Source organism: Streptomyces melanogenes (assembly GCF_014649795.1).
Lineage (GTDB): Bacteria > Actinomycetota > Actinomycetes > Streptomycetales > Streptomycetaceae > Streptomyces > Streptomyces noboritoensis.
The window spans coordinates 1-57,671 of the sequence record NZ_BMTS01000019.1 but is presented as its reverse complement, the minus strand read 5'-3'; the positions used below and the strand labels follow the sequence as shown (position 1 = coordinate 57,671).

Genomic DNA, 57,671 nt, shown 5'->3' with positions numbered 1-57,671 from the left:
GTCTCGATCGCGGAGTCGGCCGGCGGCCAGGTCAAGTACGGCCACATCGCACTCGTGGAACCGATCAGCGGCAACTTCAAGTCGCTCCAGTACCCCTCGCACTCGGACGGCGTCGCCTGGTACGGCAACCGGCTGTTCGTCGCCAACGGCGCGGAACTGCAGGTCTTCGACCTGACGCGCATGTGGCGCATGACCGACACCACGAGCGCCTCCACCGGTCTGGCCGCGGGCAAGACCTCCGCCCGCTACCACCTCTGGGCGATGCCGCTCGTCGCGCGTTACAGCACCGTCAGCAGCGCCCAGGTCGACAAGCTCTCCACGGCGTACGTCAACAACAGCCCCCGCGCCTGCGGCCCGTCCGTCGTCGGAAGCGAGCTGTGCCTGAGCAGCCTGAGCATCGACAGTTCCGGTACGACGCCGGTCCTGGTCTCGGCGGAGAACCGGAACGGCGCGGGTGCGCGCATCGTCCGCTGGCCCCTGTCGGCCCTCGGGACCGGCCTGCCCACCAAGGTGGCCTCGGAGACCACGGGCTACACCTCTCCCGTGTGGGGAATCCAGGGCACGGCCACCGACGGCACCACCTACTACATGAGCGGCACCTGCCCGACGTACTGGCCGGGCGGCACCGAGCTCTACTCCTGCATCCACGTGGCCAAGCCCGGTGAAGCGCCGCACGTCCTCACCCAGGCGCCCCAGCTGACCCAGGGACTGTCGTGGGACCCCCATGCCAAGCGGCTCTGGGGCGCCAACGAGGCACTGGTGGACTCCAGCGGACCGCGCCGGGTCGTCTTCAACGTCGACCCCGAAGCCGGTAAGCCCGTCGACGGCTGGAGCTGGCTCACCAACTTCCACCAGGCGGGTTCCGTCTGCGCGACCCCCCAGGGCAACGCCACCGCCAACGGCACCCCCATCACCGTGTGGACCTGCACGGGCTCGGACAGCCAGCGATGGAAGTATGAGAACGGTCTGATCGTCCACAAGGCGAGCGGCAAGTGCATCACGCCCGAGGCCAACGGCGCCAACACCAACGGCGCGCTGCTGACCCTGTGGACCTGCAACCCCGCCAGCGACGTCCAGAGGTTCTCCCCGGCCGCGGACGGCGTCGCCGTCAACGCCTACGGCAAGGCCATCACGCCCAAGGGCAACTCCCTAGGCAACGGCGTCTGGCTGACCCTGTGGACCCAGGGCAGCCCCACGCCCGACGTCCAGGACTGGGTGATCAAGGGCTTCTAGCCCCACCCCGTGCGGCTCCCGTTCCGCGATGTACCGGCGCGGACGCGGACCCCGTACGAGCACGGCCGTACGGCCCGAGGGAGGCGCCCCGCGAGTACGGGGGCGCCTCCCTCCTCACGGATCGGCCCCGGAGTCCTAGCCCGGACACCAGGGAGCAAGTAACCCGCCAGTAGGTTTCGACCCTGGCCCTTCGATCCGAAGGCGCTGGTGACCGGCGGAACGGCGAAGGCCTTCGACATGTCGCAGGTCGGAAGCCCCTTGATTTTGAAGCCCGGATGGCTTGCTACGGGGTCTCGGTCCCGAGGGTGCTGACGCGGTTCGCGTACTCGCGGCGGGCCTTGCGCTGGGCGGGGATCGCTGCGGGGGCGTCGAGCGGCTGGCAGCGGCCGAGGAGTTGACGGTGGACCGAGGGCACCGCGGGGACGCGGAGGGTGTAGCCCTGGCCGCGCCGTACGGTCACGCCCTGGTCGAGCGCGGCCTGCTCGGCGGGCTCCAGGTCGGCCGCGCGGAGGAAGTCGGCGACCTTGCCCGGCATGTCGAGGGTGACCGGCAACTCCGGGGCCGGGGCGTCCTGGTGGTCGGTGGTGTGCTCGGGCATGAGGTCGGCGACGGCCGTGCGGATGGCACCCCGGCTGACGTGGTGGTCGCGGGCCAGACCGGCGATGGACCGGCCGCCCAGGTACCCGGCGCGCACGGCGGCGGCCTACGCGGCCGTGACGGCCGGGCGGCGTCCGCCCTTGTTACCCTTGGCCTCGGCGGCGCGCAGTCCGTCGTAGGTCAGTTCACGCTGGAGGTCGCGCTGGAGTTCGCCGGCGGCGGCGAGGGTCTGCACCATGAACTTCACGGTGGACAGCAGCTCGCCGGTGCGCGGGTGGCGGGCGGTGAGGTCCATGGCGGAGAACGCGCCGTCGTGGATGCGCAGGGCGAGGCGGTCGCGGTGGAGGACGTCGAGGAGGTCGAGAATGTGCCCGGTGCCGCGCACCAGGCGGAACATCTCGGAGATGTGCACGGTGTCGCCCGGCCGCGCGTACATCAGCAGCTCGCTGAACTTCGGCCGCTCAAGCGGGTGGAGGCGGCTGGAGGTGCCCGGCTCCTCCTCGAAGACGACCGGGTCCTCGATCCCGGCCTCGTCCAGGACGAGGTTCTGACGGTCGGTCGACTGCTGGTCGGTCGAGACCCGCTTGTAGACCAGGTTCGCCACCGAGTGCCCCTTCCTTGCGGAGGAATGGACCCTATCTGTCGTCAAACCCTGTCAGCAATCACCATCGGATCTGATTGGATTCGGGCCGCCGCGAGCCCTTGGATTGCACGGGTTCATTGGACGCGCACGCAGCCTGTCGTCATTCGAACGTTTGCCGACGCCTACGGAACGCCGCCCGGGCCGAGTAGCTCAGCGGGTTGAGCGCCGCTACCTGCGTGGCGGAGGTCGCGGGTTCGAATCCCGCCTCACGATCGCCGGACCGATCTTGATTTCGGGCATATCTTCATTTCGGCGAATCGTCAGGTCTTGCGCACGGCGCCGGTGAAGCCGGCGATGAACAGGGTGGCCGACGCCCACGCGGCCAGCTGCAGCAGCCAGCCCGCGACGGTGAGGGTCTGCCCTGCATGGGTGCCGGTGGGGGCACACAGGTCAGCCGCCCCCGTCTTGACCGCTGGCAGACCCAGATCCATACCCACGCCGACCCGCTCCACGACGCTGCAGGGCGTCGTGGGTGTGCTCGCGCGGGCGGTGTGCTCCAGGCCGCCGCCCGGCCCGCCGAGGACGACCGCCAGCGCGACCGAGCTGGCGACGACGGCGAACAGCAGCAGCAGCGCTCGCCAGGGTTGATAACCGAAGCCGAGGGCCAGCCCGGTGAATCGGGCCCAGGCCCGGTCACGCCAGCGAAGCCCGCCGCGGTCGATCTGGTCCCGCCGCTGCGCCATGAGAATGTCCCGCACCTCGCTGTCGTGACCGGCCGCCCGGTGGACGGCGGCCAACTGCTGGTACGGCTGAGCGGAGTAGCCGGGCGTGTGGTCACGCAACAGCTCCAGCCACCTGGACAACCCGACCGGCGCCGGCAGGTCCCCGTAGGTCAGCCCGTCGATGCCGACCAGGGCCCCCGTGGCCTGACCCGACCGAGTCACCCCGCTGGTGTCCAACCACAGCGAACCGACCGACACGCCGTTCAAGGCGAGCACGGAGTGTCCGGCGCCGGTTGCCCGGAACCCGGCACGGAGGAACACGGCTCGGTCGACCCGCAGACCGTCGGCGTGCAGGGCCGGTCCGGACATGTTCTCTAACCGCGCCTCGTCGCAATCCAGCAGACCGAGGTGGGCATCGACCAGCTGGACCGAGCCGGTTGCCCGGAACCCGGCCCGGAGGAACACGGCTCGGTCGACCCGCAGACCGTCGGCGTGCAGGGCGGGACCGGAGGTGTTCGCCAACCGCGCACCGTCGCATGCCAGCCGACCGAGATGGGCGTAGGCGAACCGGACCGTGCCTTGTTCGCCGACGCCGGTGGCCTGGAACCCGTCGCGGAGGAACACGCTGTGATCGACCCGCAGAAACTCGGCGTGCAGGGCAGGACCGGACGTGTTCGCCAGCCGCGCACCGTCGCAATCCAGCAGACCGAGGTGGGCGCCGAGGAACCGGACCGCGCCGGAAGGTGTGTCGGCGTTGGCAACCGCTCCGCGCATCGTCATCGCCGGCGCGGTGAAGCGTGCGGCGTCAACCGGTGGGTCGTGCGAATCCGCGGGGTGCCCGAAACAGGAACCGTCCAGCACGAGGCCGGTCAGCTGGCTGTCGCACAGGTTCAGACCGTCGGGGACGAAGCAGTCGACCAGCTCGACCCGCAGATCGCTGGTGATGTTCGCCAGGTCGACGCGGCCGGTGATGCGCGCCCCGCGCAGCCGCAGCCCGTGCGGGTCCGCCTCGATGTCCCGGCGGCGGCGGACCAGGTCACGGATCAGCGCCGCCGGGACGGTGTGAGTGCTGTCCCAGGACCGCATCGCGGCCTCGTCGACCGGCCCGTCACCGGCCAGGTCCAGCATCTCGCCGTCGCGGACCGCGTCGAGCAGGCTCTGCTCCAACCAATCGGCTGCCATCCGAGCATGCTGGCCTGCCCCACCGCACGACGGCAAGCACGCCGACACGAGGCGCCGTTGAGCCCGCTGGTCGTCTTCAGGAGGGAAGAAATACGCCGGAAACGTGCCGTAGGCTGGCGGAGTCCCCAGATTGAGACTGAGCCTCCTGCGTCGGGCACGAGCAGACCCCGATCGAGAAGGGCCCCTTGCGTCTACGCCGGGCCGCTTGGGGAATGCTCCTCAAGCGGCCCGAAGCCCTCAGGCACAGTGATCCCGAACCGCTGGCACAGCAAGGGCACGTCGTGGCGATCGACATCACGAGCCGGATAGCCGGTATGCCAGCGCACCGCCCACTCGGCCGACTCGCACCGAACCGCAGTCCCGGCAATCGAACCACGTCCGGCGAGTGCTTCAGCCGGAAAAGGACCGCCCTCCACCACGGATCCGTAGTGCAGTGATCCGTCCGCGAGCGGCTCGTAGAGGTGCAAGTCGACCCGCAACCGAACGCCGTCGTGCAAGACGAAGTTCCACGGCCTGTCACCAGGCCACGGGAAGATCCGGTCGACACCAGCCTCAGCAAACGCGACGAACAACTGCTCAAGATGTGCGGCCGGCGCCCATACATCAAGGTCGGAATGTTCTCGCGTCTGCTCCCCAAGCAGCGCATCCACGCCCCACCCGCCCCCAATACACGCATGTACGCCGTGAGCGTCGAGCCGCTCCACAAGCGCGACTACATCCTTGGCTGACATCGAATAGTTGCTCACCGCATCAGGGTAGAGGCCAGCCCGACCCCACATCTGGCGATTACTACGGGCTTCACTGGACCCGGGATAACCGGTCCCCCTTGCCCAGGTCCAGACCACCCACGGCCCGGACATCGGCACCCCTGTCTGCCTTGCCTGTCGGTAAACCATCGAATGACGACAGGCGGGCGGCTGGAGCAAGTGAAGCGAATGGTTGGCGCTTGAGAGTTCGAGCTGCTCAATCCCATGAGGTTCATGGGTGTCGGGCGAGCCATTCCTGCAACTCGCGGTGACGGAACTGATATGTGCTCCCGGATGTACGCAATAGTCCAGCGTCGCAGGACCAGGCGAGAAAGGCTCCCAGCCGCCAGGGCAGCCGTGCCCGTGCACACAGCAGAAGGGCCAGATAGCGGCGACCTGCGCGGATTCGCATCGCGCCAATCAACAACGCTAGTACCAGTCCGTACGTCACTCCCGTCTCAAGACTAGACCAGAGCCCTTCCGGCCCTGCAAGGCCCTCCGGGAGTCCGAGCAAGAGGCTGAGCGTCGCCCCGTAGGCGAAAGCGGAAGCTGTTCCGGCCAGTGTGTCACCGCGCAACGGGCCCCATGGGTCTGCGGCATCTTGTGTCGTGCCGCCTCTCGGGGAGGCCGAGATACCTGCCACAACACCGAATGGGAGACCGCAGAACGCCCCAAGCACGAGACCGTCTCCGATGAGGGAGAGACCAAAGGGCCCATAGAACGAAAGGTCGGGGTCGATTACCGGCACAAGCCAGAGGGTGCAGGCGCATAGAGCCCACACCGTGAGCCCGGCTGCCGCGCCGACTCTCCATCGACGACGAACCAGGCGACGCCTGGCTGACGTCCCCCGCCGCGGCCAGCGCGCGCTGGAGGGCGGCGGTGTGTGGCGGGTTCCGGCTCTGTATGCGAGGGCCAGCATGACACCGCAGATTCCGACAGCTGTGACGTTCTTTCCGGTAGCGGTGGTGACCTGCGGTACCTGCGCGTAGAAGAGGGCTGCACCCGGCAAGAAGATCAGAAGAGACAAGAGCACATCGACTGCTCGCACACGCCTTTGGCCAGCCAGCCTCCACAGCCGGTGAAGAACGAGTTCACTGGCCGGGCCGACAGCACCACGCGTCTCGGGAGCGGAGTCTGCGCCGGCTTCCAGGTAGGTCGCCATGCAGGCGAGCCAGTCGTGAACCTGGGCCGAGGTGTAAGGCACACCGGTGCCGGAGTGAACGCCGGTGACGGCGGGAATGTAGCGAGCGAGCAGGTATTCCTCCAGTTCGGCTGGGGAGGTGTGTGCCAGCAGCTCGGAAGGATCTCCGGATTCTGCGTAGACGGTGGCGGCGAGCGTCAGCCGCCACGGCGTCGACAGAACGCGTGCGAGGATCCCGGCCGGTTGACTTCGCAAGGTCTCCAGCACTGGGTCCCAGCGCTCTGGGCGATAGACCCGACGCGCAGTCAGGTATGTGTGTGCCTGTGGTGCGGTCACGGGAAAGAGTTCGATGTAGGCCGTATCCGGCACGTGGTGTCCGGCTGCGGCCAGGGCGTCGTACTGGGCCGTGCGGCACGTGAGCACGAAGGGAGCGCCATCAACGCCGTTCTGGTAGGCGTCCAGAGCTTTGAGCGCGGCCTTGGCTCTTGAGTCACGTACGGCGGTGGCAGGTGCGTCCATCTCGTCCAGTCCGTCCAGGACAGGCAAGATACGACCCCGCTCCACGAGATCCTTGGCCACTTGAGGAGCGCGGTCGAAGTCCTGGACCAGTCGGCTGACGAGCCACGTCTTCAGGGGCACGGCGGGATCCCAGCTGGCCAGGCCCATGCGCACCGGCACCGGTTCGTCGGCGGTTCGTTCCTCGACGATCGCCAGCATCAGTTTGGTCGCCAGTACGGTCTTGCCAGCCCCAGGGCCTCCGGTGATGACGAGTCTGCGCGGGCGGGTGGCCCGAAAGTCATCGATCACGCGCTGCAAGGATCCGGCAGGTGCGTGCGGCACGACTGCCGAACGGCCCGGAGTTGGACAGAAGTCGAATCTGACGTCGATGGGCACCCGGTCTCCACCGAGCAGTTGACGCCAGTGCGCCCCTTCGGCGTTCTTGACCCAGCCAGCCAGGCGATCGGCTGCGGTCGTCAGATCCGTCTCGGGCCGACGGCGCAGTGCGATCAGCGCTGGCATCAGGCTCATGGCTCCGACCAGCAGTCCGATCACACTGGCGGTGTCCTGGGGTGCCAAGCCGCCACGTACCAGTGATCGCCCTACCCATGCCGCACATAGCGTCACCGTTAGCCCTGCCGCGATCAGCACTGCTCGCCATGTGCACCGGTGACGGCGGCCTCCCGCTTCCATGAGGGCACTCTTCTCAGCTGCGAGCGATGAACTGACGGGGAGGAAGGCTCCCCAGGTCAAGCCGCTTGTCCATGTCGAGACGGAAGGTGCCGTACGGGTTGACGTTCGACCAGAAGAGCGCGGTCAGCCCGCGCCGGTCCTCGTCCGAGAGCCTCTTGGCCCAGGCCGGTTCGGCAAGAACCTGCTGAAGCAGCAGGGTGTTGATGTGGACCAGGCTGGACTGGAGCAGGTGGAGCGCGAGCATCGAGGTCTCGGCGTGCTCCTTGTCCGGGCCGGTCAGCGCGCCGTCCTTGCCGTAGTGCAGCACGGTATTCGCCGAGTTCCAGTTCTCCACGACCAGGAGGCCGCCGTGGATCTCGCGGCGCAGGGCAGGGTTGGCGAGGTAGTCGCAGGCGAAGATGGTGCGCACGGCGCGGCCGAGTTCTTCGAGCGCGGCGTAGGTGGGGTGTTTGGGGCCGCCGCGGGTGAAACGGCGCAGGACCTGTTCCGCCTCCGTGGTGCCCAGGCGCAGGGCCGTGGCGTACTTGACCATCTGGTCGTACTGCTGGGCGATCAGGTCCCACTTGATGGCCCGGGTCAGGGAGGCGCCGAGCGCCAGCCAGCCGGGCGGGCTGTCGTCCGGGCGGTACAGGCGGATGCTGCCAATGTTCTTCAGCCTCGGCAGCAGACGGAAGTTGAGCAGCTCGGTGAAGGCGAACCCGACGACCGACGCGCCGTGTGTGTCGACGTAGTTCGACTCGATCTCGGTGTCCGTGCAGTGCCGCAAAAGGCCCTCGATCATCGCCGCGACCTCGGACGACGAACAGCTCTTGAGCTGGGAGTAGATACAGACGTTCTTCCGCTCCACATGCCAGTAGATCATCACGCCGTTGCCGCCGTAGCGGGCGTGGTACTCGGTCATGAAGTTCGAGGACCAGGACCCGAACTTCTTCGAGTCCGACGCGCACGCGGTGCCGGTGCCCCACCATGCGGTGTCCCGGGCCGTGAAGGTGGCGTTCACCAGCTGCCGCACGGCGGCCCGCAGGTTGTCGACGGTGATGAAGTGCCGGCGCACGTGCCGCAGTGCTGCCTCACTCTCGCCGTGCTCGCCGGTCGCCACGATGGCCCGGATGCCCATGTTCGTTCCGAGGGCGAACAGGGCCAAGAGGAGGCGTCGTTGGAGGACGGCGCGGTCGATGCGCTCGTACGCGGCGATGGAGGCGAACTCGTCGGTGAAGCCGGTGTCGAAGTCGGCGTTCTTCAGCACGTCCAGGAGGTCGAGCACGCCCCAGCGCCGTACTACCTCGTCCTTGAGGGCCTGGAGGCCGGTGGGCTCGTCCAGCTTCTCCAGCTTCGGCACGCTGATCCACGGCTCGCCGTGCCGGGTGGTCACCTTGACCCCGCCCGACGAGCCGTCCGCGAGGGAGGCCGTGAGCCGGTCCAGGCCGTTGGTCATCCGCTGCTTGAGGTCCGTGATGAACTCCCGCGCGTCCAGCGGCTGACGGATCGCCGCGTAGTGCACGGTGCGGGTGGCCTCGAAGTCGCCGAGCAGGTCGTCCTCCAGGTTGCACCACCGCCTCCCGCCTTCGACGTAGATCTCTCGCCGCCGGATCGCATCGCGCAGAGCGACCAGGACGCACAGCTCGTACGGGATGCGTTCGACCGTGCCCTTGTCGTCGACGACGGCCTCGCGCCAGTCCTTGCGGACGACGCCGTCCATCGGGACCGCGTCGCCGGCGTCGTAGAAGCGGGTCTTGCCGTCGACGTCGGCGTACTTCTCCAGCAGCGCGAGCGCGTCCATTACCGGCCGGTAGGCGGTGTTGTTGCACTTGAAGCCCAGCGTCCGCAGCAGGGGAGGCAGCATCTGCCGGTAGTACGAGCTGTACGACGAGCGCAGCGTGGTGCGGACCTTGGCCTTGAAGACCTTCTCGTTCGCCTCCGCCTCGGCCAGCAGGTCGCGCAGCGTCTTCTCCCCGACCACCGGGTACAGGGCTGTACGTACGGTCTTGTCGGGCTGGCCGATCGCCGCGTCGGCGAGCTTGAAAAGGATGCCCTCCTTGCCGCGGACCTTCTTCAGCTCGGCCGTCAGCTGCCTCTCGACCCGCCGCTCGGCACGGGCGTTGATCTTCTGCACCAGGGCGATCAGCAGGTCCCCCAGGGCGTCAGTGATCTCCGCCTGCCGGGAGGAACACAGCGCCGCGAGCAGCGTGATCCGTACGTCCTCGGCGGTGTCGCGGAAGTCCGAGGGGTACATCTTGATCGCCCGTGCCCGCCACGCGGCCAGCAGTTTCTCCGAGCAGTCCGCGAACAGCCCCTCGGGCAGCCCGAGTCGGCGCACGTCGTTCAGCTTGGTGACCTCGGTCAGCAGGGAGTCCAGGCCGACCGCGCCCGGGTCCCGCTTGAGCAGCGCCAGCAGCGCGGCACCGTCCTCGTTGCCCTCCGCGACCAGCGCCAGCAGCCGGGCCACCCCGACCTCACCCAGGCGCTCGATGGCCCGCGCACAGAACACCCGCTCCCACCGGTTGCGGGCCGCGACCAGCACCTTCTCAATCCGGGTCCGGCCCGGTGGCTCGATACTGCGCGCCCGGCACTCGACCAGCAGGGCCTCGCGCTGCCGGTCCTCCACCAGCTCGACCGGGCACACCTCCGCGGCCAGCCACGTGGTGAGCTGTTCCTCGTCCTCCAACGTCGACGGCCTAAACCCCAGGGCCTCGCGGATCTGCTTCCGGTGACGCTTCGCGCCCGCCAGGTCGTACTTCGCGAGCTCCGCCGCCGGCACCTTCATCAGACCGGCGACGTACTCCACGGCGGGCTGCGGGAACTCCTCGATGAACTCCGGGAACCGGGCCTCGATCTCGAAGAACTTCAGCATCAGGCAGAAGCCGAGCCGCGTCACCCCAGTCTTGTTGGCCACGAGCTTCCAGTCGCCTTCCACCAGCGTCCAGCTCGCCAACAGCTCTTCCGGCGACCACTCCTGTCGCACACCCGCCCCTTGTCGTCGACCCTCCGGGCATTCACCCGGACAGCCCAACGAGGCGCCCCGGCACCGGGAAACGGCACAGAAGCGAACCCCGGAACCTACTGGCGGGTTACTTGTTCCCTGGTGTCCGGGCTAGGACTCCAGGGCCGGATCAGGGTGCCGAGCGGGCCGAGGCCCAGATTGAGGTCTTCCAGCGCGTAGCGGGCCGCCGGATTCAGCGAAGAGAGCGGGGAGCGGATGGCGTTGGGCAGGCCGCAGGCGAACGGCGATGGTGGGGCGGTGACGAGGTCCATGGGCGCTGGTTGCGGCTCTTGAATCGCTGCACTGGCGAGCCCGGTTATCGGGACGAATGGTTTGACGAGCAGCGTCTCGAGGGATGTCGCACAGCCGTGCACTCAAGGAGCAGAAGCGCTGCTCAAGGCAGAACGGCCGAGCGGGACTGATCCGCAAGGGCCCATCTGGCGCCCGCCCCCGATGGACGCGACGGCGCAGCAGGTGGCGTGCGACACATGGGCCAAGCATCGCAGGGCACCGGAGCAGGAGCTGTGGTGCAGGACGCACACCGGATGGTACGGCGCAGGGCACTGAGCAACGACGGAACGCGCTCTCTTGTGCACACCCGCACATCGACCCTCTCCGAAGGTGCACAGGTGCAATATCCCGAGGACGGTCCGGGTGCTTAGGTTTGCTGTGCACGACAGGCCGCCGCCCTGCATGGAGGGGGTGCGCAGTCGCATCGGTGGCGCCCGCCCGGGGCTGACGGCCCGATCCCGGCCGCAGGCGTGAGCTCCCGACGCCAGCAAAGGACAGTTCAACGGGGTCACCAGCCTCCCTTCGGCCCACAGCCCAAGCCCTGCCGGACCGTCTGGTTTGGCAGTTTCGGCGCGCGAGGCTGCAACCCCCAGATGCGGGGGCGAGAGATGACAACAGACGTCCGGTTACCGTCGGCTTCGCGCACCGCTGCCGGCCAACATGCACGCACCAGGCCGGCGAGCCTGCTCGACGGCCTGGGCGCATTGTCCCCGCGCATACACCAGCTCCTGACCGACGGTGACCGGCACGGCGCCTACACCCACGCTTCCCTGCAACGCGGCGGCCACAACAGCGCGGCCTCCGACCACGCCTGGGCGGTCACCCGTGCCGTGGCCGCGGGTGCGGTGCAGGCGGGCTGGAGCCGCGCCGCGTTCGTCCAAGTCCTCCTGGACGGCCCCTACCCGGCCGGACGCCCCGCCCGCGCCCTCCAGCACCGGCGTGGTTACGACCATGCTGTCGCCTGGCTGCACCGGGCCTTCGACGGCGCCCAACAGCACCTCCAGACCCGTGACCCGTTGTGCGGCCGGCAGGACTTCCACGCCGCCCTCGCCGCCTACCGCACCCGCATCGAACGCACACCCTGGCCGGGCACCGCCGCCAAAACCGACCTGCGCAACCTGATCGCCCGCCTCGACATCTGCACCCGTACAGGCGGCTGGGACCACACCGTCTCCGAACGCGACCTCGCCGAACGCATGGGATGCGCCCGCACCACCACCCACCGCTCCAACCAACGCCTCCTCCATGCACGGCTGCTGCGCCAGCTCGACCACGGCACCCCCACCCAAGGCGCCCGCTGGATGCTCCTCGCCCCCACCGGCACCGGCCCCCTCAACCTGTCGCACCACGCATCCACCCCCCAACGGCCGCAGGCTGGGGGGGCCATGAGTGGACCCACCATGAGACACACCCACCACCACAGACACCACCACAGCGACCATGACGCCGACCTCGACTCACGCGCTGCCACACGATTAATGAGCCTGGACGCCTTCGCCCACCGCGGACTCAGCTCCAGCGGACTCGCCATCCTCGCAGCACTCGCCGAACACGACGGCCAGACCCTGACCGACCTCCAAGCCAGCGCCTCCATCTCCCGCGCCACCACCTACCGCCAACTCACCGCACTCACCCACCTCGGCCTCATCCAACGCGAAGGCGAACTCCTGCACCTGGCTCCCGCAGCCCTGGACGGCACCGGCCAGCGCGGCCCCTCCTGCGAACAGCCCGCCGCAGGCTGGACCGACGTCGCGAAGCGGCTGGGCGTACACGGCACCGCCCACCGCCGACGGCGACACCACCATGCTGAACGCGCCCGATGGCACAGCCAACAAGCCCGACTCACAGACCGGCCCAGACGGACACCGCCAGTACCATCGCGTACCCCACCGAGCGAAGCCATCCAGCCCCACCGCCAAGGCACCTACGAGACCTTCCTCCACCGAACGCCCGGGTAGAGAGGGCTGGAGCAGAACTGAGTCACCCCCGCTTGCTCACCGGGACTCGGTTCACCCCAGCCCGCGCGGGGACCCCTGCCACTCAGGGGGTGGGGTTCCCCATCGTCCGGGTTCACCCCCGCCTGCGCGGGGATCAGCTCCGTGCCGCCGCAGGAGCCCTGGCGAACGGCGGTTCACCCCCGCCTGCGCGGGGATCAGCCGTTGCAGGTCACCGACTGGCCGTCGCCGAACGGTTCACCCCCGCCTGCGCGGGGATCAGGCTTCCTGAGCTGCGACGCTAAAGCGGCTTTGCAAGTTCTTGACACTTCCCACAAGGCGTCATCATGGCCTCCCCGCTCACTGCCGACCGCACCGAGACTCCAGCATTTTACTGACCGTCTCGCCATGAGGTGCATAGTCGCCCGAGGCTCGTAACGCCGCAGGTCAGCTCCAACAGGCCCTGACGGACGCCGGAGCGACGTTCGCAGCACACGCCGAGTCGTCTGAACGCGGGAGGAGAACTCTCGTCATGCCGCCTCATAGTGATGCGCCCGGCCGCCCCGCCATTCGATCAGCGCCGAGTTCCCGGCGACCATGTCCTCGGCACTCGTCTCATCGAGGCCCGACCGCCGCAGGAACTCGACAAGATCCCGGTCGCAGTGGGCGAGGCCGATGATCTGCCCGCGCACGGTGACGCGCCGACCGCCGCTACCACGCGGCCGGTGGACAACTATCAGCGCTCCGTCCATCCCTCCAGGATGCTCCGGGCCGCTCACTCCAGCACGCCAAGCGCGGTGTCGGGCCGGCAGAAGTCGCAGGCCGCAACGCCTTCGGCGAGGGCGGCGACAGCCTGCTCGCGGCTGACGGCCGTGGGCTGGCCGGGCGCCATCGAGCATCCGCCGACATGCACAGCTTCAGGCAGCCGGGCCTTGCCGACTCCTTGCCGTACGTAGGCGATCACCCAGTCCGGCGGAGGCGGGAGGGGGCGGCGAGCCGCTTCCTCGGCGGCCCGCCGCCCCTCACGCGCAATCCAGCGCCGCGTCCGGGCCAAATCGTCCACCTGCACGCGCTCCAGGAAGAGCAGCGCAGCGAGCCTCGGAGACACACTGTCGGACATACGTTCGAGGATAGGTCTCTCCGAGACGACCCGCCCGCGCCCAGCGCCCCTGTGTCGCGTCGCATCGCAGTCTGCGCGGTTCTCACTGGAGAATGAGTGCTCAGGTCAGCTGTGGTGCGGGGCGGCGCGCGCCGACCTCCGTGGAGTCGCGCAGCGCGGGCATACGGACCTCCCGCGTCATGCGCCTGCGACCCAGGCGCGAAGCGGAGCGTTTGGCAATGAAGGCGTACTGTCACCGTTTAGATTCAGGCAGCAGCCGGGACTCGCGCCCGTGGCCACGGCGTGGGTGGGTGCGCGATCGCGGTCGCAGGAGTCCGAGTTGCGACGGCTGGCCGACCAAGACATACGGCGCCACGAGGCGACGGCAGCCGACCTGGAGCGTCGGCGGGCGACCTACATCACTCTCAACACCAGCGCCCGCTTGTGGCGGATACGGCTGATGGAGGACCTGAACCGCATCCCCGACCAAGCAGGGGCCGTCCAGGGAGACGGAGGAGGCGCGGCTTGCGTTCCAGAACGACTTCGCGCAGGCGCAGATGCTGGTCCCCGACGGTGTGCTGGACGCCGCCAACCGCGTACGGGTCGCTCTGACCGATGCCTACAAGCGGTTCAGGCAACTCGGCGACACGTCGGCTACCGACGATCGCACGGGTGAGGAACTGCGTGCGTTCCTGCTGCACATGTGGGACGAGATCACGCAGATGCAGGCGGTGATGCGCAAAGACCTGGGGGTCGGATCCGGCGTCCCCGCGCCCTCAGAACGGCCAGGAGCATACCGGCCACCCGGGGCCTGAGAGATCTCAACGGGGCTGGGCCAGCGTGCAGTTGTGGTGCGGGAAGGCCATGTCGCCACGGACCTCCCAGCGAACTCGCCGCGCAAGTCATCGCTACCGGCTGGAGGCCACGTCGCGGGCTGCGTAGGCGAGCAGTTCAGCGATGGCTGCCTCGTCGGAGGGTGGAGGCCGTCGACGCCACTGCGCCAGCGTCTCCCGCACGGTGACCGCCACAGCCTGAACATGCTCCGCCAAGTCGTCGTCGAGTGAGGTCACCTCCCCATCCGCTGTGCGGCCCGTAACCACGATGGTCCCGGCCAGCGGGTACAGGGCCACACCCCGCCAAGCACTCGCCAATGCCCAGCCGACCAGATTCTGCGGCAGACCCAGCGTGCGGCCGCTGCCATGGAGGTGCAGCACCGCCCGATGGTGGTAGACACCCTGGTCTACGGCATCGGGGGATCCCACGTGCACGCGGATCAAGCAGAGGGCGTCCGTCTGCGGCAGGGTGAGCACGGTGACCGTGGTGTCGGGGTCAATGCGCAGGGCGCGCATGGTTCCTCCTCCGTCAGGGGTGCGGTTTATGGCGTGTCTGGGGTGGGGTGGTGGGTGAGTGTCTGCCAGCGGCGCTCGAAGTCTGCGCGTTCCCCGGCAACCAGGGTGGGGGTGACGGGCTTGTTGTACTGGGCGGTGATCCCCCGCTCCCCACACACCCGCGCCACCTCCACCAGCACGGGATCGTCGGTACGTACCCGGTGTTCAGCCCACACGCGGTATATGCGCCAGCGTACGAAGTGGCGGCGCAGGTTAGCCGCGCTGATCCGCTTGCCCCCGCGGCCCAACAGCCCTTTCCCGGCGAGGTAGGCAGACAACTCCTCATCAGTGGGCTCAACTCCGTGTTCCTCCTGGTACTGCCTCCACGCGAGGTAGTACCGGTCGGAGGCGCTCAGAGCGCCGCCCCGGCTCTCGCGTGGCGAAGACGTCGGTGCGTCGAGGGGAGCGTCCACCCGTAGGCCACGCTGCTGCCTCGCACTCTGGGCGGCAGCACCGACGGACACCGACCGCGCGCACTCCATCTGCGGCAGCGGCTCGTCGCCTTCCTCCTCGCCGGTATCGGCCACGGCCCCGGAGGGCGGCTGTCTGCCTTCCCCTTCACGCTCCGGGAAGCGCCCGACGACGTCTGGTGTGTCTTCCTCCATGATGGGCTGGCTCCCCTCACCGGTGAGGCGGTCCCGCTCGTCCACATCCGCCGCGAGGCCGACCGCATCCGGGCTGGAGGCATGTTCCTGCTCGTTGCGACGCCAAGCGCTGGCAAGGTCGCCGTCCCCGGAGTGCTCGCTCGATAGTGGTGGCCCCGAGGCTGCCGGCCGGTGGGTGTGTGGTGTGTAGCGTTGGTGAAGGGCGTGGAGCAGGGGCTGCACCTGCTGCTCGGAGAGCGGCTCGCCGGAACCCGTGGCGATCCCGAGGACATCGCGCAGCCACAGGGCCCACTGCGTGGCGGACGGCTCGACCCGGAACTCGGCAAGGAACGCCTCGTAGGCATCGGCCAACCGCCCACCAGCGTCTCCTGCCGATTGCCGCGTATCACCCGAAGGCGCAGATGTCGCCGCCGCGGCTTGCCTCGACGACGATGCTGCCCTTTCCCGACTGACGATCTCCGTCTCAGTATCGGCAACACGCTCGCCCGGTGAAAACGCCGGCCGGGCAAGGGCGCGGGCCTGCGCGATAGGGAGGAGGAGTGGTTCCTCGATGCCCGCGGCGGCGAGGCCCGCAGGGCCGGTGTCGGCGAGCGGGACGCCGAACTTCGCGAGCCGCAGCGGCATCAGGGATTCGACGGGCGCCTTGCGGCGCCAGGCGCGGCCGTAGCGGGCCTGGAGGCGCGCTTGGTAGACGAGGCGGTCCTGTTCGAGCTTGATGACCTGCTCGTAGGAGCGCAGTTCCCAGATTCTCATCCGCCGCCACAGGCGAAAGGTGGCGACCGGGGCCAGCAGCCAGCGAGCGTAACGGACGCCTTCCATGTGCTTGTGGGCGGTGATGTCCGCGATGCGGCCGACCGCGTGGCGGGCGGCTTCGACGGCGACGACGAACAGGACCGGGATGACGGCGTGCATGCCGACGCCGAGCGGGTCGGGCCAGGCGGCCGCACCGTTGAAGGCGATCGTCGCGGCCGTCAGCAGCCAGGCGGTCTGGCGCAGCAGCGGGAAGGGGATGCGGATCCAGGTCAGCAGCAGGTCGAGCGCGAGGAGCACACAGATGCCCGCGTCGATGCCGATCGGGAAGACGAGGGAGAAGTTCCCGAAACCTTCTCTCTCCGCGAGCGCGCGCACCGCCGCGTAAGAACCCGCGAACCCGATCCCGGCAATGACCACCCCACCCGCAACCACCACCCCGGTCACAACCCGGTGCGCACGGCCAAACACCACCACCTGATCGCCCCGCGCTGACACCAGCAGCCGCTCCTCCCCCGGCACCAGACCGCCAACCAGCCGCACAGGCCACCAGCGCCATAGAGTTCACAGCCTGCCACAATCAGACCTGTTTTCCCGGGCGGATTCTGTGCGACTGCCAAGCCCACCTGCTTACCCCCGTCTACCGACTCGGGTGCAACCGTGGCCGAGATCGCGCGAGCACGTGCCCCCGCGCGCACCGGAGCGGGCAAGAGCAAGCACTCACGTCGTACTCGCGGGGGTCCATACCGTGCTCATGTGCCCTGAGCAGTCAACAGTCCACGGGTTCGCGGCGTAGGCAGGAGTGAAGGGCAAGAGGTGCCTTCCGGAATGGCCTATGTGAATTTGCCTCGTTGGCGTCGACTGACACCACCACCTGACGTGGCCGTGGGTCTCGTCATCGCCGCCGGAACCGGTCGAACCATCCCGCCTAGGTCTACGCAGCTCGCTTTTACGGTCGATCAGAAAGCCGACTTTGCGCCACGGCACTGCCACGGTCGCCAGGACACTCCACGTGCCAGCCACCATGAGGACCGACAACAGCACGGCCGGGAGGGCTGCTTGCCCTCCCGTAGAACACAGGACGGCAAGATCCGCCGGTCCTGTCGCAACGATCGCCGCCTCAGCGGCGGTCGATACAAGCGGACCAGCGCCCGTTCTCGTCAGCCGGACAGGGTGGCAGAACCACTGCTCACCTCCGTCACCCCCGCCAAGATGCTGTCCCTCCGGCCGTCCCCGCCCTGAGCGGGATTCCAATGGTTCTCGTTCTCACCGAGAAGACATGATGCGAGGTTCCGTTCCGTCTCAGAGGCCGAACGTGGGAGCGGTGAGGGGCTGATCATCGGGTGGGAGCCGATGGCCTGTCATGGCGGGACCGTTCGGGCCGTGTTCGATGCCTTTTGGACTATGGACTGCCCCGCAGCAGCCAGCCACGCTGTTGCAGTCGGGACTGGGCACGTGCCCGTTCGAGGAAGAGCCGCTACGCCGGGGGGCAATATGACACACTTTCTCGACACTCTGCCGTTCGATTTCTCGCAGCAGTCCGCACAGGAAATGCTGGATTTCCTGTGCGAGACGTACTACCTCGAGCCGCCCGTACGTTCAATGACCCAGGCGGCCGGTGTGAAAATGAGCACGATCAATTTCGGCCAGTCAATGAATCTGGTATGGGCCGACATTATTCAGAAGAGTCGAAGTCAGAATAGGTTACGCGCACTGCTCCAGGTCATCAGGGACAGCGAGGACGCTGCGGTGGCAGCGAAGATCGACGAGTGGCTTGACCCGGAACCACCGGTGATCGCCCCACAGCCTGCCGATGCCCCCCAATGGAAGGGATTCGGTGGCAGTTTTGAACGCCAGATCTTCCCCGAGCCGACCCTCCTGGACGTCGCCTTTCTGCGGCGCGGCACCGAACTGGCCGCTAGCGTATGCCGCTTGCGGGCCACGGTGGGACGGCGCGACTATCTCGGCACCGCGTTCCGCATCAGCGAAAACCTAGTTTTAACCAACCATCACGTCCTGTTCGACCGAACCACGAAGGCGACAGCGGTCGAGGCTTGGTTCGGGTACGAACGTACTTTCGACGGAGCGCAGGTCGCCCATAAGGTCGTGTGGGGCCGCCCCCTGTCGATCCGGGGCTCTGCCGATCACGACTGGGCGGTGGTCGAACTCGACGGCATGCCCTCCGGGACTCCGGTCGTCCCGCTCGCAGGGGCACCGCCAGTCGCCCCGAACCACCGGGTGTACATCATCCAGCACCCCAATGGCACGCCGAAAAAGATCGGGATGATCCACAACATGGTGCGTCACGTCGATGACGACGTCGTCCAGTACTGGACCGACACGGAGGGCGGCTCTTCGGGTTCCCCGGTGTTCGACGAACGATGGCGCTTGGTGGCCCTTCATCAGTGTTCCGTGGCCCAGCAAGTGCGCGGAGCGGTGGAGTACCGCAATCAGGGGCGGCGTATCGAACGCGTTGCGGAGGCGCTGTCTAGGCTGGGGATGATGTGAGTGGGGTTCCTGTTTGAATCTCCCGAATTCTCCCTGCGCGACCCAGGAGCCCTCCGACTGGTCGAACTGCTAGCGAGCGCGTACCCCGAACCGGAAGCCATCAAGGCGCTCGCCGAGCGGGTCGGAATCCCGAAAACACGCATTGACTTCAGTGGTCCCGTCGACCAGATCTGGCCGAGGGCCCTGCGGTGCGCAGCTGCGGCCGGCAGCCTGCGGCTGCTCGTAGAGAAGGCATCGGCCGACCCGACGCAACCGGGGTACCGCGACAGGTTCAACGAGCTCCTGGCGGAGTTCGCCGATGACAGCCCGGCTCAGCACGACTGGCACCACACAGTGGCCTGCGCCCTGGCGCACCCGACGCCAGCCCGGTCACCGGTCCTCATCGCACTCGTCACCGAGACGGAGCCCCTTTCGGGGCTGGAGTACCTGACGGTGGAACATCATCTCGTCGTGACGCTGGGCCCGCGGCAGGTCGAGCGCATGGAGCACACCGCAGGAAAGGCTCTGCGCACGGGGGCATCGGTCAGCGAGATCATCGCCGCCGGCTCCCTGATCTGGAAACTCTTCACCACCGCTCAGCCACGTTTGAACGAACTGCGCCGTCGTGGGGCCGAGGCAGGCCTCACACAGCCCGTGGCCTGGTGCGGCCGCAGCGACCTGCTGGCCCGGCTGCTGCAGGCAATCCTCATCGCTCACACCGGCACCAAGGGCGCGGACGGCTTTCTCTCAGTCGGCAGCGGGGGGCATTACTTCATGCCGCTCGACGGTCCTCGGGAGAGCCGGACCATGAGGAGGCGCTCCGACTCCGCACAGCCAGAGGTGCGCTGCGTCGATCTCCGCAACGCCGAGCCGGACAGCCACGCCAGGCTGCTGCGCGGTGCGGCATCGGCGGAGGCCGCCCTCGTATTGTCGTTCGACGCGCCGGAAGCCATCGTCTCGTCTCTGGTCACCCTCATGCAGGGCGATCGCGTCAGCCCGACGCGCGCGGTGGTCGCCTTCGGCCCCACGCCGCCAGCCGTCGGCGGGATCGACGAGCTACTTAACACACTTCCGTTCGTCAGTGTCGCCGACGGCGCGTTAGCCCGGACCGATCTGCTCGACGTGCTGGAGGACGCGCTACACGAGTACGCCGGGACGCGCGCGGCAGCCTGCGTCGTGGCCGCTGTGCGTGCCGCGTGGGTACGGCGTTCGCTGGCCTGCGACGACGTGGCCGGCTTACGGAACGGACTCACCTGGAGCTCATGGGCATGGATCGGCCTGCCGCTATTCACTCAGCAGTACGACACGGTCGTACCGACCGAGTTCCCGCATGTGACGGCTCTTCGGTCTCTCACCGCCGACGGCAGGTACTTCAAGCGAGAGAAAGGCATTCCAGACATCTACAAACCCGGCGAACTGGCACGAGCCGATCTACCGAACGAGAAAAGGAAGAAGTTCCACTTCTACCTGTCGGGGGCAGGTGGCAGTGGGAAGAGCTGTCTCCTACGATTCGTGCACGACGAGATCAAGACTCGCTCGAACGCGATCCCCGTGTGGTACCGGGTGGACGCACCCAGTTCGCAGTGGAGGGAGGTGGAACGACGCATACGCGAGGAGACCATCCGGGCCGTCCGTGCGAGCAGGTTCGCTGGGGCCGCAGACGAAGTCATGGCACCCGAGGGCGCCTCCCTTGCTGCGTTCCTGCGCGAGACGGCGCAGCGTCTGCGCACCAAGGACCCGACTTTCGACGAGATCGTGATCTTCATCGATCAGCTGGAGCGTACGTTCGAGTCGGGCGACGAGCCGGACTACGATCGGCTAGACACCATTTCCCGGGATTTGATGCAGCTACTCAGAACCGTCGGAACAGGGCAGGGAGTTCGAGTCTTCATCGCCTCCCGGAAGCAGTATCTTCCCGACTTTCTCGGTTCATCGAAGATGGCTGAGGAGTGCGGACTCGAGTTCAACATCCTACAGTCACTCACCGACAGCACCGAGTGCGTCGAATTTGTAAGAAGCCTCATCGACTGGTGCTGTGAGAAAAAACTCGTCGATGAGAATCTAGCAATCCAGCCCGAGGCAGCGAGGAGCCTGGTGGAGGGCGCCAAGGGAAATCCTCTCAACATCACCCTGGCACTCATCCAGCTCCTTTCGGCCAACCCCAAAGGAAAGATCACAGAAAAGAACATAACCAGTCGGCGGCCGTGGGAGCAGCTGTTCGCCCTCGACCTCCAGTCCGCAGCCCGGGATGACCTGGACTGGTACTTCCTTCTGGCGATGGCGCACGCGCGCACCGAGATCGTGCCGTTCGAGGACGTGTGGTGGCGACTGCGCATGGTCAAGCCTCAGCTGACCCAGCGTGTCGACAGTCTCCTCAAGCGCGGCATTCTCGAACGTCTCTGGTTGATCGGCCACCTGGGCCGGACCATCCACGCCCGCTCCGACGACGGCGAACCGGCGCGTTTCGTGGAGTTCTTCCACGCGAATCTTCGTGACTATCTGCTCCGGGACGTCATGGCTCGCGGCCGACCCGGCTTCGCCACCGAACGGCCGGGCAGAGAAGATCCCGGCACCGGCACGCCGCCCGCCTGGCGAGCTCTGGACCGGCTGGCCGACCACGCGCACGACTGGGACCAGATCCAGCAGTTACTCCAGCCCGAGGACATCCACGCCCTCATGGCCCACCGGGCAGCGGTGGTCGAGCCCTACCCCGCTCCCGACGGGGGCGGGCGCCTGCCGTTCCAACTGCTGTTCAGACGCAGTCACGGCAGGGAACGCGAGAAACTGATCGAAGCGGCCAAAGAATGCTTCGTGCTCTCGGCTCTCGTACACGAGGACGCCGGACGCTGGGCGTTCGAGGAACTGTTCCCTGACATCGCCCTGCGCGTGGCAACCTGCACGGCCTGGCTGCGCGACTGTTCGCCTGGGCAGCGGACCGCCGTCCTGCGCTACCTCGTCGAGGTGCCGAGCGACGAGGCCCGTAGCGCCGTGGTCTCGTGGGTCCTCGACGAGGTGACTGAGATCCGCCACGACGTGGTACAGACGCTGGCCGACGTACTGCGGGAACCGTTGTACGCGGGCACGTACCGGAACGAGGTCATGGCCTCACTGCTCCGGACGGCACTGACCGCGGTGGACGGCGACCCCGAACGGCTGCCCCCTAGAGTGCGGTCCTTCGCCGTGGCAGCGTGCGAAGGCGACGGAGTCACCCTTCGGCGGGCGCTGGCATACTGCGCAGAGCGGCTAGGCGATGTGGACGACGCACGGATGCGGCACATGGTGCCGCTGCTGACCTCGGCATCCGTGATCGAGCAATGGCTGGCGGAGGCGGCGGTGGCCAGCGACTACAGTAGTAACCGCATCGGTGACAGGCCAGCCAGCACCCCCCGGTCCCTGCTCGACATCGCTGTGGGCAGCAGCCTCCGGGCCGTGGTCGACGAGGCGCGAGTGGCGAACTGGTCGGAGGCACTGCGCGGCCGGATCGGCGTGAGGCTCCCCGATTTCCAGGTGGTCACGGGCGACTGCGAAGCCGACGAGATCGAGTTCAGTTCGCTCCGAGACCGCATCGCCAGCAACACTTTTCATCCGGACCGGCTCTGTGTGCTGAAGCGTCAGTGGGAAGCATCCGGCGGTAGCGGCCCCTCGGACGCGCTCGATGGGTACGACGATTCCGTGGGGGAGGATGTCCTCTGGCTGCCGGCCGCCGCGCTCCCTGACCATCTACCCTTCCCCGCACGGGAATTCGACGCTGCCGTCCTCGACTGGCTCGAAGCACACTGTCGGCGCTCCTTCCACCGGATCTTCGACAGCGGGCTGTTGGCGACGCTTTACCGGGAGCTGGAAGCGCTGTCGGCGGGCCGCCCCCTGGTGGCGGTAGAGCCCTTCCGTGCCGTGATCGCGGATCTCGTGGAGGAAGGCGCGCTGTTCCCCTCTCGGCGTCGCGCGATGCTCGAGGAACTCGCCCGGCTCGACCCCGCGGACAACGCGTTGCCCGAGTTGCTGGGCCAGAAGCTCAGGGAACATATGCGCGCCGACATCTGCCGTTCGGTCGCCGACGCCTCCATGCAGGTCACAGCGCTCTATCTGGCCGACACTCTGGAGCAGGCACTTGCCGACCGGAGGGCGTCCGCGGACGGACGTAGAATTCTGGTCCTGAGCCCGGCCGACGCGGAGATGGTGTCCACGGCGGTCCTGCGTCAGTTCCTCGCCGTACTGAACGACGCCAGGCGACCACCACCGATCCTCGCCACCATGCCCGATCTCCGGCATGCCCTGGCCAAGCTTCTGCACTGCTTCGACCCGCGCATTCGCGTGCTCAGCTTCACCGAGCTGGATCATCCCGCGCTCATTCTGGTACCGGCCGATTACCCGGTCAGCGTGCCGAGGGCGCTGGAGGCTCCAGCGTGAGCCCGCCGTCCACAGACCCATACGCGCAGTTCTTGGCCAGCGCTGACGTGGCGACGTGGCGTGGCTGCCTCGACCGCGCAGTGCTCCGCATGGCGGAGTACCTGGACGATAGCCAGCGTCCCGCCCTGCTCGCACAAGCGCTGTGTATGACGATGTATCTGCAGTGGCTCAGCAGGTTCAGCGGCGATCTGCGCGCTGAGCGCGAGGCGCGGCAGTGCCACGACAGTCTTCGAGCGGAGCTCTACGCCCGTTCCGTGAGCCACTCGGGCCCCGCATGGAACATCTGCTGGGGTCTGGTGCTGGGATGGGACGGTTACCGGGGCCGGGCGGCACAGCTCCTCAAGCAGGACGGCCGGATCGCTCCCGAACATGTGCCGATCGTCCTCGCCAACACCGACATCGGCTCCCTCTCGCAATTGCGTCCCCTGTTCCATGGCCCCGAGCGGTGCGGTTTTCTCCCCGTCCTGTACATGTACGGGGAGAAACTGGTGGCCGTGGGAGCCGTTCATGAGGCACTGAGCCTCGTCAACAGCCAGGACCCGGGCGGGGCGGAACCCCTTCTACTGGACGTGCGCGGGTCGGCCGGTGAGCGGCTGGGGCGATGGGACGACGCGCACACGGCGTATTCCCGGTCGCCCTGGCCGGTCCATCGCGTCCGCGCCGCGATGGTGGGCACCATCGCGGGAATGTCAGGGAAGCCGACGGAGGATCTGGTGCTGGACGAGCCCGTACGGCAGGTGATCGAGGGCAGCGATAGTGAGCTCGATCAGAGTGAGATCATCCGGCGAACTGCCTTTCTGCACGCGTGCCTCCAACAGTCGGGCACTAACTGGCTGGTCGAGCTGGAACTCGGCAAGCTGAGCTCTGGCCGACGCCGTTACGCCGAAGCGGACCTGCACTTCCACCAGGCCCTGAGGAACGCTCCCCAAGACGCGCGCTACGCTATTGCCCAACTCCGCTTCAGCAACCTGACCTGGGTGAGTGACGAGCGGTCCTACTCTCCGCTGCGGATGCTCCCCGAGACCTGTACGGCGGGATGGGAAGCCCTGGCGCTCAACTCCGACCTTGTGGAAACAGCGTACATCCGCATCTGGATGGCGTGCGAGTCCGGGGAGCTGGGACTGATCCCGGCGTCGTTGAGTGGCTTGTCTGCGCAGGAGCGGGGTGAAGCGTACGAAGCGGTCCTCGACATCGGCCGTGCCCTGGACGCATGGCTGGACAGCTTGGCCATCGGCTACTCGCACCGCTGTGCGTCAAGTGTGCTGAAGACTCTGGGCAAGGCGGGCTTCAACCGGTCGGCTCTTCATCTCGCCGGGCTCGTCCTGAGCGAGTCCGCAGACGATTTCTTCAGTCTCTGGGAAACCGCTGAGTCAATCGCGGGCCTGGGTCCCGGCGACCGGCCGGAGACGGATACGCGCGAACTTCTGGAAGTGAAGAAGCGCTTTCACCAACGGATTGTGGAGCTTAGCCAGTTCGAGTTCAAGAACGCTATACGAGCCTACGAACTGGTAGCGCGGGTCGGCCACCACGGCCAGGCCGAGGACCTACTCCTGCGGGCCGCGAAGCAGGCGGAGAGCGTTTCCGAGCTCCTAGCGGTCGCCGCACTCCGTCGACGGGTCAGGGCTGCCCCGACCCGCCAGGAGGGCCTGCGGTGCCTCACCCGTGCCCGGCGTGAGGCTCGCCAACGCCTCGAACGGCTGCAGGTCGCGTACGAGTTGTTCTGCTACGGACAGATCCGGGATGCCCGCAGCCTCCTCGTGGGCGAAGGAGTGTTCGCGGGCGATCAGTCACTCACCCACGTCGAGATGATCGTCGTACTGCAATGCCGTCAGTGGTTAACGGACCGGGAAGTCGATGATCTCGTCCACAGAGCGGTGCGCCGGCTCAACCTCGACCACCGGTCTGGAGAGCTAGGAGAGTTCGGCCGACTGTACGGAGAACGGCTCCTCAACGTGTTCGAAGACTCCGCCCCACTGAGCGAACGCATCAGCCGGGTTCTCGACAGCGCGTTGGTCGCTCCCCTGCCCGGGACCGCGTGGCTTGGCCAGTCGAACGACGACTGGGAGACGATCCGAAAGCGCATCGACAGGGCGGTGGACTTCGAGCACGACAACCAGGCCCTGGACGTCACCGCATGCCTTGGATCCGCCGACTTGGCGCAGTCGTTCGGCCTGCGCTTCGCGGTCTGCGGCCACCTGCGAGAGCGCATGCATGCGCTCCTCGCCGAGCTTCGACGGGACGCTCCCGTGCTGCCAGCCGAGGAGACTCCGGTTTCCAAGCGCGATCCCGGAGTCAATTCCCGGACGATCCAGTTGTGCGACCTATGGCGTGCGCGCCTCACCGCGGCACCGGGCAACGACGAGGAGCGGGCCGTCTCCGCGCTTCAGGAGTTCTTCGACACGGAGCAGGCTCTGCTAAGGCAGTGGGAAAGCCATCGGCGGCAGACAAGCGCGCCGAAGCTGCGGCGCACGCTGCGCGTGGCCGAGGCGTTGCGGGATTCCTTGGATAAATTGCTCGGCTCGCCCGAGCGCGAGCACGCCCACCCGGTACTGCGGTCCCTCTTCCGGCACATCGACCGAGACGTTGCCGGATTCTCAACTGAGGTCACGGAGCGCATCGAGGAACTTCGCGGCGATCTGGCGGACGTGCCCGCCACGGAATCCGGGGGGAACACATGATGGAGGGCCCACCGGGGCCGACCCACGATCCCCTGACCGGGCGGTGGCACAATCTGCTCACCAGGATGGGGCCTGTCTGTGAGGGCCGTCCGGTAGAGAGCACCCGACGGAGTGTCCGAAGCCTGGGCTCCGGTCCGGAGCAAGAGCGTCACCTCGGCATCCGCGAGATCGTCGTAGACGCAGGGAGCGCACATCGGTCCCGGCTCGATCTCCTCTGTGTCGCGCTGCTCGAACGACAGGCGCAGACCGGACCGAGGGGCGTTCCGGAGCTGGTCGTCATCGGAACCGAAACGCTGCGAGCACAGAGTTCGCCCACCATCTCGGCCGACCCAGACGCCGTCATCCCCCTGGGTGCTATGGGTGCTGGCTCCCTCACCGTGTCGCTGGCTCTCTTCCGTATGGAACGTCGGTCACGCCTGCGCGACATCGTCGATTCCATCGAGGATCTGGGCCGACTACTCGACTATCACGGTGACGTCACCGGTTCCACGGCCGTGGCGTGGAACCTCGTGCGCCGACTCGAGGCACTGTCGGCAGCACTGGGGGTGACCGTACCCGTCACGGGCACCGCACGCTTCCAGGCGGGCCACGACGGCCAGGAAACATACCAGTTGCTGATCGGCTCGTTCAGGTCGCATGGATCCACGTGGTCGTCTGGGCCCGGCCTCGAGGTACGGGAGGGAACTGTGATACAGGCGGGACCCGCCGCGAGCGAGGCTGGCTGGCGGGGTACGGACTTCATGCTCCTGCGTGCCGGCCTGCCCATCTCCGCGCCGCGCGCCGACGTGCGCACCCTGCAACAGCGCAGCCGGGACCATAGCTTGACGGTGGTCAGGCCGGGCGCGGAAGTCGTCTACGACGAGGAGAGCTCGAGCGTTCGTGCCGCCCGGGTCCGGCAAACGTCGCGAGCCGGCCGCATCGTCAAGCTAGCGGTGGCGGGCGAGGCGGCGGCCGCCCGTACCGAGTACCGGGCCGCCCTGGCTCAGCCCGGAGCCGACGGCCCGCTCATCGACAGCCTGACGAGCCGGATCACGAGTCTGCACGAATACTGGCTGGTGGACGACGTGCTGGGAGGTGCCGGGCAGGCGAACGCCGGGGATGCACTGCCCGAGACCGCCACGTCCTGGCAGTTGCGCGACCGCCTCGGCGCACGCCTGGACCATCTGCTGGGCCTGCTGCCACAGGCGTCAGCACAGACTCCGGAGCAGTTCCTTCCCATGGTCACGCCGATCATCTACGAGCTCGGTGATGCCCTGGTGCCCCTCGCTGACTCCAGGCAGGATGGGGGTCGGTTCCTGTACGAGCTCATCCCCGCCATGAAGCACCGCATCTTCGCGGACACGGGGGTGCGGGTCCCGGGGGTCCGGGCACGTGGCACCGTCTCCCTCTCAGCCCACGAGTACGAGATCCAGGTCGACGAGGTGCCCGTGCTCAGCGGCTTCGTCACCCCAGATGCACGGTACGTCGTCGAGCGGGTCGGGCGCGAGGCGCCGGATCGGTACGCGGAACCAACGAGCGTGCACCCGCTGACCGGAGCGCGCGGATCATGGCTTCTGTACCCGGCCGGCCATGACGACGGCACGGAAGGCGAGCACGTCACGGCCGCCGAGTATCTCATCCACCGGCTGGACATGGTCCTCAGAACCCACCTAGTGCACTATCTCGGCGCCCAGGCGGTGGACGGTCTCGTCGAGGGCTGGACTAAGGAGGACGACGACGGGCTCGTCGGCTCGGTGCTGACGGACAAGGCCGCCGTGCTGAAGCTCACTTGGGTTCTGCAGGCGCTCGTGGCGGACGGTGTACCGATCACCGACTGGCAGTCGGTCCTGCGCGCGCTGCGGGACGCGGGAGGGATGACGGCTCCGACACGCACCTTGTGCCGGGCCGCGCGGAAGGGGCTGCGGCACCGACTCGTGGCAGCGCGAGCCGGCCGCCGGAGCGTCCGTGTCCCCGCCAGGCACGAGGCGGTCCTGCTGGGCCGACCGACCCCGCACGCCGCCGTGGAACGCGGGGCGGCGCGAATCCGGTTCCTGCACTGGCTACGGCAGGCGGTCGAGCTAGACGGCCCAACGCTGTCGCTGGTCACCGGTTCACAGGACGCCCGAGAACTGATAGCTCCGCTTGTGCACGCCGAGTACCCGTTCGTCATGACCTGCTCGGAAGAGGAGTTGACCCCGGATGGGACCTGATGGTCCAGCACTCACAGTCACCGTGACGCTGGCTCCGCCTGTGTTCGATGCCGCCGATGCTGCGGTCCGCCGACGGGTCGGGGCCGAGCTGAGCGGGCCGGCCGCGGAACTCGGGATCCCCGGGGCGCCTTTTGTGCACTTCGTGAGAGGAGATGCGGACGGGTCGGCGGTTCCGCCGGTCCGCGTGTCGGCTGACGGGCGACGCTGCCATGTCCCGGACACGGCCATCGGCCAAGCGCTCTCCTACGTCGATGGCAGCCCCCTGGTCGGCACCCGGACGGACTCCGCGGCTCTGCTCGGTTCGGGGGCGGGCGCGGACGCCAGCCGGCTTGGGGAGCTGCTCGCGCTCGTCTGCCGCGGTGCGCTGCTGGCCCGCCCGGCCAGCTACGACGAGGCGACGGAATCCGAACAGACAATCGATATCCTGATCGATCCTGTCTACCTGCGGGACCTGACGGCGGAGCCCACAGCCACCGATCTCTTCTCCCTCCTGCGGGAGGGCCTGTTCACCGAGTTGGGTCTCGTCCTTCCGCCGTTCCACGCCCACCTCGATCCGTCGCTGCGCGAGGGCGGCTTCGCCTTCCGCGTCCAGGGGATGCGTACGCCGCCTCGGATCGGCCTCACCAAGGGGACCGTCCTGGTCGACGGCACCGTGGAGCGGCTCGCCCTGATGAATGTGACCGCTCAGGCGACGACTCTTCCCGAGACCGGACTGCCCGCAGCAGTCGTGACCGCGGAACACGGCGAGATCCTCGAGGCGGCCGGGCTCACCACCTGGGATCCGCTCAAGTATCTCGTTCTCAGCCTCACCGGCACACTGCGGTCCCAGGCGCACGCCCTGCTCACCCCCAATGTCGCGGCTCGTATGCTCGACGACCTCGGCAGCGTGTTTCCCCTGGTCGCGGACGCTGCCCGCAGCCACCTCCCGCCCAGTTTACTGATGGCCGTCTTACGGGGCCTGCTCCAAGACGGGGTGTCGATCCGCGACCTCCGGCGAATTGTAGAACTGATGCTGCGTCACGTGATGGAGCGGGAGCCCTCGCCTGATCCCGACGACTGCGTCGCGTTCGTTCGGGCTGGACTCGCGGACCACATCGCGTCGAAGGCTGCCTGTGGCTCCGGGACCATCATCGCGTTTCTGCTCTCTCAAGAGCTGGAGGATGCCGTCGCCAAAGAACTTCGCGCGCCAGCGAGCGACCGCTCCGAGGAGGTGGCGGATCGCCTGAGTGCGGCCCTGGAGGCGCAGCTGGCCTACCGCTCACCTGCTGCCCCGCTACCGGTCGTCCTGACGCAGGACGACCGGCGGGTTCCGGTGCGTACCGTGCTGCGCCACCGGCTGCCGCGGCTCACTGTCCTGAGCTACAGCGACATTCCCCCCTACTACAACATCCAGCCGATCGCCCGCGTCTCCTGACGCAGGCTGGGAGCCGGAGGTCATGCGTGTGCCTCCGGTAACCGCCGGGCGCGCATCACTCCTTCGAGCGCCTCCAACACCACGGCTCGGTAGACCCGGGAGCGGCACATCGGGCATCGGCCCTGTTCCACCCCCTCCACCACCACAGGCTTGCCTTCGACGGTCATCTGCACCTCGACGGTCCGGCGCTCGTAGTGACCGGCACAGGGACAGCGGTCGTAGCGGGAAGCGGCAGAAAGGGCCATGGGGACAGCGTAGGGCGATGGTTGCCCCTGGGGACCGGAAACGTCGCCCCCCCCACCACCGGGAGGCCCCCTCATGCCCGTCACCCTCACCGCCCCCAACTCACCAGCGATTCGGTCGACATAGACAGGTCCAACGCCGCCCGCATGCTGGACACCCCCGATACGCCCAGCCGTACGGCGACGAGGATGCCCAACTCTTCTTCAGCGATCTCACTCAACCGCGACTGGGCGTAGCCCTGGGAGCGGGGGCCCGGTAGTGGCATCCCCGCCCCGTGTCTCAGATCCTGTTGACGGGTGTTCTGCGCCCAACCGGGTGGAGGAAGTCGTGGACGGCCCTCTCTGGGATCCGGAACGACTGCCCGACTGCGATGGCCGGCAGGTGTCCGCTCTGGATCAACCGCCGGACGGTGCGCTCCGAAACCCGCATCACCGCGGCCGCCTCAGCAAGGGTGAGGAACTTGACCTCGTTGAGGGGCTGTTCGGCTTGGTCGGCCTGGTCCCTCGGCTGCGGTGGCGTCGTCGCCATGTCCTCGGCGGCGATCTCGAGTCCGGCCATGTGCGCGGTGACGGCATCCCGAGGAATCCGGAACGAGCGCCCGACGCGGATGGCGGGCAGTTGCCCGTCGTGGACGGCACGGTAGACGGTCATCTTCGACACGTCCATGATCTCTGCGGCTTCCGCGACCGTGAGGAAAGCGACCTCGCTCAACGGCCGACTCGGAGACGTCCCCTCTTGCTCAGGCTCAGCCGGTGTGTGGGTAAGCCGCTGCTGAAGATGGGCAAGCCGCTCCTGAGTCTCTTCCGGATCGGCCCACAGCTGTCCGACGGCCTGAGCTGCGGTGCGCAGTCGCCGCTCGATACTCACCGCTCACCCCCGATGCCTTCACCGAGCATCTGCTGAAGAGTCCGCCGGGCGTGATGCAGGTGGCTCTTGACCGAACCCACCGAGATCCTCATGATGTCCGCGATCTCATCCAGGGGCGGATCGAACTGCAGTTGGAGGGCGATGGCTGTCGCCTGCTGCTGGGGCAGTTTCCGCACCGCTTCCAGGACCGCCATCTGATCCTCGAGGCGAGACAGAGGGTCCTGGCCAGGAGCCGACCGGTCGGGGAGCGCACACGGGTCGGTGCTCACGCCGTGACGGCGGCGCGCTTCCTGAGCGTCTCCTAATCGCTGCCGGGCAATCTTGAACAGCCAGGCACGGGTGTTCTCCACCTGTGACACCCGTCCCCAGTACCGATGCGCACTGATCATGGTTTCCTGCGCCGCGTCGTCGATCACCGCGAGATCACCCTCCAACCAGATCAGATAGCGACGGACTTGGGGTTCCCAGTGGGTGAAAAACCGAGCGAACACCTCGGGCTCTGGCCGCACACACTCCCCTCCCCCACAGTGCCGCCCCGTTCAGGAGAGAGGCCGACGGCCCACCCTCTCCCCGGGAACGACGGTACGGCGTCCCTGCTCCGTATCCTCCACCCGCAAACCGCTGTCCGGCAGGCGTTCCAACATCACCACCAGAGTGGCTCGGCGCTCTCGTTCCATGCTGGCGTTGACCCGTCCCCGGGCCAGTTCATGCAGGACGTCCCACAGGTTCGAGCTCCCCGCCCGGGAACGCAGGATCAACCCTGCCACCGTCAGCAGAACCGGTACCCCCAACGCCACCAGATGCCCAAAACTCACCGGTCGACTCCGCCTGCCTCTGCCGCAGCCCTGTGCCACGACGATGTCCACTACAGGGTCACGGCGGCGCAAAGGTTGAACGGCAACGCAGAGGAATCCGAATCACTAGGGGTGCCCCGTGCCGGAAGGCCGTGGGTGTGGTCCGACCAGCTCAGCCCGAGGGAGGATTCGGAGGGGCCGCCGTCTGATCTGCGGGCTGGTCAAGCTGCTGCTCACGCCGCCGCTGCTCATTGCGCAGGGCCTCGACCCGCTGGGTGAACCTGGCGAGGGCCGCGCCCTCTTGTTCCTCGGTGAACTGGCTGTAGTCACCGATCCCGAGCATCACGGCATTCAGCTCTTCCTCGATGGCGTCAGATGTCTGCCGCAGGAAGTAGCTGCGCTCGCGGTACTTGTAGTAGCCCGTGAACGCCGACGCCAGGGTGACGCTGAAGCCCAGGACCACGACGGACACGCTCTGCCAGTTCCAGTCCTGCTGGCTCAGGGCGGCGATCGTCGTCACCGCAGTTGAGCCGACCATGATCAGGGACTGCAGGCTGTTGTGAACGCGACGGTAGTGGCGGCTCTCCCGTCCGTACTGGGCAATAACCTCAGATGTTTCCTCGCGGTATATGCTGCGCCGCTCCCTGAGCGTCGGCTGCGTCCCCAGGTTCGACCTGCGAAGCTCCTCGCGCCTGGCGGCCAGTCTGTCGTGTAGCTCCGCCAGGCTGTACTTGTAGCGGTCCGGCGGGGTGTACGTCGGGGGACGGCTGCCCATCAGGTTGATCTTGGCGGCATGATCGATACAAACCGCCGCGATTATGGCACTGGCGACGACTAGCGGAGTCACAAGGAATCCCCTGCTGGCGATGAGCACAGCATGAGTATCGGCGAACACGGCGTTACACGCGACGAGCGCCGGGATGCTGGCCAGCGCTACGAGCAGAGAAACTCTCAGTAGACGCGCACGCCTTCGCTTCCAGGCAACCTGCCGCTCCAGTTCCTCAACCGTCGCTCGTAACCCGTCGATCTCAGGCACCAATGCTGCTCACCCGCCCCATAGTCAACTCCGCATCCATATAAAGCCGGTGACCCGAAGCTATCCGTAGGCAGCTGGCCGCTCAGCCAAACCAAGGGAAGTTCAAGCGTCGAGCGAAGACGGTTTCCGTTCAGGTCGACCCATGTCGGTGATCGGGTACCAGGTCGGAGGCTTCGCCAACGTTCCCTGACGAGAGCGTCGACACCGACTTGCTCACCGCTACACAGCGCCTTGGACCCGGCCGCCGCTCTCTTCCCATAGGTGCCGCGCTTTGGAAAATCCTCCCGTTCCCGTCGGCGGGTCCTTCATGCTGACAGGCATGCACCCTCGTGACCAAGAGATATGGCGGGCGATCGATCAGGGCCTCCGGCCGATCGACTGGGAGGCGTGGTTCGGTTGCCCAGAAGGCGCTGGCTATCTCTCCCCCACTGGTCACGGGGTGACCGCGCGCGCGGTGGCCGACCTTACTGCGTTCTTCGGCAGCGGCTGGCTGGCCAAGGCCGTGCTTCCCTCGCTCCCCTCGGGCCGAGCCAGCGACACCTTCGTCGGTCTGGGGCGGGCCGCCCCCGTGCTGCAGATCATGAACGGGGCCGGGATGGGAGCGTGGGTGGAGGCGGTGCGGTGGTGGGCCACGTACGCCTATCTGGAGGAAGCTGGGGTCCCCGGCCTTGACTCGGTGAGGCGAGATGCCCGCCGCGACGTGACCCTCTCCCGATTCCTGCACACCCAGGCGCAGGCCCGGCTCGCGCTCATGGGAGTGGCTCACGGACTCCCAGTTGAGCTGGAGCCGACGAAAGCCGGGGGCGGCCCCGGCGACGTCCGTATCGGTCCCGTCTTCATCGAGGTCGTGACCTTTGCCGAGGACCAAAAGCTCCAGGACTACGAGAAGTTTCGTCAGAACTGCTGCGGCCACCTCCGCGCCCTGGAGGGGAACCGGGACATCTACTGGGAAGGCAACATCCCCGAACTCCTCAACGGCTACGACTTCGCGACGTGGAAGAAGCGGACCGAGGAAGCCGCTCGCCAGTGCGCGGCTTCGGGGGCCACAGTCGACGTCTTCAGCAGCGCCGGCAGGCGACTGACCATCCACCCCGGAACGGCTCCCCAGGGTACCGCCCTGGTAGGGGAGGCCGTGGAGAGCGACCAGGGCAGGCGGCTCCTGGGCAAGGTACGGGGCAAGTGCGCCAAGACGGAAGGAGCGGGCACCGCGTGGATCTGGGTGGAGGACCACAGCGGCCTCTTCCACTTCCCGATGCCCTTCGCTGGGATGTCACTCGCCGCCAAGACCGACGCGCTCGCAGACCTGTTCGGGCCACTCCTGGGGGAGTACGTCCACGTCGCCGGGATCATCGTCTCGAACGGGGCCCGCCGACGCCTGCCGCTCCCGCCGGACGAGGATGCGCTCCGCCCCGCCGCGCAGGGCTTCCAGCGGGGGCTGCCGCTCGACCGAGTCCGCGAGACGATCGTGATCCCGCGGAGGATTCTCCTGCCGGAGCAGACGAACCTGATTACCCGGATGTGCGATACCGAAGCCGCTGCGCTCGACTGGGTCCTGGGGAGGCTCGGTATCCCCGGGGGTGTGCCGTCGCTGCTGGCTGGTTTATCAACGCCGCACCAGCCTTCCCCACTGTGGACGCCATGAGCCAGTGGCGGCGGTGAAGGCGGTCTTACCCGCCGGGCACAGGACACAGGGCGATCCCTGAGCGTCAGTGGAGCGGGTAGTTTCCCAGGCCACCCGCGACACAGTTCGCATAAGAGACGGCGGCGCGGGGCCACGCAACGATCAAGCGCCGACGCCAGGCCGATGTCAGGGGCCAGGGGGTCCCTGCCGTGGAGTCCGCCTGGCGACCATGACCGCCGCGATACCGGTGCACAGTCCACCGAAAGCAGATGCGATCGCCGCTCCGGCAAGCGCGATGTCCGTGGCGCTGATCGTCTCCCCGCTGGCCTTCGCAGGCGGGGAGGTCTGCCCGCCGTCCGTCTCCCCGCCGCTCGTCTCGGAAGGGGGCGTGGCGGAGTCGAACGGACGCGGCAAGGCTGCGAACCCTCCGCTATCAGCGCTGCTCTCGGTCGGAACGGCCGTGGACGTGGGCGATCCGCTATCAGCGCTGGTCTCAGTTGGACCGGCCGTGAGTGTGGCCTCGGTGGAGTCGATCGGCTCGGGGAAAGCGGAATGTTCCGGTCGGCCCCAGAGGAAAAGGACCAGCACGAGGCTGGTGACCAGGCAGAGGCTGGCGAGGACCGCGAGCCACGCGATCAGGCGCTTCCGTGCTTTCACTGCCATGGCATGCCCCTCGCGGATCTCTGGGTGACCGGCAAGATCCTCCTACGCCACGAGCCGCTCCGGCGCCGCTCGGCACGCGGCGTGTCATGCGGAGAACGCTTTCTGCGAGCCAGGCGTACCTCACACCGACTCATACACAGGAGCAGATACACCTCAGTCGACCGGGTGCAGCCAAGCATCCAGGTCGCCGCTGGACGCCGCCCTCGTCTGAGCAGACGACAATGCAAGCCATGACGCACCCGACAGTCCCCAGGCAATGAGTACACCTTGTGCCCAGGCCTCGCAGCCGCCCTGACTGGCCGCACTATGGACACGATGCTAATCCCCCGACCGACCCGGTCGGCTGCCGCGGCATCCACGTCGGTCGCCACACCGCCTGCCTAGCCCGAACCCCGCGAAGGTGGGAGCGTCTGCACCTGGACAGAGACTGCTCCAACCGCACAAGTCAAGGCGTCGTCACACGCCGGGGAGCCTGAAGAACGTGGACGCGTTGCACCCCGACGGACATAGGATCAACGCCCGGTACTGCCGCTGAAGGAGAAGAATTGGCTCACGACCTGCGTGCACTCTGGCGAGACCTTCCGCCCACCTCCAAGGCAGTCAGCAAGATCGGCCTCCCCTCCGGTCTCGCGCTCTTGGCACTCGGGCTCTACCTCGACCACGAACGATGGCCCGGGGAGCACGGGTTCGCCACCAACGTGCTGTCCAGTGCCACGTGCCTGATGTTCGCCGTCCCGTTCGCGCTGGTTGTGCTGAGTCGCCTCGGCGAGGCGCACACAGAACGAGCAGAGCAGCGTGCGGCGAAGAAGAGCGCCGAGAAGGAACTGGCCGTCTTCAACAGCTCTCTTGGGGGCCTTCGGCACGTGGCAGACTCGTTGTCCGCGCATGCCTCCGCCAGCTTTCAGCCGGACCCGCTCTCGGCTGCACAGGGGCTCCAGGCCATCGCCAACCAGCAGCGCGGCGAGATGCAGCGGCTCCAGGACAACTGGCGCTTTCTGTACAAGACGGTGTACCCGCGCCTGAGGGACAACGGGATGAGCCTGACCACAGATTGGCCGCTGGCCGACGTCGACAAGATCGTTGCGAGCGCTGTGAAGGCGCATCAGAGCATTCTCACCTTCCCCCTCTACACGAACAGGGCTAACAGCGACAGCCCGGACGCCATCGACCCCATGAGGGCAGCCGGGGCCTGGCGCGATGATCTCGAGTCCCTCCTCGGGATCGCACCCCTCGCGGTCCAAGGTCCGACCACACCGCCGCAGTAATCGCCAGCGGGCAGGCGCTTCAGTCCGGGTTCGCGATGAGGTCCTAGAAACGCTCGCTTCGCAGCCGCCGTGGCCCGGCGGCGATGCGCTGGAGACGGAGGCGACATGATCCCGCGGCCCTACCGTACGAAGGGCACCGTCGAGTTGGGTACACGCCACCCAGGGGAAGAGGGCCCTTTCGGCCCGTACGGCGCGGATAAGCCGCAGGACGAGGAGCAGAGCTGCGCTACGGCGATGTGGCGGCCCCAACGTGACGGGCTGCCCCGGACCCGCCCCTCACACCGTCGTGACCAGCGGACTCATGTGCCAACGCGGACTTTACAACGCCCCTGATCCCCACAGGGACTCCGTTCTCCTGGACCATCAAGATCCAAGTGTCTCCGGTGCCCAAGATCCGGGGCCAAGGCCCATCATCGGATCGGCCGATCATTGAACACTCGCCCCCTTGGCGACGCAGGCGACGACCGCGGGCCGTTTGAGGAAGTCCGGGGCGACCGCCGCCGCGACCTGATCCTCGCGGGTCAGCTCAGTCACGTCGTCCTTGAGGGCGGGGAACTCCTCGATGTCGAAGCCCGGCCTGGCCGAGGTACTCGCGGATCCTGTCCACGATGGTGGCCACCGGGAACTGGCCGTCGTCCACGATGCGGCCCCTGGGTGCTCAGCCAGGCGGCCCGGCAGGACCTGGCTGTCGGTAACTCAACGCCGTTCTGCTGGAGTTTCTCAAGCGGTGACGCCCGGGGCCCCTGCGGGCGGCGGTCACGGCCACTGGCAGGGGCCCCAGCTGATGGTGGCGCCCGTACCGACGGCCTGCGCCCGGATCTCCGGGTGCGCGAGAGAATTACCCCAGGGCACCTCGCCGCCCCAGGGGCCGTTGCGCGCGCCGATGCCGACCCACACCGCCTGGCCGTTCTCGAAGCCCTTCAACTGGATGACGACGCCCGAGGTGTCACTGCTGACGTTTCCGTCGTAGCCGAAGCGGTAGCCGGGGTAGCCCGCGACGCTGTGGGCCGAACGGAAGTGGTGCCAGCCGACGGCGGGGACCGTGCCTTCGCAACCAATGACGATGGAGTCCATGGCTTTGGCGGGTGCGGCGGCCGAAGGCGCCGTTGCGCCGGCCGGGCCGGTAAGGAGAGCGGTGGTCACGAGGGCGAACGTGCCCACCACCGACCCGGCCCTTCGCAGCGTGCGGGGCAGGGGCAGGGGGATGCGCATGATAAGTCCTCCGTTGCCTGGACGACGGTGCCTCCTGCCACTGTGCGGCCCGCCGCCGCACGCGTGCGCCCGCCCCTCGCCACGTGCCTCGAACGAGGGAAAGGCGAATCAATCCTTCACACAGACGTACGCAGCGCCTCGGCGTAGGGCACGCGTCCGCACGACTGCGTCATGCTCCAGCCGTCGCCGAGCACACCGGTGTCACACTGACGGAACGTGAGCCTGACATCGGCGTCGGACGTGTCCCAATGCCGGGTGTGTCACATCAAGAAGAGCACATACCACCACACCACCGGGCGGCGCCTGCATGCGGCAGCGGGGGAAGCGTGCCGACTCGCGTACGACAGCGGACGGATGACCGATGGCGAGAAGCTGTTCGCCGCCTCGCTGCGCGCCCCCTCGACCAGCGGCGACGTAAACCCGGGCGCGGCCACGCTGGCGTTCTGGGCGAACCTCCGCTAAAGCTCGGGCGACCCGTACGGCACCCTCGGCCTCGTCGCCTTGGGCCATCGCGCGCGGGCGTCCGTGAACGCCGGGGAATGAAATTTCAGCGTGCTGGCAGGAAATTTCAGCGCGCGCCGCCGCAGCAGGAGGCCGACGAACGGGGTTATCGGCCAGGCATTCGATGCGCCGATCATGGTTCACCATTATGCAGCGTGACGTAATAGGAGCTGGTCAACGATGCTCATATTCGGTCAACTGCAGGCACAACTCTTAGAGTTGCGCACCTAGATTGGTGCGCCAGTTCCTCCCGGGGTTTCGGCCCTTGCTGATGGGGTTTTCATCTTTGGGGCCATTTCCGTGGAGTGACCGCCGGGCCAGGCGCTAGGTTCGTCGCGCAACACGGAGACCCCCGGTTCCGCGGGCTGACAAACCACTCGCCGGGGGCCTTCCGCCTCACTGCTCAGTTCAGCAAGAAAGGACTTCTCTATGAACAGCAGCGTTTCCGGCGGCCAGGAGAGGCCGACGGGTTCCCACCGTAGCAATGTGCGCAGGTCCGAGCGGGCACGGCGTGCCTGGCCTGGCACGTCGCTGCTCCCGGCCTTCGTCGGGCTTCTGGTGGTGCCCCTCGTGTTGATCACTCCCGCCTGGCAGAACCCGTCCGGTGCGTCGATCGCCGTGGCGGCGCTGAGCGGGCTGCTGGCAGCTCCCGTGTGCCTGGCGCGGCACGGGCGAGGCTGACAGGCGTCCGTGATGGTGCGGCCGGGCGTACTGTCCGGCCGCACCACCGGGGCAAGGGCTGCTTTCCCTTGGTGTTTCGCGCCAGGGAGCGATGGGGTTTCGGGCGGAGGGGTGGTCGAAAAGGGTGCGGGAAGCACGCGGGGGCGAGGAGCCCGGCCGGGGGACCTGCGAGAACTGCGGGGAGCCGTTTGAGCGGGCGCGGGCGGGGCGCAAGCGCCGGTACTGCAGCCGCAGTTGCCGCCGCAAGGCACAGCGGCGCAGACAGGCCGACCCGGCCACGGCGTACGCGTTCCCCACCGGGTTGAGCGTGGCCCAGGGGCTGCAGGAGGCGGTGACGGTGCTGTTGGAGGGCGAGCACGCCCAGGTGGAGCTCGCCGACCTCATGGCACGTGTGCGACGTGTCGCCGAGGAGGTGGAGTGCTACACGGCGGCGGCAGTCAGCGATGCCCGGGCCCGCGAAGTGGGGTGGGACGAGGTGGGCCAGGCGGCCTTCGTCGCCCCGGTGACGGCGCGGGCGCGGTGGCGCAGGTCCGAGGTCGCACGCCTGTTCCAGCGGCGCCATGCACAGCAGGCGGCCACCGACGGCGGGTCGGCGCCGGCGGTGGCGGTGGCGATGCGTCAGGGCGTGCATGAGGTGGCGTTGGCCCAGGCGCGCACGCGCAGTCTGGCGGGTGCGCTGTCTTTCCTGCTGCGGCACTCGGGCCTGGCGATCAAAGAGGCGGCCGAGGGCAGCGGGCTCTCCCCGTCGTATGTCTCAAGGATCGTAGCGGGCGAGCGGGTGCCGGCCTGGTCGTCGGTCGAGGTCCTGGTGCGGGTGCTGGGGGGTGATCCCTTGGACCTGTATGCGCTGTGGGAGGCGGCTCAGGGGCTGGCGCGGGCGCCCCGGCCCGCTCTGGCTGAGGCCGTCGAACGGCTGGGGGCGGCGTTGCGCGGCGCCTACCTGGCAGCGGGATGCCCCTCCTACGAGCGGGTGAGTGCGCTGACCGACGGCGTGGTGGACGCGAGCATCGTCGAGGGGGCGCTACTGGGCCACGTGGTGCCGTGCTGGGAGACCACCAGTGCGCTGCTGACCGCGTTGCAAGCACGCCCGGGCGATGTGAGGGGACTGTGGGACGACACCAACTACGCCTTCCTGGTGTGCCTGCAAACGCCGTTGCAGGACGGGCCGACCCCCCTGGTGGATCTGCCGCCGCCGCGTCCTCCCTTCAGCCCGGGCCCGTCAGGTGCGTGACGTTCGCGAGGAAGATGTCCCATGCCGACCTACCGCCGCCAGACCGATACCTGGACGGCTCCCGAGGCCCGCGCCGACGCCAGCGCGGCGGCACAGCCTGCGGTGGTGATCCATCTGCCGGTGACGTACACGGCGTTCTGTCTCCAGCACCACCACGCTTACCTGCGCTATGCCGTGCACCGTCTCGGTGAGGGCCAGGCAGCCCGCTCCTGTGTGGAAGGCGCCTTGGGGGAACTGGTCACGATGTGGCCCAAGGTCATGGGCAGCGCCCGGCCGTCCGCCGTGGCCTGGCAGGTGCTGCGCACGTGGGTGGCCGCCGCCCGGAATGAGGCCGAGGCGGTGTCGGCGCAGCCGCCCTCGTTGTCGGCGCTCCAGCAGGACGCGGTCGTCCTGCGGAACGACGTGGGACTGTCGGAGGCTGTCATCGCGTCGGTGATGGGGCTGGACGAGGGCACGGTGACCAGTCATCTGCGGTACGCCGCGCGCCTTCGCTGCCGGGCCGGCATCGCGGTGCGTGCCGCGCCTGCTGCGGTGGCCGAAACCGCGCCGACTGCCTCCGGCTCACCCTCACGGGGCCTTTCGCGTGGGTCTTCGCCCTCTTTACGATGACCTCTCTCAGCACCATGCGAGCTGGCTGGCCGGGACGAGGGGAACGTGCATGGGCAGCGGACAGCGGTGGCCTGCCGGCACCGACCCCGAGGTGGCCAGTGTGGCGCGCATGTATGACTTCCTGCTCGATGGCCGCGACAACTACCAGGCCGACCGGGACGCGTGCGCAGCCCTTCTTGACGTGGTCCCCAGCATGAAGGACCTCGCCCTCAACAACCGGCAGTTCCTGCGGCGGGTCGTCCACTACCTCGCTGCCGAGCAGGGCATCACCCAGTTCATCGACCACGGATCAGGCCTGCCCACCCGGGACAACGTCCACCAGGTCGCCCAGCGCATCAACCCGTCGGCCGCGGTGGTCTATGTCGACAACGACCCGATCGTGCTGGCGCACGGCCGGGCCCTGCTCGGCGGCGACCCGCACACCGCGGTGCTCCAGGCCGACATGCGGGACACCAAAGCAATCTTCGAGCACACCGACACCCAGCGGCTCATCGACTTCGACCAGCCGGTGGCCGCCCTGTTCGTGTCCGTCCTGCACTGCATCCCCGACCACGACGACCCCGCCGCCCTCATCCGGGAGGTCACCCGCCGGCTCGTCCCGGGCAGCTTCCTGGTCATCTGCCAGCTCGTCAGCCCCGACCCCCAAGTACGCGATTTCGTCACCGAGTTCATGGACCAGGCAACCCAGCACCAGTGGGGCCGGGTACGCGAACAGCACGAGGTGAGGGCCTACTTCGACGGCCTGGACATCATCGACCCGCCCGGGCTCGTCGAGGTGTCCACCTGGATGCCGGACAACGACCTTCTGCGGCGCCAGCGCACCTTCGAATGGGAAGAATGGGGCGGCCTGGCCCGTGTGCCCCAGCGAGGCCACCTCAGCTGAGCACCCCGCCCCTCCCCCTGAACGCCCATCTGCCGAAAGGGCAGGGCTCACAGGCGGTTGTGCCGCTGCTTGAGCCAGCGCAGGGACTCCTCGGGTGTTCTGATCTGCGTCGCCAGCCGGTCCAGCCGCACCAGATACTGCTCGACCTGTTCCGGATCCTGATGGAAGTCCGCACTGGCCACTTGCTCGACATAGACGGCATCGGGCAGATCAGCGAGCCCGAACCGCAGATAGGTGACATTGCTGGTGAGCGGCACCTGGCTCATCACCTGCGGCGCCGCCACCTGGAGGGCCACCTCCCCCCGCTCCACGCGCTCGATCACCTGACGGACCTGGGTGCGCAGAACGGCCCGGTCCTCCACCGAGTACTCAAAGACCTCCTCGCGGAGCGCCACCCACAGATCGGGGGCCTCGCCCTGCTCGCGCTGGCGGGCGAACTGGGCCTGGCGCGCCATGCGCAGCTCGACGATCCGGTTCACCTCCGCCTCCAGCCGGTTCGGCCATTCGGCGCGGATCACGGCGGCGGCGTATGCGGGGGTCTGGAGCAGGCCGGGCACGTAGAAGGGCTCGTAGATACGGATCCGCTGGGCGGCGCCTTCCAGGGCCAGCAAGGGTGCGAAGAAGTCTTTCACCGTCGTGCGCCAGGGCTTCCAGTACTCGGGCCGCAGCGACAGCTCCACCAGCTCCATGAACTGCTGCACATAGCGCGGTTCCTGCACCCCGTACAGCGTGAGGAAGGCGCGGGCGTCCTGCGGCTTGCAGCCCAGGTGCCCGTGCTCAATCTTGTTGATCTTCGACAGAGAGACGTCCAGCCGCGCACACACCTGCTTCGGCATGAGCCCGCACGCCTCGCGCAGCTGGCGCAGCTTCCCACCCGCGATGATCTTCAACGCGGACGGATGCCCCTGCGCCCGCCCCAGCGCCCCCAGCGGAAAGACACCCCTGCCCGCCACGGGCGCACGACGGGGTATGGGAGAGGGGGGATTCGCTCCGGGCGCGGACATGCACAACTCCTGCGGGATGAATGGAACCCCAGTATCCCCACGCCCCGCGGCCCCGGAGCGAAACCCTCACACCTTCAGGCAGATTCAGCCAGCCACGAAATCGAACTCCCCTTCCCGCGCCCCCGCAACAAAGGCCCGAGCCTCACGCGCAGTGAACACCAGAGCCGGACCTTCCGGAAAGCGGGAATTCCGCACGGCCATGCCGCCGTCCCGCAGTGCCGCCACCTCCACACAGGACCCGTCACCATTACTGTGGCGGCTCTTCACCCAGGCCGCCCCCTCGATACTGCTCGCGCTGACCCCGTTCTCGATGTTCCGCATCCGTCACACTCCCTCATCCGTTTCACACATGCGTCCACGTTCACGGGAAGCCCGCGGGAAATTCCGTCTGAAATTTCATGCCGTCCCGCACGCGCGACCGTAGTCTCAACACAGCAGCACACCGGCAGCGTTCGAAGAGAAATCCTCAACGGGAGTGCCCTCACCCATGGCGCCATCGCCAGAAAACTCCGCCCACCCCACCTCGCCGCCCCAGCCGGACACCACCGCAGACTTTGGCTCGGACCTACCCCCTTGCCTCAGTCGAACGAGTGAGACCGGACCCGGAGGCCTCGAACTAGGCCTGGCCCCCGCCGTGTTCGCCGCACACCAATTCGACGCCGTCCCCCTCAGCGTGGCTCAATCACGCACGTTCCTCATGCGCTGCCTCACCCGCTGGCGCCTCACCACCTCCAGCCAGGCCTTCACCGACAGCGCCCTCCTCATCGTCAGCGAACTCGTCACCAACGCCGTACTCCACGCCCCCCCACCCCCCCAGCACCGCGGCAACCGACAGATCTGGCTCGCACTCCACATGCAGCCCACCGCACTGATCTGCTCCATCACCGACCCCAGCCCCACCCCACCCCACACCCCCACCCACGACCTATGGGCAGAGACCGGACGAGGAATCCACCTCGTCACCGCCCTCGCCACCAACTGGGGCTGGACCCCCACCCCACCCCCCGGAAAAACCGTCTGGGCCCGCCTCGCCCTCGCCGGGTGACCCGCCAACACCGCCTATCGCACACCGGTGCGGGGGGGGGTGAACATGGGGCTGGTGTTGGACGGCGGCGCGGCACCCCGGTCCGCCGCGCGGGGGCAGATCGTGACAGCCGTCGGCTCGCTCGCGGCACACCCGCACTTCACGTCCGCCGTCACACCTCGGCCGAAGAACACAGGGCTGCCGATCAAGGACGCCGGAGGCGTACCCGGACAGGGACCCCGTAGCCCCGAGTCACACCCGCCTCATGTAGTTCCCCACCCGCCCGGTCACGCTTCCCCATGGGGATGGCGGTTGCGACTGGATGCCCAGCGGCAGGGAGGCCCACCCCCCTCCTCTCTCTGCCGTTCACGTGAGCAGCGGGTCGATCGGCGGCCATGGGTAGCCCAATTGCTCGGCATCATGCGAGCCTCCCCAGACCTCAGCGGTGGAACGAGGATCGCCAGCGGTCAGCTGCGATTGCAGGCGCTCGACCTGGTCCGATGGGGCGTCCGCGGAGATCGGGAGAGTTATCCCGAACTGGAGCCAGGGCTGATCAGTCTCGGTCTGGTCAGGGGGGTGCCTCAGGACGACGTGAATTCGATCGGGTTCCTTGCGGGAGGCCCAGACGCCTTCCAACTCGCACTCCCACCGGGCGAGCCAGCCCCCGCTTCCCCTCAGCCCCGCCTCAAGCAGCCGCGCGACCAGCCCTGCCGGCCACTCCCAACCGCGGTCCTCTCCAGCTCGCAGGACCTCGGCCTCGTACTGGCCTGCGGTGAACCGAAGCACTGGCAGGTCGACGTCCTGATTGGCCAGGTCGCGCCAGTCCGCCCAGACAACATGATCCCCGTCGCGCCTGACCGTCACGTACAGAGCGCCACAGCACTCCTCCACGCCGCACCCGGACCAAGCGAGACGAACCTCGTGGGGTGTCACAGTGGCATGCAGCGGCCCAGCCCGGTCCAGCAGATACCGGGGGCCTGCTCCCAGGTACCGGGAACCTCCCACGCCACCGGGGATCACCTCGGCCAGAAGATCCTGGCCATTGACGATCGGGCGGACCTCCACGCCGCCCTTGTCGGGCGGTGGGCAGACGATGCTCAGACTGAGAAGATCCGGTCCCATGGTCATCGGCCAATGATCGCGAAGCCGGTTCGCAGTTGTCATGTGAATTCGCGCGGCCTCCGCTCAGGGCGGTAGCAAGGGCCCCCTCCAGGCGCGCTGACCCACGGACAGCCCCTTTGGAACGACGGGATGACAGCCTGGGGAATTACGCGACCGTCCACACCCCGCCCCAAGCACTCCCCGCCGAATCGGGGACGAGCAGATCGAAGCCGCTGTCACGGCGACACCGCAGCGCGCACGCCGAAGACCATGAGGGCGGAGACCGTGGGCGGCCCCAAGCCGGCAGCCGAAATCCGGTGGACGCGGCCGCGATACTGGCATGATGGCCGTCACCTTGCAGCTCGCCCGCATCCCGGCGGAGTATCTCGCCGCCTGCCGCAACACCGCCAGTACGTCACCGAGCCGCGATCACCACTGGGAACCGCCAGCGTGCGACGCGCTGGACCTGGACTGGGCGCCGGTACCGCTGGCACGCCTCAGCGAGGCGGCCGGGCTCGATGAGGTCCACCTCGGCGCTCTTCGCCGGGCCACAGCCGGCGACACCACTCTCGATCTGGGCTTCCTCAATACGGGCCCACACGCGATCGCCCCCTTCGGGCCCGATCCCACCGCCCTGTCCGTCTCTCAAGTGGCGCGCGTCTGCGAACTGCTCGGTCAGATCGACATATCCGCCCTCCTCGCCGCCCTGCCGATCGACGACCTCGAAGCCGGCTCCGTGATCGGCTATGGGGCCGATCAGTTCACGGGTGGCCCCAGGGAGTACCTGCTGACGCACTTCAGCGCCCTGCGCGACTTCTACACCGACGCTGCACGGCGCCACCTGCTCGTCGTGCTCTGGTGGGGCTGAACCAGGCCATCTCGGCGTCCCCACTGCGAGCACCTGGGGAGTTACGTGATCGTCCACACCTGAGGTACGCCTCGCCGGGAGGGGGCATCGGCGAGGCGTACCTCAGTGTGACAGCATCGAGCTCACCGAGACCCGAGCCAGCACGAGTTGGCCAGGAGACAGCGCCTGCCCGCGTATCCATGGACCCTGTTGGCGACACCAGATGAGCAGCCACGCACGCGGCGGGCCAGGCAGGGGACGACGATGGGGGCTTCAGCGGGCCCGGGTGACGCTGATCTGCTCGTCAGGGCAGCGCGTCAGGCTCTCGTTCAGAGCGGCTTGTTCGGCCCCGTCGATGGTCAGTCCCCAGCGGATCTTGTCGGCGATCCAGTCGGTGACGTACTGGCAGCGGTAGCCCGCGAACGGCGGCAACCACGTGGAGGGATCCTGATCCGCCTTGCTGCGGTTGGACTTGGCCGAGACCGCGATCAACGCGCGGTCGTCACCGAGGTCGTTGGCGTAGTCCTCGCGCTCCTTCGCGCTCCACGTGGAGGCGCCCGAGTCCCAGGCCTCGGCGAGCGGGACCAGGTGGTCGATGTCGAGCTGACGGGCATCGGTGAAGTAGGCGTCGTCGTATGGCGAGTACCAGGATCCCCCGCTCAGGGCGCACTGGGGGCCTTGTACGGGGGGTTCGAGGGCTTCGGCTTTGAGGACTTCCTGGCGGGTGTTGCAGCCGTCCTTGTCCGCGTCCACCCAGTGCCGGAACCTCGCGCGCACGTACCCGGCCCGGTCCTCGTCCTGGACCGGGAGCGAGGCGAGAGCGTCCCGTACGGCGAGGGTGACCGTGTCACCGGCCGCCGCAGCCCGGGCGGGAGCAGCGCCGGCGGTGGCGGGGGTGAGCAGAGCGGCGAGTGCGGTGAGGGTGGTGAGGGCGAGGCAGGTCCTGGTGAAACGCATACCGGTGGCCTTTCGGAGATCACAAAAGCAGTCGTGATCTTCGTACCGGTCCCCGACACCCCCCGTCGATGCTGTGGACGGCCCGTTCACCCGGGCGAGCGGTAAGTCGGCCCATCACACAACACACCCACGTAACCCCCTGTGCCTGAGGTGAGTTGCCCCCGTATGGACACGAGCCGCGACGACCACATCCGCATCCCCCACGACGAAGCGCAGGACATCATCGACGTGCTGCAGCACTTCGCCGAAGGCTGTGACGACAGCCACGAGTGGGCCTGGCAGGCGGAAAACCTGGCCCAGAACCTCGCCCGCCGCCTGCCCAGCCGTCAACCTGCAGGCGAATAGGGCCTGTTGTTGGCCGGGAGAGGCGACGAAGATCTACTGTCGCCTGGCCGCCGACGACCCCGATGCCCACGAACCCGGGCTCTCCATCGCTCTGGCCAACGCCACCCGATTGTCCGAACGGGGCCGACCGGCGGAAGCCCTCACGCCGGTCGAGAAAGCCGTCAGTATCCGCCGCCGCTTGTCGGTTGCCAACCCCAGCGCCCACGCACCCAATCTCGCCTCCTCGCCGTCCAACCTGGGGATCCGGTTCTCCGAGATGGGGCGGCACGAGGAGGCTCTGACGGCCGAGCAGGAGGCGCTGCAGATCTACCCTCACCTGGCCGCGGGCAACCCTGACGCCCACAAACCCGACCTCGCCCTCAGCCTGGGCACCTGGGCATGTGTCCGGCACGAGGCGCGGGTGGAACTGCCTGAAGCGTACGGTCCATCGAGGAGTCCCTGCGGCTCTACGACAAGCTCCTCCCTCTGCGCCCCGGCACGGTACCTCCCGGATCGCGCCGAAGCGCTGCGTTTGTAGGCGGACTCGTGGGTTTCGTGGTGGCCTCGGGCACTCTGGCGTCGATGGCCGGGCCTAGCGGTCGCCGTCGAACTGGGAGGCCGGGCCGGCGAGCGTCTGTGTCGGCAGCTCCATCTGGCGGCAGGCCGCAGAAGCTGTTTGAACTCCTCGAAGCGCCGCCCGTGCCCGAACGTTGGCCGCGGGTGCTGGGTGTCGACGAGTTCGCCTAAGGCGAGCAGGCCGAGTTGGCCGGGCGCGTCGAGGTGGGGGACGACCTGCGGGTAAAGACGTATGCCTCCGCCCGCGGCCAGCGCCAGCCGAGGAGGGGGGATACGGCAGCGAAGCCGCGTACCTCGAGTGGCCCGACACCTCGCCCTCCGGTTCGTCGTGACCCTGCTGCGCCGGCGTGCGGTTGCAAGTCGGCGGCAAGTCGGTGCCAAGGGGGTGAGGGCACCGTTCTGTATCCGTTGTCGGCAAGCGATCCAGGAGCGTCCGAGGATGTCCCCCAGCAGTGCCTCCGAAAGCCTTCACACCCATGCGACGGATGTGGTCCACCCTGATGTGCGGAGCAGCCCGAGGACGGTTCTCGACTCCGCTCCGCACGAGGTTCTGGACGCCTACCGGACCTGCGAGTTCGTCACCCTGGGCAAGGACGGGACTCCGCTGGTCTGGCCGACGGCCGTCGCACGCCGTGACGACGGGACGCTCCTGCTGACCACCTCACTCGCGTTCGCGCAGAAGGCATTGAACATCCGTCGTGACGGACGGGTCGGGTTGCTCTTCTCGGACCCGACCGGAAGCGGTCTCGACTTCGCCCCGCAGATCTTCGTCGCCGGCCGTGCCCAGTGCCCCGAAACGGTCATGTCGGGTCCGCGAGGGGCCGAGGAGTACTGGCGCAGGCTCTTCGAGCGGCAGCCGCACAGCCGCTCGTACCTCCTGCGTCCTATGAGGCCGGTAATGTCCTGGTACTACCTGCGCCTGCTCATCACCGTCGAGCCCGAACTGGTGATCGTGCGGCAGCCCCTCGCCGAACTGCCGCCACCGGGAGCGTCGGCACCCGCGTCCGCAACGGTGACCCTGCCCGGAGCCTCCCAGCTGGCGAGCCTGCCCACTGCCGTAGTGGCCGCGCGCGACGCCTCCGGCGCTCCGGTACTGGCCCGCACCCGGCCGCGGCCGACACCGGCGGGCTACTTGGTCGAGGTGCCCGAGGACTGCCCTGTCGAACGGGGCCCGGCCAGCCTCCTGGTGCACCGGCACGACGAACGGCTCAACCACATGTACAACGCGCTCGTACGCGGCGACCTGCGCCGCACGGATGCCGGCTGGGTGATGGTGCCGTCCACCGTCACCGAGCCCATGGGCTCCGGACGGGCCAGCGATGCCCTGCGCGTCCTGCGCCGGACGAAGCGGTCCACCGACCGGTATCTCGAACGGCGCGGCCTGCGCCGTCCGAAGGTGCAATGGGACCTGTTCCGCGCTCTCGCGGACCCGTCGCCGGCACCGGCCGGCCCTCCCTGCCTTCCGGCGGTGACGGGGTCGCCGCATCACTGAGCGCTGAGGCGTCGATTCGGGCCGGACGGACGTGGCGGGTGTCCGCCCGTCCGGCATCGGTGGGACCGCTGCGCGCCGACTACGATGTTCTTGTCATGATCACATTGAAGGTGCTCGGCTCGTTCCGGGTCGAGGTCGACGGCCGTCCGGCCGATGCGGGTGGCCGGCTCGCACGGATGCTTCTGGTCCAACTGCTGCTCGCCCGCGGCGCCGTCGTGCCCACGGAACGGATCATCGAGAGGCTCTGGCCGACGAGCGTCCCGCCGAGCGCACAGGCCTCGCTCCACGCGTACGTCGCACGACTGCGGCGCTCTCTCGAACCGGAACGGGCACCGCGGACCCCCGCACGGATCCTGGTCAGCGCCCCCTACGGCTACGCCCTGGCCTTGAACCCGGCAGCGGTGGACGCGTGGGTGTTCGAGGACCAGGTGTCGGCCTGCGCGACGGCGGGGAACCCGCCCCACCTCGCCGAAGAGCACCTGACCCGGGTGCTCACCCTGTGGCGCGGACAGCCGTACGCGGAATTCGCGGACGAGCCGTGGACCGCGAGCGAACGCACCCGCTTGGAGGAGCTGCACCGCAGTGCCCGCGAACGGCTGGCCGCCGCGCGCCTCGCCTGCGGAAAGGCCGCACAAGCGGTCGCCGACGCCAGCGCCCTGACCACGGAGCAGCCCCTGCACGAGGAGGGCTGGCGGCTGCTGGCCCTGGCGCTGTGGGCCCGTGACCGCCAGGGCGACGCCCTGGCCGCGCTGCGCCAGGCCCGGCACGTCCTCGGCGAGGAACTCGGCGTCGAGCCCGGGCCCTCCCTGCTGGAACTCGAACAGGCCCTCCTGCACCAGCGCCTCGACCTGCTCCACCGGTCGACGACAGCCCCCGCCGCGTCCCCCGTACGCACGGACACGGCCCCCGCCCTGAAGCCGGTGGAGCACCCGGCCACGGCCGCCCGGCCCCGGACGCCGGCCGCGCCCACGGTGCTGACGGCCGACCGGCTCCTGGGCCGCGACGGAGAACTGGCCTCGCTCGCCGCCGCGGCGGACCGGGCACGCACCGGCCGGGCCCAGGTGGTCCTCGTCTCCGGTGAGGCCGGTATCGGCAAGTCCAGCCTCCTGGAGGCCGCCCTGCGCCAACTGCCCGGACAAGGCTGGCTGGTCGGCTCAGGACAGTGCCCGGAGACCGAGGGCGCCCCGCCCGGCCGGGCCTGGTTCGACATGCTGCCGGATCTCGCACGCGCCGCCCCACCGGGAGCCTACGCCGACGAGCTCGCCCCGCTCCTGGCCCCCGGCACCACGGCGCAGACGGACGGCAGCCCGGCACGGCGCTTCCGCCTGCACCGGGCTCTCCTCGGCTGGCTCCGGGACACCGCCCGGCGGCAGCCGCTGGCGATCGTCCTGGACGACCTGCACTGGGGCGACCGGGAAAGCATCGAGCTGTTCCTGCTCTGCGCCGAACAGCTGCGCGACGCATCGCTGCTCCTGGTCGGCTCGTACCGCACCGGCGAGGGGGATCTGACCGAGGCAATGGCACGCCTGGCGCCCTGCTCTCCCGTGCGCCTGGCCCTGGGCGGGCTCTCGGACGCCCAGGCGACGGCATTGCTGCGCCGCGTCGCGACCGGCATGACCGACCGGGCCGCGACGACTCTGGCGCAACGGGCCGGGGGCAACCCCTTCTACCTGCACGAGAGTTCGCTGCTCCTGGTCAGTGAGGGCGAACAGCAGGCGCTGGAGCGCATCCCGCAGGGGGTCCAGGACGTGCTGCGGCGACGGCTGGCCCTGCTCGCGCCGACCGTGACGGCCGGATTGCGCCTGGCCGCCGTGGCCGGACGCGAGGCACCGGTCGCTCTCCTGGTCCATGCCTCGGACAGTGATGCCGATCAGCTCCTCGACGCCCTGGAGGCCGGTGTCACCGCCGGACTGCTCACCGAGCCGTGTCCCGGCACGGTCCGCTTCAGCCACGCCCTCGTACGCGACGCCCTGGAAGCCGACCTCACCCGGCTGCGCCTGGCCCGGATGCATTCCCGGCTCGGCCGGAGCCTGATCGCTCTCGGCTCCGACGACGTCGCCGCCACCGCCCACCACCTGCTGCGGGCGGCCACGGTCGTGACCGCCGACGCGCGGCTCGCCGTCCATCACGCCCGGCTCGCCTGCGAACAGGCCGTACGCCGCTACGCGCCGCAGAACGCAGAAGACCTCCTGCACGCGGCCCTCGGCCTGCTGGCGGACCATCCGGCGGCCTTCGCCGAGCAGGACCCCGCCCTGTTGCAGGTGTTGCTGCTGGGCCAGCTGGTCGACTGCCGGATCCGAATGGGCGCCGTCGTACAGGCCCGTGAGGCCCAGCAGCAGGCCGTCAGGGTGGCCCGGTCGTCGGGCCGCGCCGATCTGCTGATTGCCGCCTACACGACATGGACCGAACCGACGCCCTGGCGCGTCCGCGCGTACGCGGCGTCCGACACCGAGGCCCTCGAGGAGCTCGGAAGGCTGCTCGAGACCGGTGGCCTGACCGACCGCCAGAGGTGTCTCCTTCTCGACCAGTTCGCCGACGCACACGACGACGCGGACCCCCGTGCCGTAACCGTGGCACGGCAGGCCGTGGAACTCGGCCGCGCGATGGGCGAGCCGCGTCTGCGGGGCCTCACCCTCACCTCGCTGCTGCGCCGGATCGACTGCGAACTCGCGCCCGACGCCTACCTGGAGCTCCACGAGGAACTGGCCGAGGTGGCGGCCTCCCAGGACAGCCCCGAGTACTCCTGGATGAGTGCTTACACCGCCGCCCGCCTCGCAGCCGCCCGCAACGACCCGTCGGGGATGGAGCAGTGCCTCGTACGGGCCGACGAGATCGCCCGTACGTACGGACTCCAGGGCATGTTCGCGGTGGCCAGGCTGCGCCGCCCCATGCTCGCGATGGCCCGGGGGCGCTTCACCGAGGCTGAGGAGGAGCTGGGTTCGGCGGTGGCGGAACTGCGGGCCCGCGGAGCCGTGGACCTCAGCGGGCTGGCCGGGCTGGCCGTGGGCTGCATCCGACTGCAGCAGGGCCGGCTCGGCGAGGTCCTTCCAGTACTGCTCGCGGTGTGGGAGCAGTACCGGCCGCACAACGAATCCCTCACCGCGCTCGCACTGCTCGCCGCCGGCCGTCCCGAGGAAGCCCGTGACGTCTTCGACCAGCGCGTCCCGCTCCTGCCCGACTTCGCCTACGGCATCCTGGCCGGCCTGCGCGGCGCGGCGGCCGTCGCCTTCGGCGACCGGGAAACGGCCGACGAGGTCTACCGGGATCTGCTGCCCCTCCAAGGGCTGGCGGGCGGAGCGAGCAGCCTCAGCCTCGTCTTCCGGCCCATTGCGCAGACCCTCGGTGAACTCGCCGCCTTCCTGGGCCGGCCGGTCCAGGCCCGATGCCACCACTTGGAAGCCGCGCGGGTGGCCGCGGCGTGGGACTCGCCCCACTGGGCGCAAGCCGCCCAGGCAGCCTTGGCCGGACTGCCTGCGGAGTCCGCATAGCAGGCGCCGCGCTCAGCTCCCGCTCAGTTCGGCCGCGAACCGTGCTGCCAGATCGAGGAACTCGTCAGGGGAGTCCGTCGTCAACTGAAGGTCCACCAGCACCTCATCGGTGTCCGCCGCGCACATCAGCCGCAGGTGATCGCAGATTTGGCGCACGGTCCCGCGCTGATGGGTCTCCCCGGCCGCGGCCTCCGTCGCGGTGACGGCGGGGTTCACGCGGAACACCCGGCGCAGTACCGCCGGGTCGCGTCCCGCCCGCTCGGCGGCCTCGACGGCCACCGCCCACAGACCGTGGAAGAAGGGCAGCGGCATCGACGCCCCTAGCCATCCATCCGCACGCCGGCCGACCCGCTCCAGAGCAGCCGCGGTGAAGCCGCCCAGCAGGATGGGTGGCCGCGGCCTCTGACGCGGTTTGGGCAGCACGGTCGATTCGGTGATCCTCCACAGGGCGCCCCTGTGCACGACGGTCCCGGACCCCCATACGGCCTCCAGGACGTCGAGGGTCTCCTCCAGCCGGGCGCCGCGCCCCCGCCACGGCACCCCGGCGGCCTCGTACTCCTCCTGCATCCAGCCCAGGCCGAGGCCTACCTCCAGACGGCCGCGGCTGATCAGATCGAGGGTCGTCAGGGCCCGGGCGAGCACGAGGGGCGGCTGCCACAGGGCGTTGAGCGTGCTGCTGCCCAGGCGTACCCGCCCGGTCGCCGCGGCCGCCGCGCCCAGCGCGAGCAGCGGGTCGAGATGGGTGCCGTACCGCACGGGCATCGGCTTCCCGCCCGGGTACCCGCCGGGCGGGACGATCGGGGCCAGGAGCCGGTCGGCCGCCCAGAGGCTGTCGCAGCCGAGTGCTTCCAGGGCCGTACACAGGCCGGCCGAGCGATGGGGGTCGGCGAACGGGCCGAACTGCGGGACGGAGAATCCGATGCGCATCGGTGGAACTCCTCGATCGGTACGGGAGGGGCGAGGTGGCCGGGAGCGTCCGCCCGCCTGAAGGGACCGGGCGGACGGGCTCATGCGGTGGCGCGCCGACCGCGGATCCGCCTGGTATCACGGCGGTACTGGCGCTGCCCGAGCAGTTTCCAGAGCACCCGCGCCGGGACCGGCAGACGGGTGAGGAACTCCAGGCGTTCCTCGGGTGAGCTGTCCTCCAGAATGGCGCCCAAGGCGATCATCAGCCGGTTGCGGGGCGTCTCGGCGAGGCCCCGCTCCCCGACGGCACGCCACTGCTCCTCGGTCACGTGGAGCGCGACCAGCGGCATGACCTCCCGCTCTTCCGCGTCGAGATGGGCAGACAGCTGCCGGTGGTGCCGGTGCAAGGCCTCGACCAGCTCGTCCCGGTCCTCCGCCAGAGCCCGCGCCTGCCAACGGTCCATCAGCACCCGGACCTCACTGATGCCCTCGCTGAGCTCGTGGTGCTGCGCCTCCATCGCGAGCACGTGCTCGGCATCGAGATCCAGATGGGGCAGCAGCACGGGCCAGAGCACCTCGTCCTCACCGGTGTGATGGGCGTGCAGCCCGATGGTGTAGAGCCGCCAGTGCTCAGCAAGGATCCGGGCGCGTGCCGTGTCGGCGGGCTGGACGTCCTGCACGAGTTCGGCAAGCAGCCGCGACTCGCGGCGGAACACCTGGTGGATCATCGCCATTTCGCGGGTGTAAGCGTGGGCAGCGGAATCTACAACGTCGTTCGTGGTCATGCCTCCCAGTCTTCGGAGTCCGATTGCAGGCCACTTGCACCCGACTTGCCTGATGAAGGCGTCAGGCGGACACACCCGGGCAGGCCCCGCCCGGAACGCCCGGACTTCGCGTGCCAGACGCGGCGCGATGCCGGGAACGGGTCCTCGACGACCGAGGGTTCGGTGTCCAGAGGCGGGTCATCGGCCGTTCCGACCCTCGGCGGTCACGCGATGGGATCCACGTTCCACGCCGCGGGCAGATCGCTGTCGCAGAAGACGCAGACGAAGTCGTCCTCGCGCACGATGTTGTGCTCCTGACAGTCGGGGCACCGCCGGAAGACCACCTCGTGGGTGAAACCGGAGGGCCGCCCAAGTTCTACGTCGTCCAGGGCACGGGCGACAGCCGACCAGGAAGTGACGTCCGGGCAGTATCCGGTGGACTGGTTGCTGACCTCTCCCACGGTCCATCGGTCTGCCTCGCATATGAAGCTGATCTCTCCGGCGCTCAGGACCAGGCCTCCGCCGGCGCAGCCCACGTGCTCGCTTCGTCGCGGCGCCAGCCGAAGCACACCATCCATACGGACCACGAAGGTGAACGGTTCAGCCAGCTCCGCCGCCGATTGCTCCACGATCCAGCCGCCGAAGTCAGCCGCCGAGCCGATCCGACGCCCGCCGTCACCAGGCCGGACCGCGGTCTTCAGCTCGACCGGTCCGACGTACCTATAACTCCGCCCCCGCCCACTCACGCCAGCCAACCTAGAGCACTTCCGACACACGCCCCAGCATCGTGCACCAACCCTGACGCCCCGGTACGGCGAAATCCCCGCTCACCACCACGCCAGCAAGCAGGGAACCTCCCCCGTGGCCGAACCGGTTGGCGGGGATCAGACGCCACGCATGCCACGCAGGGCGGCCCGGAGCCGGCGGCCCTCCTGCGTGTCCGGGAGCCTGACCCGCTCGGGATCCATAGCAGTCAGCCGAGCGAGAGGCTCCTGTTGACCGTGGCCACCCTGGTGCGCGACATGCAGGCTGTACAACGCCTTGTAGAGCGCCTTCGAGATCCCCCGACCCGGCGCGACAACGAACGGGGCCAGCGCCGCCAGCAATTCCCCACCCCCGCCCGCATCCGGGATCCGCCGGGCCTTGCGGCGCCGGTAGGCCTTTTGCCGGCAGCGCGCGTCACAGTAGACAGAATCCGCACGCCCAACCGTCACGGGCTGCCCGCAACTGCCGCACGGCCGGCCCGAACCCCGGCCACCGTGACGCTTACGCGTGAGGGACGTGCGGCATGCCCGCGAGCAGGTGACCCCCTTCAGCAAGGCCTCCGCGCGCCGGACCACGACCAGGCCGCAGCCCACACACGGCTCAGGCGCAAGGGCCGGTCCCCGGCCCAGCAGTTCGAACCACCGCACCCCGCCTGCCTGCCGTGCGGCGTCCGGGCGGGACAGCCCCGTGACCGGATCAGGAGCACCCCTGACGTAACAGCCCTCACAGATCAAAAACCGGCCGAACACCCTCCGCCGACCCTCCCGCGACGTACCCACCACGAGATACCCCACACCAGCAGACACATCGGCGGAACACATCCTGCAGAGACGAAGACCCTCACGCACAGCCATAACCACACCAACGACCAGCACGGGCAGCCGTAACAGCCCCCAGAGTGACTATCCGCCGATGTCTCCAGGGCCACCTGACCCACATGCCTGACGACCGGCGGGCGGGCGGAGGGAGGCAACCGACCTGATTGCTGAACCTCGGTTTGGCGTACCCACAGACTGATACCGAGCCGGAACATCCGACCCTGCACGAGGTGACATGCACTCCGTAGCCGCCGCACCCGAGGGACCCGTACCAGGGGCCCAGGGCCAGCCCGCCGCACGCGGGACACCCGTATGCCGCCCGGCCATGCCGTGCCGGCGATGAGCCGAGCCCCTGCAGCAGACAGGCCGACCGTGCACACCGTGTGCCGCCGAGGAGCCTCACGCCCAGCCATAACGAAACCCATGACCAGCACGGCTAGCCGTAGCCGTGCCCCCCAACCGCTCGCAGCAAGCCATCGCTCCCAGGTGCCATCGAGCGCCCATGTCCGCAAGAGCCAGCCGACGGGCTGAGTGGTCGTGTCCTGACGCTTCCCGGCAAGCAGCCAGGTCAGGTGGTGGAGCGGGGGCGCGAGTCGTCCTCCGGTGGCTTGGGCTGGCTGTCATGGGCTGGGCCGTGGCAAGGCGCACGGCGTGTTACGAGTTTCGCGGGAAGCGTAGGTGTATCGCGGGGCCGCCACTCACCCGTCCTACTCGTAACACGGCTCTTGTGCACTCGCGCCCCTGCCCCTGCTCGATCCCCGGCATCACCGGGATTTCGCGCACGCAGACCGGAGGCGAACCCGTAACACGAAAAGGTGACCTGCCTCGGCTTCCAGTGCCCTGAAGCCTTGCGACCACGTTACGAGTTAAAGGGTCCTCAAGAGGCAGGGAAGGCGTATGGCGCGGGCGGAGCGTTCGGTGCCCGGGATGCAGCCCGGGGTGCAGCGGCTGGTGTGCGGGTGGTGCGAGATGCAGTGGAACCGCCCCCGACGCCGCGGCCCCGCACCCAGATGGTGCTCGGACGCCTGCAAACAGGCTGCCTGGCGCTCCCGGGTCGGGCCCGAAGAACTCTCGGTCCGGCGCCGGCGAGCCGAGACCGAGCGGGCGAAGGCGCTGAAGCTGACCTGGTACCGGGCGGTGTTCCGCAGCATCAGCCCCCTCCACCCGCTCCCCAGAGCCACCGCCCAGTCACTCCTCGTCGAACTCGCCGGACACGCACCAGACTCCACGGCAGGGGCCAAGCACCTGTACCGCAAAGCGGCGACACGCTGGCACCCCGACCTTGCACACGGAGATGAGGAAGTCTTCAAACTCCTCGAGCACGCCTACCAGACCGTCCAGTCCCCCGCTTCACCCACCCGGCAGCCATCCTGATGCTCCGTCAGTTAGCTGGGAAATCAGACACAGCCCCGGGAACAGCTCTCCAGGGGCAGCGGCAACACAGCTGGTGACAGGACTCCGCCGGCTGACCGCAAGCGGGTGCAGACGCCCTTCCACGAACCGAACCCGCAAGGCACAGCCCCCCAGACCGAGCCCGTGCGGTACTTCCCCGCAATCGCCCCGACCATCTGCCGGCGATCACACCACCGCCCGCCACACCACGCAGTCCGGGCCGCACACAGCAGCTCGATCCGCGACCACCACACAACAGTCAACGACACGACCGGACCAGCGACCCGGTGATCCACACGGGACAGCCTGGGCCGATCTCATTCCCACGGCCAAGGCACAGAGAAGGGAGCCCGCCGAGGTCGTCCGCGTCCCGCTGGCCGAGGAAGCCGCCGGACGGGACCGGGCCAACCTCCACACCCGCCGCCAACGGGCCGGCTTCCCCACAGGAAAGACCTTCGGTGACTGGGACGAGATGAAGGTCGTCCATTCCCCGCCCCACGCAGGACGCGCTCATAACCCTCGAATGGATCGGCCGCCGGGAGAACTTCTGCATTGGCGGTCCGCTACGAGGCGACGGTCACCATCGCCGTCATCAACGAATGGTTGCGATCGCTACAGCGATCCGTGAATCTCTGGGCCGGCGTGTGACCCTCCAATCCAGAAGGCCAGCGCCTTCTGTCTCCCTCCCAGCGACCGCCGCATCGCGTTGACCAGGCATATCTGCGCCTGAGCCACCTGCGCACCGGCCTCCCGGAACTCCTCTTCACCGAGCGGCGTACGGACTGGATCGACGTCTCGCGCGACGCGGTCCAAGAAGCGGTCGACCGACTGGCCAAAGCGGTCGACCTCTGCCGCGACCTCCGCGGGAGCGATCAGGCTGACCCGTGTCAGAACGGCGCTCCACTCGGCCCAGTCGTAGTCCCAGCCGCGACGGTCGGCGTGCGCGCGCTTGATCACCATCGTGAACCTGGCGTAGTGGCTGAGGAGTTC

Annotated in this window: 44 protein-coding genes, 1 tRNA gene and 2 pseudogenes (1 of these 47 running past the window's edge); 21 read left to right on the top strand and 26 right to left on the bottom strand. The window is 68.5% G+C overall.

Features of this window, described 5'->3' with window-relative positions; all coding sequences use genetic code 11:
• Positions 1–1,233, top strand: partial view of an RICIN domain-containing protein gene (locus IE252_RS32405; RefSeq protein ID WP_190093010.1) — the 3' portion only. 486 nt of this gene lie to the left of the window's left edge; 1,233 of the gene's 1,719 nt are visible here — the last part of the coding sequence; its start codon lies beyond the left edge, outside the window; it ends in the stop codon at positions 1,231–1,233.
• Positions 1,234–1,516: 283 nt separating this feature from the next.
• On the opposite strand, the gene IE252_RS43485 is transcribed toward IE252_RS32405, so the two are convergent.
• Positions 1,517–1,927 carry a resolvase gene (locus IE252_RS43485; protein ID WP_229848929.1) on the bottom strand — a complete coding sequence of 137 codons (411 nt, stop codon included), beginning with the start codon at positions 1,925–1,927 and terminating at the stop codon, positions 1,517–1,519.
• Positions 1,928–1,936: 9 nt separating this feature from the next.
• A complete protein-coding gene (locus IE252_RS43480) occupies positions 1,937–2,434 on the bottom strand; it encodes a recombinase family protein (protein WP_229848928.1) in 498 nt (165 codons plus the stop codon).
• A gap of 180 nt (positions 2,435–2,614) precedes the next feature.
• Here IE252_RS43480 and IE252_RS32395 point away from each other — a divergent pair.
• Positions 2,615–2,686: transfer RNA gene (locus IE252_RS32395), tRNA-OTHER, on the top strand.
• A gap of 47 nt (positions 2,687–2,733) precedes the next feature.
• On the opposite strand, the gene IE252_RS32390 is transcribed toward IE252_RS32395, so the two are convergent.
• The 5 genes from IE252_RS32390 to IE252_RS32370 all read right to left on the bottom strand — a co-directional run bounded on the left by IE252_RS32390 (position 2,734) and on the right by IE252_RS32370 (position 10,647).
• Positions 2,734–4,317 carry a hypothetical protein gene (locus IE252_RS32390; RefSeq protein WP_190093009.1) on the bottom strand — a complete coding sequence of 528 codons (1,584 nt, stop codon included), beginning with the start codon at positions 4,315–4,317 and terminating at the stop codon, positions 2,734–2,736.
• Between the two features lie 191 nt (positions 4,318–4,508).
• Positions 4,509–5,063 carry a nucleotidyltransferase domain-containing protein gene (locus tag IE252_RS32385; protein ID WP_229848927.1) on the bottom strand — a complete coding sequence of 185 codons (555 nt, stop codon included), beginning with the start codon at positions 5,061–5,063 and terminating at the stop codon, positions 4,509–4,511.
• 232 nt (positions 5,064–5,295) lie between these two features.
• Positions 5,296–7,257: an NACHT domain-containing protein gene (locus tag IE252_RS32380; RefSeq protein WP_190093008.1), complete on the bottom strand. Its 1,962-nt coding sequence runs from the start codon at positions 7,255–7,257 to the stop codon at positions 5,296–5,298.
• A gap of 151 nt (positions 7,258–7,408) precedes the next feature.
• The gene (locus IE252_RS32375; RefSeq protein ID WP_190093007.1) at positions 7,409–10,357 is read right to left on the bottom strand and encodes a Tn3 family transposase; all 2,949 of its coding nucleotides are present in this window, start codon (positions 10,355–10,357) and stop codon (positions 7,409–7,411) included.
• Between the two features lie 95 nt (positions 10,358–10,452).
• Complete coding sequence (locus tag IE252_RS32370) at positions 10,453–10,647, bottom strand: hypothetical protein (RefSeq protein WP_190093006.1); 195 nt, start codon at positions 10,645–10,647, stop codon at positions 10,453–10,455.
• Positions 10,648–11,370: 723 nt separating this feature from the next.
• Between IE252_RS32370 and IE252_RS32365 the strand changes: the two genes are divergently transcribed.
• Positions 11,371–12,624, top strand: coding sequence for a helix-turn-helix domain-containing protein (locus IE252_RS32365; protein WP_229848926.1), 1,254 nt, complete (start codon positions 11,371–11,373; stop codon positions 12,622–12,624).
• A gap of 506 nt (positions 12,625–13,130) precedes the next feature.
• Here the strand turns inward: IE252_RS32365 and IE252_RS32360 are convergent.
• Positions 13,131–13,352 (bottom strand): hypothetical protein, encoded by a 222-nt coding sequence (locus tag IE252_RS32360; RefSeq protein ID WP_190093005.1) that lies wholly within the window; start codon positions 13,350–13,352, stop codon positions 13,131–13,133.
• A 23-nt stretch (positions 13,353–13,375) separates the two neighbouring features.
• Entirely contained in the window at positions 13,376–13,720 is a 345-nt protein-coding gene (locus tag IE252_RS32355) for a DUF6233 domain-containing protein (protein ID WP_190093004.1), read from the bottom strand.
• A gap of 536 nt (positions 13,721–14,256) precedes the next feature.
• Between IE252_RS32355 and IE252_RS32350 the strand changes: the two genes are divergently transcribed.
• A complete protein-coding gene (locus IE252_RS32350) occupies positions 14,257–14,514 on the top strand; it encodes a hypothetical protein (RefSeq protein ID WP_190093003.1) in 258 nt (85 codons plus the stop codon).
• 93 nt (positions 14,515–14,607) lie between these two features.
• On the opposite strand, the gene IE252_RS32345 is transcribed toward IE252_RS32350, so the two are convergent.
• Together IE252_RS32345 and IE252_RS43475 are read right to left on the bottom strand one after the other, a co-directional pair.
• Positions 14,608–15,048 (bottom strand): hypothetical protein, encoded by a 441-nt coding sequence (locus IE252_RS32345; protein ID WP_190093002.1) that lies wholly within the window; start codon positions 15,046–15,048, stop codon positions 14,608–14,610.
• 26 nt (positions 15,049–15,074) lie between these two features.
• On the bottom strand, positions 15,075–16,919 hold the full coding sequence (locus IE252_RS43475) for a DUF2637 domain-containing protein (protein WP_229848940.1): 1,845 nt from the start codon (positions 16,917–16,919) through the stop codon (positions 15,075–15,077).
• A gap of 1,017 nt (positions 16,920–17,936) precedes the next feature.
• Between IE252_RS43475 and IE252_RS32335 the strand changes: the two genes are divergently transcribed.
• The 5 genes from IE252_RS32335 to IE252_RS32315 all read left to right on the top strand — a co-directional run bounded on the left by IE252_RS32335 (position 17,937) and on the right by IE252_RS32315 (position 29,617).
• Complete coding sequence (locus IE252_RS32335; RefSeq protein WP_190093001.1) at positions 17,937–18,950, top strand: trypsin-like serine peptidase; 1,014 nt, start codon at positions 17,937–17,939, stop codon at positions 18,948–18,950.
• Positions 18,951–23,336: an FHIPEP family type III secretion protein gene (locus IE252_RS32330; RefSeq protein WP_190093000.1), complete on the top strand. Its 4,386-nt coding sequence runs from the start codon at positions 18,951–18,953 to the stop codon at positions 23,334–23,336. It abuts the gene before it with no gap.
• Positions 23,337–23,425: 89 nt separating this feature from the next.
• Positions 23,426–26,014: a hypothetical protein gene (locus tag IE252_RS32325; protein WP_190092999.1), complete on the top strand. Its 2,589-nt coding sequence runs from the start codon at positions 23,426–23,428 to the stop codon at positions 26,012–26,014.
• 356 nt (positions 26,015–26,370) lie between these two features.
• Positions 26,371–28,203: an FHIPEP family type III secretion protein gene (locus IE252_RS32320; RefSeq protein ID WP_190092998.1), complete on the top strand. Its 1,833-nt coding sequence runs from the start codon at positions 26,371–26,373 to the stop codon at positions 28,201–28,203.
• Between the two features lie 22 nt (positions 28,204–28,225).
• Positions 28,226–29,617 (top strand): FHIPEP family type III secretion protein, encoded by a 1,392-nt coding sequence (locus tag IE252_RS32315; RefSeq protein WP_190092997.1) that lies wholly within the window; start codon positions 28,226–28,228, stop codon positions 29,615–29,617.
• Between the two features lie 20 nt (positions 29,618–29,637).
• On the opposite strand, the gene IE252_RS32310 is transcribed toward IE252_RS32315, so the two are convergent.
• The 5 genes and pseudogenes from IE252_RS32310 to IE252_RS32290 form a co-directional block, all read right to left on the bottom strand.
• On the bottom strand, positions 29,638–29,862 hold the full coding sequence (locus tag IE252_RS32310; protein ID WP_190092996.1) for a hypothetical protein: 225 nt from the start codon (positions 29,860–29,862) through the stop codon (positions 29,638–29,640).
• Positions 29,863–30,139: 277 nt separating this feature from the next.
• Positions 30,140–30,388 carry a helix-turn-helix domain-containing protein gene (locus tag IE252_RS32305; protein WP_190093088.1) on the bottom strand — a complete coding sequence of 83 codons (249 nt, stop codon included), beginning with the start codon at positions 30,386–30,388 and terminating at the stop codon, positions 30,140–30,142.
• A 3-nt stretch (positions 30,389–30,391) separates the two neighbouring features.
• A pseudogene (locus IE252_RS43470) lies at positions 30,392–30,571 on the bottom strand (helix-turn-helix domain-containing protein); the annotation flags it as partial.
• Between the two features lie 152 nt (positions 30,572–30,723).
• Positions 30,724–31,236, bottom strand: coding sequence for an RNA polymerase sigma factor (locus IE252_RS32295; RefSeq protein WP_190092995.1), 513 nt, complete (start codon positions 31,234–31,236; stop codon positions 30,724–30,726).
• 457 nt (positions 31,237–31,693) lie between these two features.
• Positions 31,694–32,557, bottom strand: a complete 864-nt coding sequence (locus tag IE252_RS32290) for a DUF4231 domain-containing protein (RefSeq protein ID WP_229848925.1) — start codon at positions 32,555–32,557, stop codon at positions 31,694–31,696.
• A gap of 454 nt (positions 32,558–33,011) precedes the next feature.
• Between IE252_RS32290 and IE252_RS32285 the strand changes: the two genes are divergently transcribed.
• Both IE252_RS32285 and IE252_RS32280 read left to right on the top strand, forming a co-directional pair.
• Positions 33,012–34,199 carry a hypothetical protein gene (locus IE252_RS32285; RefSeq protein ID WP_190092994.1) on the top strand — a complete coding sequence of 396 codons (1,188 nt, stop codon included), beginning with the start codon at positions 33,012–33,014 and terminating at the stop codon, positions 34,197–34,199.
• Positions 34,200–35,386: 1,187 nt separating this feature from the next.
• Positions 35,387–36,106 (top strand): hypothetical protein, encoded by a 720-nt coding sequence (locus IE252_RS32280; protein ID WP_190092993.1) that lies wholly within the window; start codon positions 35,387–35,389, stop codon positions 36,104–36,106.
• Between the two features lie 426 nt (positions 36,107–36,532).
• On the opposite strand, the gene IE252_RS44370 is transcribed toward IE252_RS32280, so the two are convergent.
• Both IE252_RS44370 and IE252_RS32275 read right to left on the bottom strand, forming a co-directional pair.
• Positions 36,533–36,640, bottom strand: coding sequence for a DUF6192 family protein (locus IE252_RS44370; protein WP_373298653.1), 108 nt, complete (start codon positions 36,638–36,640; stop codon positions 36,533–36,535).
• A 222-nt stretch (positions 36,641–36,862) separates the two neighbouring features.
• Entirely contained in the window at positions 36,863–37,318 is a 456-nt protein-coding gene (locus IE252_RS32275; RefSeq protein WP_190092992.1) for a hypothetical protein, read from the bottom strand.
• Positions 37,319–38,807: 1,489 nt separating this feature from the next.
• Here IE252_RS32275 and IE252_RS32270 point away from each other — a divergent pair.
• From IE252_RS32270 to IE252_RS32260, 3 genes are read left to right on the top strand one after another with little or no spacing between them, the layout of a single operon-like run.
• A complete protein-coding gene (locus tag IE252_RS32270) occupies positions 38,808–39,731 on the top strand; it encodes a helix-turn-helix domain-containing protein (protein WP_190092991.1) in 924 nt (307 codons plus the stop codon).
• A gap of 21 nt (positions 39,732–39,752) precedes the next feature.
• Positions 39,753–40,340, top strand: a complete 588-nt coding sequence (locus IE252_RS32265) for a sigma factor-like helix-turn-helix DNA-binding protein (RefSeq protein ID WP_190092990.1) — start codon at positions 39,753–39,755, stop codon at positions 40,338–40,340.
• Positions 40,341–40,389: 49 nt separating this feature from the next.
• A complete protein-coding gene (locus tag IE252_RS32260) occupies positions 40,390–41,223 on the top strand; it encodes an SAM-dependent methyltransferase (RefSeq protein WP_190092989.1) in 834 nt (277 codons plus the stop codon).
• A gap of 47 nt (positions 41,224–41,270) precedes the next feature.
• On the opposite strand, the gene IE252_RS32255 is transcribed toward IE252_RS32260, so the two are convergent.
• Both IE252_RS32255 and IE252_RS32250 read right to left on the bottom strand, forming a co-directional pair.
• On the bottom strand, positions 41,271–42,176 hold the full coding sequence (locus IE252_RS32255) for a helix-turn-helix domain-containing protein (protein WP_229848924.1): 906 nt from the start codon (positions 42,174–42,176) through the stop codon (positions 41,271–41,273).
• A gap of 135 nt (positions 42,177–42,311) precedes the next feature.
• Positions 42,312–42,548 (bottom strand): DUF397 domain-containing protein, encoded by a 237-nt coding sequence (locus IE252_RS32250; protein WP_190092987.1) that lies wholly within the window; start codon positions 42,546–42,548, stop codon positions 42,312–42,314.
• Positions 42,549–42,900: 352 nt separating this feature from the next.
• On the opposite strand from IE252_RS32250, the gene IE252_RS32245 reads away from it, so the two are divergent.
• A complete protein-coding gene (locus IE252_RS32245; RefSeq protein ID WP_190092986.1) occupies positions 42,901–43,272 on the top strand; it encodes an ATP-binding protein in 372 nt (123 codons plus the stop codon).
• A 345-nt stretch (positions 43,273–43,617) separates the two neighbouring features.
• Here IE252_RS32245 and IE252_RS32240 read toward each other — a convergent pair whose 3' ends face one another.
• Positions 43,618–44,379 (bottom strand): hypothetical protein, encoded by a 762-nt coding sequence (locus tag IE252_RS32240; protein ID WP_190092985.1) that lies wholly within the window; start codon positions 44,377–44,379, stop codon positions 43,618–43,620.
• A 316-nt stretch (positions 44,380–44,695) separates the two neighbouring features.
• Here IE252_RS32240 and IE252_RS32235 point away from each other — a divergent pair, with 316 nt between their 5' ends.
• Positions 44,696–45,220, top strand: a complete 525-nt coding sequence (locus IE252_RS32235) for a DUF1877 family protein (protein WP_190092984.1) — start codon at positions 44,696–44,698, stop codon at positions 45,218–45,220.
• A gap of 252 nt (positions 45,221–45,472) precedes the next feature.
• Here the strand turns inward: IE252_RS32235 and IE252_RS32230 are convergent, their stop codons facing one another.
• Positions 45,473–46,156 (bottom strand): HNH endonuclease family protein, encoded by a 684-nt coding sequence (locus IE252_RS32230; RefSeq protein WP_190092983.1) that lies wholly within the window; start codon positions 46,154–46,156, stop codon positions 45,473–45,475.
• A gap of 165 nt (positions 46,157–46,321) precedes the next feature.
• On the opposite strand from IE252_RS32230, the gene IE252_RS32225 reads away from it, so the two are divergent.
• From IE252_RS32225 to IE252_RS32210, 4 genes are all read left to right on the top strand, one after another.
• Complete coding sequence (locus IE252_RS32225) at positions 46,322–46,501, top strand: hypothetical protein (RefSeq protein WP_190092982.1); 180 nt, start codon at positions 46,322–46,324, stop codon at positions 46,499–46,501.
• Between the two features lie 109 nt (positions 46,502–46,610).
• A complete protein-coding gene (locus tag IE252_RS44365) occupies positions 46,611–47,018 on the top strand; it encodes a tetratricopeptide repeat protein (protein WP_190092981.1) in 408 nt (135 codons plus the stop codon).
• A gap of 477 nt (positions 47,019–47,495) precedes the next feature.
• Entirely contained in the window at positions 47,496–48,548 is a 1,053-nt protein-coding gene (locus IE252_RS32215; protein ID WP_190092980.1) for a pyridoxamine 5'-phosphate oxidase family protein, read from the top strand.
• 95 nt (positions 48,549–48,643) lie between these two features.
• A complete protein-coding gene (locus tag IE252_RS32210) occupies positions 48,644–52,036 on the top strand; it encodes an ATP-binding protein (protein ID WP_190092979.1) in 3,393 nt (1,130 codons plus the stop codon).
• A gap of 12 nt (positions 52,037–52,048) precedes the next feature.
• Here the strand turns inward: IE252_RS32210 and IE252_RS32205 are convergent, their stop codons facing one another.
• The 3 genes from IE252_RS32205 to IE252_RS32195 all read right to left on the bottom strand — a co-directional run bounded on the left by IE252_RS32205 (position 52,049) and on the right by IE252_RS32195 (position 54,452).
• Complete coding sequence (locus IE252_RS32205) at positions 52,049–52,963, bottom strand: LLM class flavin-dependent oxidoreductase (protein ID WP_190092978.1); 915 nt, start codon at positions 52,961–52,963, stop codon at positions 52,049–52,051.
• 80 nt (positions 52,964–53,043) lie between these two features.
• Positions 53,044–53,727 carry a hemerythrin domain-containing protein gene (locus IE252_RS32200; RefSeq protein ID WP_190092977.1) on the bottom strand — a complete coding sequence of 228 codons (684 nt, stop codon included), beginning with the start codon at positions 53,725–53,727 and terminating at the stop codon, positions 53,044–53,046.
• 203 nt (positions 53,728–53,930) lie between these two features.
• A complete protein-coding gene (locus IE252_RS32195; RefSeq protein WP_190092976.1) occupies positions 53,931–54,452 on the bottom strand; it encodes a hypothetical protein in 522 nt (173 codons plus the stop codon).
• A 2,539-nt stretch (positions 54,453–56,991) separates the two neighbouring features.
• Here IE252_RS32195 and IE252_RS43465 point away from each other — a divergent pair.
• Positions 56,992–57,244 (top strand): annotated as a pseudogene (locus IE252_RS43465) (ATP-binding protein); the annotation flags it as partial.
• A gap of 49 nt (positions 57,245–57,293) precedes the next feature.
• Here the strand turns inward: IE252_RS43465 and IE252_RS32190 are convergent.
• Positions 57,294–57,671 (bottom strand): hypothetical protein (locus tag IE252_RS32190; protein WP_190092975.1); only part of this gene is annotated, 378 nt, incomplete at its 5' end.

Excerpts from the sequence above, each read along its gene's own strand:
- IE252_RS32265 (WP_190092990.1), top strand. The coding sequence starts at position 39,753 with ATGCCGACCTACCGCCGCCAGACCGATACCTGGACGGCTCCCGAGGCC.
- IE252_RS32310 (WP_190092996.1), bottom strand. The coding sequence starts at position 29,862 with ATGGCCCTTTCTGCCGCTTCCCGCTACGACCGCTGTCCCTGTGCCGGT.
- IE252_RS32305 (WP_190093088.1), bottom strand. The coding sequence starts at position 30,388 with ATGGCGACGACGCCACCGCAGCCGAGGGACCAGGCCGACCAAGCCGAA.
- IE252_RS32235 (WP_190092984.1), top strand. The coding sequence starts at position 44,696 with ATGGCCGTCACCTTGCAGCTCGCCCGCATCCCGGCGGAGTATCTCGCC.
- IE252_RS32205 (WP_190092978.1), bottom strand. The coding sequence starts at position 52,963 with ATGCGCATCGGATTCTCCGTCCCGCAGTTCGGCCCGTTCGCCGACCCC.
- IE252_RS32360 (WP_190093005.1), bottom strand. The coding sequence starts at position 13,352 with ATGGACGGAGCGCTGATAGTTGTCCACCGGCCGCGTGGTAGCGGCGGT.
- IE252_RS32210 (WP_190092979.1), top strand. The coding sequence starts at position 48,644 with ATGATCACATTGAAGGTGCTCGGCTCGTTCCGGGTCGAGGTCGACGGC.
- IE252_RS32370 (WP_190093006.1), bottom strand. The coding sequence starts at position 10,647 with ATGGACCTCGTCACCGCCCCACCATCGCCGTTCGCCTGCGGCCTGCCC.
- IE252_RS32345 (WP_190093002.1), bottom strand. The coding sequence starts at position 15,048 with ATGCGCGCCCTGCGCATTGACCCCGACACCACGGTCACCGTGCTCACC.
- IE252_RS32335 (WP_190093001.1), top strand. The coding sequence starts at position 17,937 with ATGACACACTTTCTCGACACTCTGCCGTTCGATTTCTCGCAGCAGTCC.
- IE252_RS32275 (WP_190092992.1), bottom strand. The coding sequence starts at position 37,318 with ATGCGCATCCCCCTGCCCCTGCCCCGCACGCTGCGAAGGGCCGGGTCG.
- IE252_RS32250 (WP_190092987.1), bottom strand. The coding sequence starts at position 42,548 with ATGCGGAACATCGAGAACGGGGTCAGCGCGAGCAGTATCGAGGGGGCG.
- IE252_RS32325 (WP_190092999.1), top strand. The coding sequence starts at position 23,426 with ATGGCGGAGTACCTGGACGATAGCCAGCGTCCCGCCCTGCTCGCACAA.
- IE252_RS32240 (WP_190092985.1), bottom strand. The coding sequence starts at position 44,379 with ATGACCATGGGACCGGATCTTCTCAGTCTGAGCATCGTCTGCCCACCG.
- IE252_RS32230 (WP_190092983.1), bottom strand. The coding sequence starts at position 46,156 with ATGCGTTTCACCAGGACCTGCCTCGCCCTCACCACCCTCACCGCACTC.
- IE252_RS32215 (WP_190092980.1), top strand. The coding sequence starts at position 47,496 with ATGTCCCCCAGCAGTGCCTCCGAAAGCCTTCACACCCATGCGACGGAT.
- IE252_RS32200 (WP_190092977.1), bottom strand. The coding sequence starts at position 53,727 with ATGACCACGAACGACGTTGTAGATTCCGCTGCCCACGCTTACACCCGC.
- IE252_RS32350 (WP_190093003.1), top strand. The coding sequence starts at position 14,257 with ATGCTGGTCCCCGACGGTGTGCTGGACGCCGCCAACCGCGTACGGGTC.
- IE252_RS32260 (WP_190092989.1), top strand. The coding sequence starts at position 40,390 with ATGGGCAGCGGACAGCGGTGGCCTGCCGGCACCGACCCCGAGGTGGCC.
- IE252_RS32390 (WP_190093009.1), bottom strand. The coding sequence starts at position 4,317 with ATGGCAGCCGATTGGTTGGAGCAGAGCCTGCTCGACGCGGTCCGCGAC.
- IE252_RS32355 (WP_190093004.1), bottom strand. The coding sequence starts at position 13,720 with ATGTCCGACAGTGTGTCTCCGAGGCTCGCTGCGCTGCTCTTCCTGGAG.
- IE252_RS32225 (WP_190092982.1), top strand. The coding sequence starts at position 46,322 with ATGGACACGAGCCGCGACGACCACATCCGCATCCCCCACGACGAAGCG.
- IE252_RS32320 (WP_190092998.1), top strand. The coding sequence starts at position 26,371 with ATGGGTGCTGGCTCCCTCACCGTGTCGCTGGCTCTCTTCCGTATGGAA.